Source organism: Paenibacillus sp. FSL H7-0918, from assembly GCF_038007025.1.
In the GTDB taxonomy this organism is placed as follows: domain Bacteria; phylum Bacillota; class Bacilli; order Paenibacillales; family Paenibacillaceae; genus Paenibacillus_AQ; species Paenibacillus_AQ odorifer.
Genome location: NZ_JBBOWJ010000002.1, coordinates 634,386 through 691,375, shown reverse-complemented (window position 1 = coordinate 691,375; position 56,990 = coordinate 634,386). Strand labels below are relative to the sequence as shown.

The following is a 56,990-nucleotide window of genomic DNA, read 5'->3' as shown; positions in this document are numbered from 1 at the left end:
CGATCTCTTTCTCGTATCCGGGAGCAGAGAGACAAAGTATAAACAAGATTAGCTTAGAGCTTCAAAAAGGAACACAGATGGCGGTTGTGGGACCGAGTGGTGGAGGTAAATCTACGCTTTTTAAACTATTGCTGGGATTGTATGAACCCGATGAAGGCGAAGTAATAATCAATGGGCAGCGGATCAACGAGATGAGTCTGGCTAAGCTTAGAAGTTATTTTTCCTATGTGCCGCAAGAGGCAGGTCTTTATACAGGAAGCATTCGTGATAATATCCGGAATGGAAATCCAGAGGCGGATGAGCAAGAAATTCTGGAAGCTTTGCGAAAAGCGAATGCCTATGATTTTGTAATGGAATTGCCTGAGGGACTGGATACTGATATTGGTGAGGAAGGCTCACGACTGTCCGGGGGACAACGTCAGCGGCTTTCCATTGCAAGAGCAATTCTGAGAAACGCTCCTATTCTACTGTTGGATGAAGCTACTGCTGCACTTGACAATGAATCAGAAAAACTGGTGCAGCAGGCCATTCGTAAACTAATGGGAGACAAAACTACACTTGTTATCGCGCACCGTTTATCTACGATTCAGAACGCTGATATCATTCTCGTGATGGAGAATGGTGAAATTGTGGAGAGCGGAACGCATGATGTACTGCTTGCTGCTGAAGGAAGATATAATGATCTGTACTATTCTCAGCTAGAGCAGGAAGAAGAGAGTGGAATGGGACCCGAGAAAGTGGAATTAGCTTCTACAGGAGTTTGAGTTTTTGGAAATAAAAAAGGGTGCAGCAACGTCATAAAATATGGCGTTGCTGCACCCTTTTACTTAAGGAAGTTTAGTTCACTTTATTAAGAATGAATTTATCAATCGCATATTTCACGCCATCGTCATTGTTGCTTAAGGTCACGAAATCAGCAATTTCTTTCAGAGCAGGAATAGCATTCTCCATAGCGACGCCAAGTCCGGCAGCTTCCAGCATCTCATGGTCGTTCCAAGAATCACCTACAGCAATGGTCTCGGAAAGATCACAGCCGTAATGTTTGGCTAGGAATTCAAGTGCAATGCCCTTGGTTCCTTCATGATGCATGATTTCCAGGAAGTGTGGTTTGGATTTGGTAATATGCACGGAATCGCCAAGCAATTCATGCAGGATTGGAGCCAGTTCATCCAAGAAATCAGGATCATCGATAATTAGCATTTTTGGTGTTTTTTGCGGAACAAGCTTTTCCCAGTCAGGCTCAATAAAATATTGCGTTTTATTCAAGTCCGTATAGTCTTTGATCTTTTGGTTGTCTTCACGGGCATATAGCTTGTCGTCAATGTAAGTTTGCAGATGCAGATTATGCTCCACGCAGTAAGTGAACAGCTTGCGGACTGCATCTTGCGGGACGTAACGCTCATACAGTACTTTTTCATCGAGCAAGTTCTTAACGAGTGCACCCTGGTAAGTAATGATAGGTACGTTTAGTCCAGTTTGACGGGCAATGGCTTGAGCGGAAGCGTAAGCACGGCCTGTAGCAAGGGTTACAACAACACCTGCGGCAACAGCCTCTTCAAGCGCAGTTTGGGTAGCAGGTGTTACTTCCTTGTCATCATTAATCAGAGTGTCATCAATATCAATCGCGATCAATTTGTACATTTGTCTCTCTCCTTATCTCTTTCTAAATAGATGTAATTTGGAAAAATAACTCTTCTTATGTTGATTCTGACCCGGTTCCGGGCTCAGCTCTGCCATAAGCATAGCCCCCAGAATACAACCACAACCGAGCAGAGCGGACAACCCGAGTGTTTCCCCGCCAAAGGCTAAACCCGTCAGAACGGCAAATACCGGTTCTGTGGCATAAATAATGGCTACCCGTGATGGGGTAGTATATTTCTGACAGGCGGTTTGAATCCAGAAGGCAAAAGCGCTGGTTGGCCCGATGGAGATCAGCAGAGCCCAAAGCACATCTGGGTCCTTAATCAGCTCCCCGCTGTGGGCGAGCGGTGTTGCCCCTTCAAAAATAAGCGAGGCAGCAATACTGAACAGCCCAACGAAAGCAAGCTGCAGAGTAGCTAGCGGCAACGCCGGATAATGAGGTGCATAAACGCCAGTATAGGCTACCTGTAACGCAAAAGCTATGGCACACAGAAGAATCAAGGCATCGCCTTTATTCAAGGATAATGCAGAGCCCGTGAAGGTCAACAGATAAAGCCCGATTGCGGCGAGTGCCGCACTGAACCAAGTGTATCGTGAAATCGCATGCTTCAATAGGGCAAGAGACAGAAAGGGAACTAGGACAACCGATAGCCCGGTAATAAAGCCGGTATTAGAGGTTGTTGTATATAGAAGTCCCATCGTCTGAAAGCCATAGCCCATAAACAAAAAAAGGCCAAGCAGCAGAGAATCGCGTACCATGCGGAAACTAAGCTGTTTCCAATCCTTGCGGTAAAAAATAACTGTGATTAGAGCCAGCAACAGGGCAGCGCCCATAAAGCGGATACTATTAAACGCGAGCGGTGGCAACACCTTGACAGCATTTTGTACAATCAGAAAGGTACATCCCCACATCATCGCCACCAATAGCAGGCTAAAATCGGCTATACGGGAACGCTTCACTACTTAGGTCATCCTTTCTTCAGCAGCTGCCGTCTCTATGTAGACGACAAGGTCAAGTTGTCCAAATTGTATCGTATATTCATGGGGAGGACAAGATAGAAATCGCGTAAAGGCTTATATACTAAGCGATTTCAGCGTTTTATGTAGACAAAAAAACCGGGTCTTGATATACTTCGATAACCGCACATTTGTTCTTGTTTTTGCATCTTAGAAAGGAGCGGTTTCACTATGATGGGCAGATCCCATTTAATTATCAGCACCGGGGTTACCCTATCTGTTATGAGTTTGATGGCCCATGAGATTACAATCCCGGTTATTGCTGTCGCCGCATTAAGCTCGCTCCTGCCAGACATTGATGAACCGAATTCGTTACTGGTACGCAAGGCGATTCCTGACTTTCTGCTCAGGGTACTACAGGTTGCTTTGATAGGAGCAGCGATTTATCTTTATTTTGCAGGAATCGTTGAAAGCCCTTGGAATATTGTACTGGCCCTACTTGTGGGGAGTGTGACTTTCCTGCCGGGAAGAAAGCTGCGGCATCTGGTGATGGTACTAATCGCTACTGCGGTATTTGCATACGGAGGGGCATATGACCCTTGGAACTACATAGTAGCTTGTATACTCGTAGTTACATCACTTGTCCCGCATCGTGGATTGACTCATACCTTATATGCTGTTGCAGGCTGGAGCACTTTATTGTATTTTGCTTCATCGGGTATACAGGATGGTGGCAGTCTATGGATAGCAGGTGGCATGTCTTATGCGCTTCATCTATTAGCCGACTCTCTCACCCAAAGGGGAATTACGCCCCTGCCGCCCATTCCATTTAAGCTGCGTCTAAAGCTAATGAGTACAGGCACGAAAAAAGGTGGAGCTGTAGAGAATGTTTTTATCCTGCTGACACTAGCCCTAGTTGTATATGTATTTATACTTTCTCCTTGAGATTTACGGATATGAAGCACATAATGAATTACCGCTAGAACACACAGGAGGCGGCTGTTATGCGGGGGGATTCCTTAGTGAAGTGGTTTGGAAGATTGCAGATTCGTAATAAAATTATCCTTATTTTTATACCGTTGATCATTTTTCCATTGCTTGCTTTAGGCTTGCTCTCAGGGCAGATGTTCAGCCGTTCGATGATCGAAAAGGCTAAGTACAATTTTAAAGATGAATCCAAGCTCATCATGCAGCAAATAGATACGATTGTAAAAAATACGGAGAGTAGTGCTAACATTATAACTACCGACATCCATCGGATGTATGCTGAACGTCCGTTGTTATCCTCGACAGTGGAGCAGACGCGGTTTCGCAATTTAATGCAGAGCCAGCTTTCTATCGATCTGATTATTTTTCCGGATGTCGATTCTGCTGTGTTTGTGGATACGGAAGGCCAGATTTATTCCTCTTACGCCTACGGTAATCCTAACGAGCAGAAGGTATTCACCAGCGATATGCTGGAGAAGGCTAAAGAAAAAGGCAGCTACGGAGTTAACCGTTGGCTTCCCATGGAGCAGAGAGATTATCTGGTTAGTGATCCGGCAGTTCCGGTGCTCACACTAAGTAAAGTCGTGTACAATCTTAAAACGGGCAACCTAATAGGTACATTATTTGTGAACGTAAAAGAAGATGCTCTCTCTGCTTTTCTGGAAACCGCTAGAGAAACCTCTTCGGACAAGAAATATTTTATAGTAGACGGAACGCAAAGGACCGTGTCTACACCTGATAAATCAAAGCTTCTACTGAAGCCTGAGGACAGACTGAACGGCAGTCTTAGGAAGACGGGAAGCTCTGTCTCGGAAATTATCGGCAGGGGGAGCGGGCGAGAGCTGGTCACAGTGACGTATTATGATAAGCTGAATTGGAAGCTTGTGAATACCATTTCGCTGCAAAAGTTAACCGCTGATATTCATCGCAATATAACGTTAACTATATTCGTGGGAATAGGATGCCTGTTACTGTCTCTGCTGCTTGCAGGAAAGCTGTCACAGATTATCGTAAATCCGCTTCTTCAGGTGACGAAGGCGATGCGTAAAGTAAGGGAAGGCGATCTGAATGTCACCTCACCAGTGACTACAGAGGATGAGACGGGGCTGATCTCCACCGTATTCAATTCCATGGTTGGTCGTATTCAGGAGCTGATGCGGACGATTACGAATGAACAAGTCCGGAAACGTGAATATGAACTAGCTCTGATTCATGCCCAGATCAAACCACATTTTCTGTACAACACACTGGATACGATTTATGTACTCAACGATTTGGAGCTTAATGAAGCGGCTCGGGATACGACCAAGGCACTGGCAGACTTCTATCGGGTTGTTCTTAGCAAAGGAAACGAGGTTATTCCACTGTCCGAGGAAGTATCAAATGCAGCTGATTATTTGGCTATTATGCAGGTTCGCAACCCCGACGTATTACGTTACGAGATTAATATCCCGAAATCTCTCGAAGGAGTCAAGGTACCCAAATTGTCCCTACAGCCACTCATAGAGAATGCAATCTACCATGGATTAAAAACAAAGGGTAGTCAGGGGCTTATCTCAATAGAGGCTTATACACACGGAAGAGAAGTTATCATTACCGTGGAGGATAACGGTGTTGGCATGTCCGAGGAACAGGTGTCCCGGATTGTAGAATACCGCTCACGAGAAGGAAAACCGGCATCCATTGGTATATACAGCGTTCATGAACGGATTAAGCTGTATTTTGGAGAACCATATGGCCTATCGGTGGAAAGTAGACTGGGAAAGGGTACTGTTATGAAAATGACGATTCCCGGAACGGAAGCGCAGGGGGGCAGCATAGATGTATAAAGTGATGGTTGTAGATGACGAGCCGCTGTTTCGTTATTATATGCGGACCAAGCTGGATTGGAGTAAATATGATTTCAGTGTCTGTGGTGAAGCGTCAAATGGCAGAGAAGCGCTGGAAGAAGCGGAACGGACGAAACCTGATTTGGCTTTAGTGGACATTAGCATGCCCTATATGGACGGTATGGAGCTGGTTACCCGGTTACAGGCCAATGCTCCTGATATGCTGATTGTTTTTGTAACAGGGCACAATGAATTTGATTATGCGCAAAAAGCGATTCGCTTAGGTGTACAAGATTATTTATTGAAACCGTTTAACCAGCAAGAGTTTAACGAGATGATGATCAAGGTGAAGCAGCGCCTTCAGTCACATAAAATAGGTGCACGCAAAGCTGGTAAGCCAGAAATAATTGCAGAAGGGACGGCTTCTAGTAAGCTCTTTCCACTCCAAATGGACGAGCAGAATTCCTCTGAAGGGATAGAGGAGTTCTCCTTTCCATCCAAAGAAATCACTCATCTTGGAATTCAGGATGCCATGCTGATGGCGTTAAAGATGGGGGATGGCGATGCAGCGGCGAAGGACATAAGCAAATTAATTGAGATTCTACGACGCCAGAGAGGGGGAGGCAGCTATTCCTTTACTCTTTTAATGAGTATAGTATCCCTTTGCCTTGCCTATGCTGGAGAAAGAGGGATCAATCCGGAAAGTTTCTGGAAACCAGCAGGTTCGTCAGAGCAGCGGCTACGGGAGATGGATAACTGGGATGAGACTGAAAGCTGGATAAAAGGCTTGTACAGTAAAGTCATTGATCAAGGTCGTGAGCACCGCCCCTCTAAGTCGTACAATTTATTCATTGCCGCCAAAGAGTACATCCGGGAGCATTATTCCGATTGTGAGCTGACAGTTGACCAGGTGGCGAATGGCGTGTATGTAGATACCAGCTATTTACGGAAGGTTTTTCGAAAAGAAGGTGGAATCTCTGTACTTGATTTCATTACCTATACTCGTATGAAGCAGGCCAAGGAACTGCTTGCTGGAGGAAATGTGAGACTGTCTGAAATCGCCGGTAAAGTGGGCTATAATGATCCGAATTATTTCAGTAAATGCTTTAAAAAACACTATGGCATGCCGCCGTCTGAATTTGAGCAGCTGGCTGCCCGTTCCCGCCATATTGGCGTTAATAATGAAATTTAATAAACAAATTTGGTGGCGGCTCTCTGGTGAGGCCGCTTTCATTTTGTCCTGTTTATTACCGATTGTGCCCGATATGGCTCTTTTTGGGTCTTCAAGGCTCAAATATAATAGAAACAGGACGATGAAAACGCTAACAAATAGCGGATTCAACTAGCTCCACTAAATAGAGCATCAGAAAGGGGATTCATTATGAGCAACAAGCTATTCAGAACACTGGGGGTTGCAACCGTTTTATCCTTAGCTTTCTCACTTACAGCCTGTGGTGGTAACAATGCCGGAAACGGTGGTTCAACCTCTGAAGATTCCAATACGACCGCTGGGAACACCGATAAGAAAATTCAAATAAAAATTTATGCACAGCATTTTGACGAAGATACTTCAAAGCCATTTGATTATGCCGTAGAGGAATTGAAAAAGGAAATGCCGGAGGTGGAGATTGTACTGGATGAGGCTGTTCAAGATGGCTACCAGAAGCTGAAAACATATGCCGCGACTGGGAACATGCCGGATATTTATGAAACAGACTGGCCTACACTGCAAACCTTCGCCAAATCTAAAAATGTCGAGCTGCTTGATGAATACCAAGCCACCAAAGATTTCAAAGCGAATCTAAACACAGGGAATGAGTCCCGTCTGATTGCCCCAGACGGTCATGTATACGCATTCCCATATACGGGAATCGAATTCCAAATGTTGTTTTACAACAAGGATATCTTTAAAGAGGTAGGCATCGAGATGCCGATCAAGACGATCGATCAGCTGGCTGAAGCGGCTAAGAAGCTTTCTACAGCAGGGTATACACCGCTCTCAATTTTCGCGAAGGAGAAATGGATCACTACTTCTTTTTATAGCGGACTTGTGACTCGTGAGGAGACGAAAGGGTTTGGCCCACTCGAAACGAAGGGAACGACAACATTGCCTTCGCCTTATGTAACAGCAGCAGAACAAATGAAGAAGCTGGAAGAAGCAGGCTTGTTCGACGTCAATGCTACGAATACCAATTATGATCAAGCTTCATCTTTGTTCTACCAAGGAAAAGCTGGCATGTTCGTCAACGGTCAGTGGGAAATCTACAGCAGTGCTGAGAAGCTTGGGGATAAAGTGGATTGGATGTACTGGCCAGCTAAGGACGAAGCGACTTATGAGAACAACAAAATGTACATTAACGGTGCAGGAGGTCCTGGTGGCTTTGCCGTTTCTCCTAGCAGCAAGAATGTTGAGACCGCAGTGAAAGTAGCTAGTTTTATCGCACAAAAATATAGCGAATACAAATATACACAGCTGGGTAGCCCGATCGTAGCGACTAAAGTGGATAAAGAAATGACCGGTGAAGTGCCTGCCATGATGAAAAGAATCGCTGAAGAAGTGCTGCCAAACGTGAAGGGTTACGCCAATGCGGTAAGCAGTGTTCAAATTAAAAATGCACTGGACGACAATACACAAAATATGTTGATCGAAGGATTCTCGGCTAAGCAGTTCACGGATAACATGAACCGAGTGCTGAACAAAGAAAATAAATAATTAGAGAAATAAAATAAATAAAAATTGGTCCATGCCCTGCAGCTCACCCGGATCGAGCCCTTATATCGGGTGAGCAGCTTGGCAAGGAAGGAGTGGAATCTTACCGCATGCATAAATACTTAGGTAATAAGAAAGCCATAATGCTGTTTCTGCTTCCCGCTCTGTTGATTTATAGCGTAGTGATTATCTATCCGGTGCTTCAATCCTTTTATCGTAGCTTTTTCGAGTGGGACGGGCTCAGTACGGCTACTTTTAACGGATTGTCCAACTATGTAGAGATGTTTGATGATCCATTGCTTTTGACATCCCTTCGTAACGGCCTTATTTTTGCACTGGTGCTCGCTGTATTTCAGATCGGATTGGGAACCATTCTTGCGCTTGCCTGTGCCGATCCGCGAATCAAAGGGCGTAAGTTATTGAAAACAGCTTATTTTATCCCCGTAGTTCTGTCGGTTACGGTTGTTTGTCAGCTATGGATTGCCATCTACGATCCGAATAACGGATTGATCAATAGGCTTTTTGAAATTTTGCATATTCCTTATCAACAAAACTGGCTCACTTCTCCAACCACATCCATAATTGCGATTGCCTTTGTTAATGCCTGGCAGTTCATGGGTTACCAGTTCAGTCTTTTATATGCGGGGGTTAAATCTGTCCCTGAGCAGTACATGGAAGCTGCCACGATTGACGGTTGCTCCAAATGGATGGCGCATCGTAAGGTGACGATTCCAATGATGAAGGAGACGTTCAAATTCTGTCTGATCATTGCCATTACTTCAGGAATCGGTGCTTTTGTACAAATGTTGATTATGACTAACGGCGGACCGGGAACGAGCAATTATACGCTTACCTTTATGATTTATCGTTATGCTTTCTTGGAAAGCAACTACGGCTATGCCTGTGCGGTATCGGTTGTGCTTGTCCTTCTGTCGCTTCTGGCCACCATTATTATCAACAAGACATTTGACCGAAATGAAGCATAAGGCAGTACGCCGGAAAGGAAAAGGAACGTTATGAAAAAAGTGAGAGCATTGCTCATACAGCTTCCCTTATGGATTTATTTTATCATTTCCATCTATCCGCTATTATGGATGATTTCTTATTCTCTGAAAAATAACGATGAGATTTTTGTCACCAACCCTTTCGGATTTCCGACTAATTTCCGGATTGAAAACTATGTGGCCGCTTGGTCACAGTTCAATATACCGCGATATTTTACGAATAGCTTGGTAGTCTCTACGATTTCAACGCTACTTATTATCATATTATCGCTGATGTTCTCATTCGCAATTTCCCGGCTGCGGTGGAGATTCCGTGAAGGGGTCAGATTGTATATGACGATCGGAATGTTCATGCCGCTGCAGGTAATTATGATTCCACTTGCTATACTCGTGCGGGACTTACATCTGACTAATACCTACGGTGGGCTGATTGTTCCTTATGTCGCCATTGGATTGCCGTTCTCTTGTCTGGTATTCTACGGCTTTATGAAGGGTATTCCTGGGGAGCTGGAGGAATCCGCTTGTATGGACGGCGCGAATGTATACCGGATGTTTCTGCAGATTATTGTGCCGGTTGTAACGCCAGCTGTCGCAACAGTAGCCATTTTTCAATTTCTGAACAACTGGAATGAATTTTTGCTGGCTTATATTCTGATCTCTGATGAGGGGATGAAAACACTGCCGCTGGGTCTATTGTTCTTCCAAGGCCAATACAGCACAGACTGGGGTGGCATGGGGGCGGTTATGACGATGGCGAGTCTGCCAATGGTTATTGTCTATTTGTTCTTTAGTGAGCAGGTAGAACGGGCAATGACAGTTGGATCTGCTGTAAAAGGATAAAGCGAAGAGTAATAATTCATGCAAAAGAGGACTTCTGGCGAATGCGCAGGAGTCTTCTTTTTGATTCAAATCATGACCAGTGAATTCATCCTATTCCTCTAGGAAGACCAATCCGATAAAATCCTCCGGCTCAATACGACCGAAATAATGCTTCAAATCGAGATCAGCTAATGCTTCTCTAACCTCAGCCTCGTCATAACGTTTGCCACGAAGTGCATTTTCAACATCTACTACGTCACCGACTCCGAAGAAGTCACCATAGATTTTGATGTCTTTAATGAGGGAATCTTCAATATCCATCCGAATATCAATAATTCCGGCAGGGAATTTGCGCGTGTGCTTAACGTTGCTTTTTGGTGACAGACCGTAGTTCCAGTCCCAGTTCTGGTAGTGCTCCTGGGAGATCTCATTAATTTTGTCCCAGTCGGCTTGTTGCAGCTTGTACTGAGGAACCTCAGAAGAATCCATGCCAAAGATCGAACGCAGCAGGCCGGCGCGGAACTCCTCGATCGTCATATCTGTACCCAGCAGCTCTTTGATATTCGCTACACGGCTGCGTACGGATTTGGTGCTCTTTGATTTAAACTTCTCTGGATTCACTTTTAGAGAGGCTTGTACATCATCTAAATTAAGATTGAACATCAAGGTACCATGGCTGAACATACGTCCGCGTGTGGAGAACTGAGCGTTACCGGAAATCTTTTGCTCACCAACTTGCAGGTCATTCCGTCCGCTTAGCTCGGCGTTAACACCCATGCTTTGCAGGTAATCGATGACCGGTTGGGTGAATTTCAAAAAGTTATGAAAGGATTGGCCGTCATCCTTGGTAATAAAGCTGAAGTTCAAATTTCCAAGATCGTGATAAACAGCTCCACCGCCGGATAGACGACGTACGACCTGAATATTATTATCTTTTACATACTCTTGGTTAATTTCTTCGATAGTATTCTGATGTTTCCCTATGATGATGGATGGGCTGTTGATATAAAAAAGCAGGTAACTCTCGTCCATCGGCAAGTGCTTCAGCGCATATTCCTCAATCGCCAAATTGATGGATGCGTCAGTAATCCCTGTGTTATCAATAAAAAGCATAGTGAATTCCTCCGTCGCAGCAAAATTGATTACAACCTTCATTTTAAACCAAAAGCGGTTTTTTAACAAAAGAGATCACATTGTTGAGATTCATGTCGGTTTGAGGGAAGCGGGGGATTTAGCTGATTCCTTCTGCGAAAGCATTGACGTTCTTCCGGCAAAGAGGCAATAATGGTGGCAATGACATACATATCGTGCTAGAGAAAGTAGATAGAGGGAGTGTAATTATGCTTGAAAAATATGGGCATGGCGGTGATTTGTTGACGGCAGCGGAGCTCTATGGAGAAGCTGGGGGCACATTTCTCGACTATAGTGCCAACATCAATCCACTCGGTCCTCCACCGCAAGTTTTGGAGCTGCTCAGAACAGCACTGTCAACGGTGGTGGCATATCCGGACCCTGGACACCGACGCTTTAAACGCCTACTGGCGGAAAATCTTGGCGTAGATAATAGCTGGTTAACTGTGGGCAACGGAGCAGCGGAATCTATGGCTTTGCTGCTGCTGGCGATAGCTCCACAAAAGGTTGGCATCGTGGAGCCTTGTTTCTCTGAGTATCGGCAGCTTTCCGTACAATTTGGCGCTGAAGTATTATCGGTTCAGGGGACAAGGGAACAGCATTTTCGCGCTGGAGTGGAGGAGATTGCCGGGCTGTTGGAACAGGTGGAACTGTTATTTCTCGGACAGCCGAATAATCCCAATGGCGTTCAGTATGCTGTGGAGGAACTGCGCTTGTTAGCGCAGAAGGCTGAATGCTGCGGGACTTATTTGGCTGTGGATGAAGCTTTTATTGACTTTATCCCGGAGTCAGAGCGAAATACACTCCTGCCGGAGCTGGAGCGGTTTCCGCATACGGTTCTGGTGCGGTCGATGACGAAGTTTTATGCGATTCCCGGCTTGCGTCTCGGGTTTGCGATTTCACATCCGAAGCTGGCGAAGGCGATGAGCGGAAAGCAGGTCACCTGGAGTGTGAACGGCTTGGCGCTGCTGGCAGGGGAAGCCTGCCTTACAAGTGGACGTGACTATGAACAGCGCACGCGTGAGCTTATTGCAGCAGAACGCGAAAAACTGCGGCAGGGTCTTATGCAGCTGGGCTGCGATGTCCCACCGGGAGAAGCCAACTTTCTGCTCTGTGGCTTGCCATCACCGTGGAGCGCGGCTGAGTTTCAGACTAGGCTTGGCCGCGTAGGTATACTAGTGCGCAGCTGCGCTATGTATGCAGGGTTAGGAGCTGAGCATATTCGAGTTGCCGTTAAGGGACATGAGGATAATGCCCGCCTTTTGCTGCAGATGGCGGAGATTCTAGCGACTAAGTGACAGGTGGATGTAGTCTTTAATGACTCTATGTGCGGAGCGAGCTGACAGTGCGATTGGCGGGGCATCCTTTCGCGGATGGTTGTAAGTATTTAATGAAAGAAATGAGCGGTGAAAGGAGCGGGATCGGCTATGGTGGAAGTGAAGATTCCATTTAATCTTACAGGGGGAATCAGGGAGTATCGTCCGGCCGTCTGGCCAGGGCTTGCTCTGCAATGGAAGGATAAGCATCTTCTGCTGGAGCTGCCAGCAGAAGCCGATGGTTTATCGAGCGCGTTCTACGGCGGAGGAATGAACCGGCTGCAGCGAGCCGTCAATTTATATGTAGATCGCAATTACGAATGTAGTGATCCTGTCCAGGATATGGAGAATAAGCTGCACGATTGGGGTTATCCTTTATCCGGCTGTGCTGGTCTGATGACGGCTGTGCCGCTAGAGCATGCAGCGGTAGCTGAAGAGGACACGGGTTCAGCGGGGATTTTTGTTTGCGTTACAGCCGCCGCAGGAAATGCTGCGCGCGCAGGTGTGGAACGCAATGTGCTGGCTGTGTATCGGCCGGGTACGATTAACATCATGCTCTGCATTGATGGCCGCCTGACACCGGCGGCCATGGTCAATGCTGTGCAGACAGCTGTCGAAGCCAAAGCTGCTGCGCTGGCAGATCTCGGGATTACCGATCCCGAGAATGGCCTGATCGCAACCGGCACGACTACGGATGCTATTGTACTCGCTGTGAGCCAAAGCGGGCGATACAGCGCCGAGCATGTATATGCCGGCACAGCAACCGATCTTGGAGGCGCTATCGGCCGGCTTGTATATAGCGCTGTGACGGGCAGCCTGCTGTCGGTGCAGGCAAGGAAGGACGGCTAATGAGAATGGATAGCTGGAGAAGTAGAAGCTTGTTCAGAGGTGATTGCTTGTGACAATCGCTTTGGTGTTGCTTGCAGCTTATGTGATTGACCGGATCGTAGGTGATCCGCGTAACCTGCCTCATCCCGTAATTGGTATGGGCAAAGCAATCACGGCTCTGGAGCGGGCGATCCGTCGTTTATGGTCCCGCCCGCAAAGCCTGTGCAGAGCAGGGGTGTTACTTCCGCTATGTGTGGCGGGCGGTGCTTGGGCACTGACAGCCATCCTGCTATGGCTGCTGTCATCTATCTCACCGTGGCTCGTCTGGATAGCCGAGGTTTGGTTGATTTCAACCACGATTGCCTCCAAGGGACTAAAGGATGCAGGAATGGCGGTGTACGTGGAATTGCAGAAGGGCGATATCCCTGCTGCCCGCAAGGCGTTGGGGATGATCGTGGGACGTGATACGACTTTGCTAGACGCCCCGGAAATTGTCCGTGGAACGGTGGAGACCGTAGCAGAAAACATCGTCGATGCGATTATTTCTCCACTTTTCTACGCGCTGATTGGCGGTGCACCGCTTGCTATGGCTTATCGGGCGGTCAATACACTCGATTCAATGGTCGGTTATAAGAACGATAAATACCGTGATCTCGGCTGGGCCTCTGCCCGGCTCGATGATGTGGCTAACTTCATCCCGGCACGGATTACGGCATTGCTTTTGGCTCTATGTGCAGGGATGCTTCGTCTGGATTGGCGCAGATGCCTGCAAATGGTGAAGCGGGATGCACATCTACATCCAAGCCCTAACAGCGGTTATCCAGAATCAGCTGTGGCTGGCGCACTCGGCATCCGACTCGGAGGCGAAAATGTGTATCATGGCGTCGCTTCTTTTCGGGCTTATATGGGTGATCCGGTACGTACGATGGAACCGGATGATATCATCCAGACCTCGCGGATGATGATGCTCTGCTCTTCAATATTTGTAGGTCTATGCGCGGTTGTGGCATGGATATGGATTGGAGGCTGAGCGTCGGTATGGCAATTCCCTCTATAGAGCTTGAGCTAGTGCTTATCCGACACGGGCAGACGAAATGGAATGTTGAGCATCGTTACCTGGGACATACGGATCTTCCATTGCTTCCTGAAGCAAGTGAGCGGCTATCCCAACCTCAGCAGCAGATCTGCATGCAGACTGAGTTATCAGGTGGTTTTTGGCGTGTGTTCTGTTCCGATTTGCTAAGGTGTCGGGAGACCTTGGCTTTCGTAGCACCTTCACTAGAGCAGGACGCTGTTTATGATCAGCGGCTTCGTGAAATGAACTTCGGAGCTTGGGAAGGCTGCACTTATGAGCAACTGAAAGATAACTCTCTATATAGACGTTGGATTGATGATCCTTCAAAGGTTACACCGCCAGAAGGAGAATCGTGGACAGCATTCGATGCTCGGTTGCGTAGTTTCCTGTTGGACCTAGGTCAAGCTGCTGTGGCTGCATTTGGATGCTGTGCTATCAAGGAGAAAAAAAGTGAGGTTACATCGAATAGAGTATTGGTAGTGACGCATGGGGGTGTTATCAGGAATTTACTTGCACAGTTAGTTCCTGGTCTCACATTCTACAGTGCAGTGGCTCCTTCTCCAGGGAATGTAATGGTACTAAAAATACTCTGGCAGCATGGACAATGGTCAGCTGATAAAGCTCATATTTTGGAAAAAGGATGATTACATGAAAAAAGGTTTCCACGTCATTAGGAAAACCTAATAGGTGGAACCCTTTATGTTTGAACTATCGTTTGCTGTCAGCAGAATAACATGGTTAATTAGATATTAGGTAATAGGTAACCATTCCTTATAGGTATCTGCACGTGATTGTAATTCATTATACAGCATGCTGGCATGGTAACCGTCGCACACGGCATGGTGGAATTGCCCCGAGATGGGTAATAGTATTTTTTTGTCTTGCTGAAAATATTTCCCTATCGTAAAGATGGGAAGTAGGTAGGTTCCTTCGTTATACACGTTCAGGTTAAAGCTTGTGAAGCTGACCCACGGAATGCTGGAGATAGGGAAGGTGTTCGGCGGTTCGTTTGCTTTAGCGATAAATTGTTTCACGCTTCCGTACATTTTCATATCATCGAGATAACGGTTATAGAAATCATTAAACTGTTCACCGTACGAAGTCCAGATGCTTGAGAAAGTCTTATCATCATCATGGAAAATTGTAAAACTAGGGGACAAGCTATCCCAATAACCTAATCTACCTTCAGAATCAAAACATGTGCGGAATTCACTATGACGGTTCACCACCGTAGTTATCATGTGGATTAGTGCTGGGTACAGCTTAATTCCCTTATGCTTAAGCTCTGACAGTAGAAGGGTGATATCAATATTTACAGTCATGCTGTAGGTGCATCTGACATTGTTTAAATAATGTTCAAAATAGGGTTTTCTACTCCAGTTATCAATGACAATCGGGTTAAAAATCATTTATTATGACCTCCTAAAATTATTTCATTTTTCATTTTAGGAGGTCTGCTGGACTGATTTCACCATATCTTTATCACAATCCCTTGAGAAAGTATTTTGTAACGATGAGTATACCATCAATTGGAAGGGAGATGCATTTATAATGCTGAGCGAAAAGTTGGTTATTGAAAAATTGCTTCAGCAAAAGCGTACGAGTGTTGCTTCCAGCGTAGTGATGATGTGCGGTGTAGCGGGGTCGGGTAAAACAACCTTTGCTAAAAAGCTGGAGAAAGAGGGATTCGCCAGACTTTCGATAGATGAAGATATTTGGGCCACGCACGGCCGTTTCGGGGTGGATTATCCAGAGGACAATTATGAGTCCTATAAGGAAGAGTCGGAGATAAAGCTGCGGGGGGAGCTGGTGAATCTGCTTCAGGCAAAACATCATGTTGTTATCGATTTCAGCTTCTGGCAACGTCAGAGACGGAACGATTACAAGCAGCTCATTGAGAGTTATGGTGGCGTGTGGGAACTGATTCACTTAAAGGTTCAGCCGGATGAATTGCGTCAGAGACTGCTTATCCGGAGTGAACGTTTTGACGCCAATGCCGCATTTCCGATTACTGAGGACATATTAACCCGGTTTTTAAATGGTTTTGAGATCCCTGCTGGAGAAGGGGAGCTTGTGATTGAGCATAGATCTGTAACTTGATTTTTTGGGCATTTTTCCTCTTATAGAACCACAGCCGGATTAAAATCCCATGGCTGTGGTTCTTTTTTTAAGCGAGTGATTGTGCCATGATAGTCATGGGGGCGATTGAGAGATGTTTAAGGATTTTAAGCTCATAGCCGGACGGCCGGTGTATATACAAATTAAAGACTATATGAAGCACTTAATCATAAAAGGCGGTCTGCAAGGCAATCAAAAGCTGCCCTCCACACGAGAGCTCAGCACATTGCTTAAGGTTAGCCGCAACTCCGTAATCTCTGCTTATGCAGGGCTTGAGGATGATGGCTTTGCTTATGCCGTGCAAGGGCAAGGAAGTTATGTTGCTGCTACGCCGCCCGGCAGTGAAACGATCTCTTCCTGGACGATGGACTGGAAGTCACGTCTCAATGATCACGCGGTGCTGGCAGAGGAACTGGATATCATGAAGCGCGGGATTCGAGCGGAGAAGGGGACGATCTCCTTCACCAGCATAGCGCCTGATGAGAGTCTTTTTGATCTGGATAATGTGAAGCGGTCCTTTATGGATCGGATGTCGGTGGAAGGTAACGTTCTGCTAAATTACGGCTATGCCAAAGGGTATAAGCCTTTAATAGACTATTTGAAGCAGTATATGGAGCACAAGGGCGTTGAAATGAGGGGCAAGGATATACTGATCACCAATGGTTTTACTGAGGGGTTCGATATTGTATTGTCTGCTCTGAGTAAAAAAAATGGTTCAGTCATTTGTGAGAATCCGACGCATCATACAGCGATCAAAAATTTGAAGCTGAACGGTTTTGAGATCACCGGGATTTCGATGGAGCGTGATGGGATTGATTTGGCGGAGCTGGAGAAAGCATTGCAACAGCAAGCTTTTGACTGTGCATACTTCGTCCCTTCTTATCATAATCCGACCGGAATTGTAATGTCTCCAGAGAAAAGACAGCGGCTAATGAAGCTGATGAATCGCTACCAAGTCCCGGTGATTGAGGATGGTTTTAACGAGGAATTACGATATTCGGGCTCACATGTGGCTCCACTTATCGCAGCAGCAGGCAGCGGCAACAGCGTGATTTATCTCGGCAGCTTCTCCAAGGTATTATTTCCGGGACTACGTGTAGGTTGGGTGCTGGCGGATCAGGAGTTGATCAATTCCCTCGAAAGCGTCAAGCGCGCCCGTACCATTCATACCTCGACGCTGGATCAATCCATTTTGTATCAGTATTTATTGGGTGGTCATTTAGAAAAGTATTTGAAAAAAGCCAGAGCGGAATACAAACGAAAGTATGAATTAACCCTGCAATGCTGCAAGGATTGTATCCCTTATACGGCGCTGTCAGGGGACGGTGGCCTGCATCTTTTTGTAACCTTCGCGGAGGGCTTTAATACAAGGACGCTGTTGGCGGCCTGTCATGAGCAAGGGGTTATTTTTACAGCAGGAGATATATTCTTCACAGATGGTAAGGGTCAAAATACGATACGGATCGGTTTCTCCAGAGTGACGGATGAGGATATCCGCAAGGGGATCGAGATTATTGGCAGAACAGCTCGACAACTAATGGGATAAAGAGGTGCTTGAGATGAAGGTAGGCGTAATTATGGGCGGGGTATCCTCAGAGTATGAGGTATCCATGAATAGCGGTAGAGAAATATTGAAGAATCTAGACCCCAATAAATATGAAATTATTCCAATTGTGATCACCAAGCGTGAGGAGCTTATTGAGCAGGCAAAAGGGATCGATATCGCACTGCTTGCACTTCATGGAGCTTACGGCGAGGATGGTACGGTTCAGGGAACGCTGGAGACGATGGGGATTCCGTATACGGGCAGCGGGGTTTTGTCTAGCAGCATTTGCATGGATAAAGATCTCTCCAAAAAGCTTATGCGCTGCGCAGGCGTCAATACAGCAGATTGGCTATGCTGGGACAGCATGAAGGATTATTCGGCTGAAGCGGTGGAACGGCTCGGATATCCTGTTATGGTGAAGCCATGTTCAGGCGGCTCGAGTATCGGAATGGAAAAAGTGAGCAGCAGCGAGGAGCTGTTGTGCGCAGTGCAGAAGGCTTTTGCCTGTGATCAGTCGATTTTGATTGAAAGCTACATTCAAGGCCAAGAAATCACCTGTTCTATTCTAAACGGAGAGCTGCTGCCTATTCTGGGAATTACCTCAGCAAATGCCGAGTGGTTCGATTACAGTGCTAAGTATGAAGAAGGCGGAGCAGATGAACGGGTCATTGAACTGCCTGCTGAGGTGCATGAGCGGGTACGCGAGGCTGCCTTGAGCTGTTACAAAGCACTAAAATGTAGCGTGTATGCACGGGTTGATATGCTGCTTAAAGAGGGTATTCCTTATGTGCTGGAGGTGAATACGTTACCAGGCATGACGAAGGCCAGTCTTTTACCCAAAAGCGCGCAAGCGGCAGGCTACACCTTCAGCGGACTGCTGGACGAAATCATCTCCCTTTCCCTAACGGAAAAGAGTGCAAAAGAAGAGGTGTACAGCCATGCATAATGAATGGATTGCTCCACGTGTGCGGGAGATTGCACCCTCGGGGATTCGGGCTTTTTTTGACCTAAGTGCGGGGAATCAGGATATTATATCGCTGGGTGTAGGGGAACCAGATTTCGTTACACCGGAGCATGTAAGAGCTGCCTGTATTCGTGCCTTGAATAATGGGGAAACGATGTATACGCCAAATTCCGGTTTACTGGAGCTTAGAGAGGAGATCGCTTCTTATCTGCACACAAGTTTCAAGCTTCGCTATGAGCCAAACGATGAGATTATGGTTACGGTGGGAAGCAGCGAGGCTGTGGATTTGGCATTACGAGCTTTCATTACACCTGGGGATGAGATTATCGTCCCTTCTCCGAGCTATATCGCATATTCGCCGATTACCCATTTGAACGGGGGGGTTACGGTGGAGGTAGAATCATCGGCCGAGCAGGAGTTTAAGCTTACTGCTGAAGCGTTACGGAAGGTGATTACTCCGCGTTCCAAGCTTCTTATGGTGAATTTTCCGACTAATCCTACAGGTGCAGTAATGACTTATGAAGATTGGCTGCCTATTGCACAGATTGTAAAAGAGAATAACCTACTGGTCATTTCAGATGAAATTTATGCCGAGCTTACGTATGACAGTCAGCATGTCAGCATCGCCTCTCTTCCCGGGATGCTGGAAAGGACGATTGTGATTAGCGGCTTCTCCAAAGCTTTTGCAATGACTGGCTGGAGAGTGGGTTATGCTTGTGGCGATCGAGAATTAATTGCTGCGATGCTAAAAATCCATCAATACACTGCGATGTGTGCCCCAGTGCTCGGTCAAATTGCTGCGATTGAATCATTGCGCAACGGAATGCAGCATAAGGAACACATGAAGCAATGCTTCGATGAGCGGAGAAAGCTGCTGGTTAGTGGATTTCGATCCATAGGACTACCTTGCCATGAACCTGCGGGTGCATTTTATGCCTTTCCTTCCATCGCTCACACCGGAATGAAATCAGAAGACTTCGCTTTGCAGCTGCTCAGGGAGGTCGGTGTCGCTGCGGTTCCGGGTCATGTGTTTGGAGCAGGCGGAGAGGGTTATATTCGCTGCTCCTATGCCGCTTCCTTACAAAAATTGACGGAGGCGCTGGAGAGAATCGATGATTTTATGAAAGTGAAGTTGTAATTCTAGAAGTCCCCCTCTATCATAGATGGGGGCTTTTCTGCGAATATGAGATAGAATAGGTTATACGGATACATTTAATAGGAGGTCGTAATTATATGCTTTCAGATATTCAAGACGTAATTAAACAAATCATTCCGGCTGATGATCAGTCCATCCTCAAGGCGGAGCATCGGCTGAACATTCTGACCAAACCTCCGGGCAGTTTGGGACAATTGGAACCTCTGGCCGTTAAGCTCGCTGGAATTTCGGGTACGGAGCAGCCTAGTTTCACCAAACGAACAGTTGTTGTGATGGCTGCTGATCATGGGGTGTGCTGCGAAGGGGTTAGCGCATTTCCACAGGAAGTCACGCTACAGATGGCCCATAACTTTCTCAGCGGTGGAGCGGCTGTGAATGTATTGGCACGTCAAGCTGGGGCAGAGGTACAGTTTGTTGATGTCGGCATAAACGGCGATCTTAGTCATGTCGATCTGATTGATCGTAAAGTGCGCCGGGGGACGGATAATATGGCTGTGGGACCTGCGATGAGTCGTGAGGATGCCATGAATGCTCTTCTTGTTGGGATAAGAGTCGCGCAGGAAGCGGTTAAGAACGGCACGGAGATTTTTATAACAGGCGAAATGGGCATTGGGAATACTACGGCTAGTGCTGCCATTCTATGTGCTCTCAAAGGAATAGCCCCTGAAGTAACTGTGGGACGAGGAACGGGAATTGATGATGAACGTTTACTACATAAAATTGCAGTGGTGGAACGCGCCTTAAAGGTAAATCAGCCGAATTCAGCAGATCCGTTGGATGTATTATCTAAAGTTGGCGGACTGGAAATCGCTGGCTTGGCGGGACTGATTCTTGGTGCGGCTGCTAATCGGACACCTATCATTTTGGATGGTTTTATTTCGGGGGCGGCAGCGCTTGTGGCAAAAGCCCTTGCACCTGAATCCATCGCTTATATGATAGCGTCTCATGTATCAGGAGAACGGGGACACAAGTTAATGCTGGAGCAGCTTGGGCTTGAACCGCTGCTTAACCTCGGTCTGCGATTGGGTGAGGGAACAGGGGGAGTATTATGCCTTCATTTAATCGAGGCGATCTGCCGCATTTTGAGCGAAATGGCAACCTTTGAAAGTGCAGGCATCTCTGGAGCTGGTCAACGATGAGCATTCTTGTAACGGGAGGCGCACGTAGCGGGAAAAGTGGTTTTGCAGAAAAACTGATACAGTCACTGGCAGATCAGGCCTTCTATGTAGCAACCGGACAGGCCTTTGACGACGAAATGAAGGAACGGATTGCTTTGCATCAGCATCAACGAATGGAAAGTGGTTACGCTTGGGAGACACTTGAGGAACCGTATGATTTACCAGATCTGCTAAAGCGATTATCGGGTGAAAAAGCGGTGCTCGTAGATTGTTTGACCTTATGGTTATCCAATGCATTATTGGCCGTGGAAGGTTTTGAAAATAGACAAGAGCTTGTTGAGAGTGAAATAACAAGACTTGAAGACAGTGTGCGTTCTTTTCAAGGGACGCTTATTCTGGTCACTAATGAGGTTGGCGACGGGATTGTTCCGGAGTATGCGCTTGGCCGATTGTATCGTGATCTGGCGGGACGAATGAACGCCCTGATCGCTCGGCAATGCGAACAGGTCTTTCTAGTAACTGTTGGAATTCCGATTGAGCTGAAGAGCAGGGAGTATCGTTTATGAGGGAGCGTAGGGATGCGGCCGTAGCTGCCTTTCAGTTCTTATCCCGATTTCCTGTAAAAGGTGATCCGGGATTCTCTCCTGAACTGCTGCGCCGGAGTGTAATCTTCTATCCCATGGTAGGCGCAGCAATTGGACTGTGTGTAGCTGCTGGAGCAGCCCTGACGGGATTGCTTTTACCTGCTTGGCCAGCAGCTGTGCTCACTCTGATTCTGTGGGTTGGCCTCACTGGCGGGTTGCATCTTGATGGCTGGATGGACAGCGCAGATGGTCTGCTCAGCTATCGGCCACGGGAGCGGGCCCTGGAGATTATGAAGGACAGCCGTGTAGGTGCGATGGGCGTACTCGCCTGCGTGCTGCTCCTGCTGTTTAAAGCATCTTTGCTGGCAGCTCTAATCGAAGGCTTCGCCTACTACGAGCTGCCGCTGCTCTTGGTACCAGCGGTCTGGAGCCGCTGGTATATGGTGCGGGCAATGGTGCGTTATCCCATTGCCCGTGGAGACGAGGGGCTGGCCGCGAACTTCGCCGGCCTAGCTTCCTCGCATGAGCGGCGCGCGCTGGCCGTCGCCGCGCTGCTCTCGCTGGCCGCCGCCGCTGCGCCACTGGCGCTCGGCGCTGGCTTAGCCGCGTGGCCGCTGCATCTGGCGGCAGCTCTGCTGCTGCCGGTCGCGGCCTTGGCCTGCGGCACCGCAGCTGCGCGGCGGATCAGCAGCCGGCTCGGCGGGCTCACCGGCGACGTGTACGGCGCGCTGAACGAGCTGCTGGAGGTTGTGCTGCTGCTAGTGTTATTGCTGCTCCAGCACAATTTAATGTAAGCTCCACGGGGGGAACCTTGAGTAGTTTGCTGTAGGTAGCTCCACGGATGAACCTTGAGTAGTTTGCAGTAACTCCGCAGATGAACCTTGAGCTGGTTTGCTGTAGGTGGTACTACGGATGAGCCTTGAGTAGTTTGCTGTAGGTAGCACTATGGGCGAACATTGAGTAGTTTGCAGTAACTCCGCAGATGAACCTTGAGCTAGTTTGCTGTAGGAGCTCCACGGTGAACCTTGAGTACAATTTGTTATGAGTAACCTTTGCGTTTTTATGAGATAGATAGGGAAGAGGGATGACATGTTATTTGCCATTCTGCTGTTTATAATTGCTGGGCTTGCTGAGATCGGTGGCGGATATTTAGTATGGTTATGGTTGAGAGAATCACGGCCACTTTGGTACGGTTTAGTGGGGTCCTTGATTCTGATAGCGTATGGGATTATCCCTACGTTGCAGAAATTCCCTTCCTTCGGCAGAGTGTATGCGGCTTACGGTGGGGTGTTTATCGTACTCGCGGTCTTATGGGGATGGCTTGTAGACAAGAAGACACCAGACGTATACGACTGGGTCGGAGCTGTTATTTGTGTGATCGGTGTTTCGGTCATCCTCTGGGCACCGCGGCACTAGGTTGAGTGAGGGTTACATAGCCATAAAAGCTGAAAAACACTGAGTATCCTAGTTTTTACTAGGTGAGTAACTTGACTCCGGACTCAGGAGGCCTTATTTGCGATAAAAGGGTTATTTTGGAGCTTTTTCGGACACCAGAGGCGCTATTTGAACAAAATAGGCTGAGTCTGGGTTGATTATGAGGCAATAGCGTCTCTCGAGTCCGAAAAAGCCTCCAAATGGCGGTTTTTCGAGTAATAGCGGCATCTGAGTCCGCAAGCCAGCAGCAAATGGTGTGTTGAGTCTAAGTGAGAGCTTCGCGCAAGCTAGCGCATGTAGCCGATTCTATTGCTGTAGGTAGCATCCACGGAGGGACTTGGAGTAATTTACTGTAGGTAGCATCGACGGATGAACTTTGAGTAATTTGCAGTAGGTAGCATCCACGGATGAACTTTGAGTAATTTGCTGTTGGTAGTGCCACGGAGGAACTTTGAGTAATTTGCTGTTGGTAGCGCCACGGATGAACTTTGAGTAATTTGCTGTAGGTAACTTGGCTCCGGACTCAGGAGACCTTATTTGTGATAAAAGGGTTAATTTGGAGCGTTTTCGGACACCAGAGGCGCTATTTGAGCGAAATAGGCTGAGTTGGGTTGATTATGAGGCAATAGCGTCTCTCGAGTCCGAAAAAGTCTCCAAATGGCAGCTTTTCGAGTAATAGCGGCATCTGAGTCCGCAAGCCAGCGGCAAATGGCGTGCCGAGTCTAAACGAGAGTATCGCGCAAGCCAGCAGCACATGAAGCGCCGATTCTAAGCGAGAGCTTCGCGCAAGCCTAGCGTATGCCCCCAAGTCTAAGCGAGCCATCGCAAACTAAAAACCCCCGTTCAACACTTTCGTGTGAACGGGGGTTTTAATTTACAAGCGTTAAATCTTAAATTGCTGCACAGCTTCTTGGAGTTTCTTGGCTTGCTCATACAGATGTTTAACGGTTTCTGCATGGCCTTCCAGTTCGACGCGCTGCCGCTCTGAGTTAGCAGCGAGTGTGTCCGCACTTTCTTGCGATCTTGATGTAATTTGTGCAGTTTCTTCGACGGAAGCACTGACTTCTTCTGTACTTGCTGAGATTTGCTGTGTAGCCGCAGATACGGATTGGATGCTGTGATTGATGCTTTGGATAAGAATCAGGAGGTGATTAAAGGCATCACCTGCTTCTGCTACTTTGCCGACTCCAGAGGCAACCTCAGAATTCACGTGGTTCATCTCGGTAACGGAGCGACTCATATCTTCTTGAAGCCCAAGTAGGAAGTCACGGATCTGTTCGTTTGCGTTACGGGATTGTTCAGACAGCTTGCGTACTTCTCCCGCAACAACAGCAAAGCCGCGTCCATGCTCTCCTGCGCGTGCAGCTTCAATTGAAGCATTCAGCGACAGCATTTGGATCTGTTTCGTAATTTCAGTAATACTGTGAACGACTTCTCCGATCATTACTGAACGCTCATTCATGATTTGTAATTGATCCAGCGACTGTAGGGAAGCACGTTCAACCTGGCGCATTTGCAGCACAGCGCTTTGAGCAATTTCATTACCGCCACTTGCTTCAGCGGAAGCCTCACTGATTTGCTCCGTGACTTCATTCGCTGCTGAGGCAATACTTTGAATGCCTAAATTGATTTCTTCCATTGCTCTCGAGTTATCTGATGCACTGCTAGCGATAGTCGTACTACCTTTGCCGATTTCTATTACCGATGAGCTGGAGTGTTCCGCCATATCATTGAGAACCTCAACACGTTCTTTTAAAGAGTTGGAATCCGCAACGACAGTATTAGAGGTTACCAGTACATGTCCAATCATTTCTTTCAGGCGTTGGGTCATCGCTTGGAAGCTTACGGACAACTGTGCAACTTCGTCATTTCCTTTAACTGATAATTCTTCGGTGAAATCTCCCTCTGCGAGCCGGGCACTATAAGCTGCCAGTTTTGAGATTGGACGTGTTATACGCACACTCATGAACCATGCACCAGTTAGGCCGATGATCAACGTCAGAAGTGTGATTCCGGCACTTGTCCATAGAATACTGTCTGTTTTTTCTTGAATGAAGCTTACGTCACTGCTTACACCGATAACCATCGTACTTCCGGGAATACCGATATAAGCTGTTTTATGTATACCATGTGCGTCGCTATATGTATCGCTTAGTCCAGTTTTTCCTTTAGAGGCTTGTTGCATTGCAGAGGATACGGTGACACTTTCTGCCCGTTGCAATTTTGCATCGTGATCTGCGGATAGAATCTCAGCTTCTTTTCCCTTCAGATTGACCAGAAAAATGGTTTCCACTCCATGTTGTTTCCTCTTTTCCTGAAAATAGAACTCGAGATTGGTGGCAGACTGATCGTTCTTATTTAGGGTTTGCTGGGCGTGCATTACGTTGAGATTCTTATATACGTCCTGAGCAGCGGCAGTAAGGATTTTGTTAATCTGCGGCATAACATAGCTGTTGAAGATACTGATAGAGATAAAATAGAAGCTGGTGCTTAACAAAAGAGACGTGAGCAACAGAACAACAAATAATAAACGCGTAAATTTGCGACTGATCGAATGCTTGATACGAAACATATCGTTCTCTCCTTTTTTTATGGACGGTGAGGTCATTTCTTTTTTGGTCTTCACTAGATACTCCATGCCAACTGCTGGAAATTGGCGACCCGAGATATATTCCATAGTTATGTCATATTTCTACTAAATGGATCGGGAATAAGGTGTTTGATACTATTCTATAGAATTAACCTCTGGATGAATAGTGAAAGTTTTGTCCTATAGAGCATTTTTTTCTGAAAGAAATGAATTATTGCTGACTATTTTAGATAATTGGCGAAAAAAAAGAAATGGAACTACCAATTTCATATAAAAATATTATTTTTATGGATTGTTAAGCGCTATTGTGATAGAGTATTAATGTTTTGTTCCGAAAATTTAATATTGTAAGCCGCGGTTCGTAACCATCCCGCGTAAACAAAACTAGGAGGAATTTCAGTAATATGTTTAATTTGCTGTGGGGAGTTTTATTTGTTATTGTCAATTTTGCTTTTTTTCTACTCTGTTACCGCTTGTTCGGGAAAAGTGGAATGTACGCCTGGGTAGGTATTGCTACTGTAATTGCTAACATTCAGGTAGCTAAGACGATTGCTATGCCATTTGATATTGTGATGACACTCGGAAATACGATGTATGTCACTTTATATATGACCAGCGATTTACTTAATGAGAAGTACGGAAGAGCGGAAGCACGTAAAGCGGTCTGGTTTGGTTTCTTCACCTTGCTTATGACTACAGTCATTATGCAGATGGTACTAGTATTTAAGCCGCAGGAGACCGATATCGCTCAGTCTTCTTTGGAGACGATTTTTGGGCTGATGCCTCGACTAGCTTTGGGTAGTCTTACTGCTTACTTCATTAGTCAGTTCCTAGATGTTCGGTTGTACTCTTGGATTCGTAAATATTACAGCACCTCAAGTCAGCTGTGGATTCGTTCCAACGGTAGTACGATGATTAGCTCCTTTGTGGATACACTTATTTTCTGTACCATTGCGTTTGCGGGCTTGTATGACTGGAATGTATGGCTTGAAATTTTGCTTACGACTTATCTAGCGAAGTTCTTACTAACCGCAGTAAGCACACCTATCTTATATATCGCCCGAACCTTTACTTTTGCTGAAGAGGGTTCAACATCATCCGTTCAAAAGAAGGACTAAACAACAATACAGCCAGCGCGTACCGATCATAATCGATGCGTGCTGGCTGTTTTTTCGTTGTAAGATGGACTTAATCGTTACATGAAAGATGTGTACATAAAAATAATATAAAGCTAAAATAAGCTATCGTAGCAATTCTAGCGGGTTAGTTTAACAGGAGCGCCGGCGATGGCGCTTATCACATATCCTTTAGTTTGGGCTGGACTTGCGGGGCAGTCCGATTGAAGAGAATGTATATAATCGGTAGTCACAGAAATTACGAACAGGTGTGATCAGGATGAATCTAGTAGTTCCTATACTGCGTCATGCAGCACAGCAGCCCGACAGCATTGCCTTAACCCATGACCAAGCAAGTCATACCTATGCCACATTAGTAAAAACGATGCGGAGAATCGCGAATGGCTTACAGCAAAAGGGTCTGAGGCATGACAAAATCGCGATTTTGTCTACGAATCGTATTGAATTTGTTGAGGTTTTTTTGGGGGCGATTTATGCGGGCTGTGTTCCCATTCCCTTAGATCCCAAATGGAGTGCTAATGAACTGCAGGTTATTATAGAGCAGTGCCAGCCGACAATGATTTTTGCCGAGCCGGAAGCCGCAAAGAATCTGACCTTCAAGGATCAAATGATCCAAACATTGACCTTCTCAAATGAACGAACAGGTTCCTATGATCAGTGGCTGGCTGCCCTGAAGCCGGAGGCTGAGTTGGATGAGACGAATGAATTATTATTTATTGGCTTTACTTCAGGCACAACCGGATTGCCCAAAGGTTATATGCGTACCCATTTATCATGGTTAAAAAGCTTTGAGGTCTCGAATATTGCTTTTGAATTGGACGCTATGAAGGATGTTTTGGCACCAGGTCCATTTGTGCATTCCCTATCCTTATTCGCCGTAATGCAGAGTCTATATGGTGGAGCAACCTTTCATATCACACAAAAATTTAGTGCCACGCAGGTGTTAGAGCTGTGCCAGCAAATTCCGGGCGTGGTGCTGTTCGTCGTACCAACAATGATCGAATCCATGATGCAGCAGGCTGTACCTGGGCAGATACAGATTGATGCGATTATTAGCTCAGGTGCAAAGTGGTCGGAGTTGTCCAAGAAAAGGGGCATGGAAGTGTTTGGTGGAGCTAGGCTTTATGAATCCTACGGTTCTTCAGAAGCGAGCTATATTAGTTATTTGGATGTTCTGACCGAGCATAATCCGACCTCTGTAGGCAAACCTTATCCCGGGGTGCAAATTTCCATTCGTGATGACCAGCTCCGGGAAGTCCCTCCTGGGGAGATTGGGCAGCTATATGTGCGTAGTGATATGATATTTTTAGGCTACCATCAATTGCCGAATGAGACAGCAGCAGCTTTTAGAGAGGGATGGCTTGTTTTAGAAGACTATGTTTATCAGGATGAAGCTGGTTATTTATATATGGCGGGACGTTTGAAGAATAAAATCATATCCGGAGGGCTGAACGTTTATCCGGAAGAAATAGAGAGGGTGCTGGAGTTTCTTCCGGAAATAGATGAAGTGATGGTGCTTGGCGTGCCTGACGATTACTGGGGAGAACAGCTGATAGCCCTCGTGAAGTGGAGCGGAGAACAGCATTTATCTGTCGAAGAAATTAAGAATTATTGCCGCCAGTATTTAGCGAGCTACAAAGCGCCGAAGCAGCTGCTAACCCTGGATGAATTTATCTATACAAGCAGTGGCAAAATTGCCCGGCAAGCGATGAAAGACTATGTGAAAAGAGCGATGATATGATAGAAGCAGTAATTGTCATGGCAAAACGTACACCGGTTGGCAGAATGGGTGGCTTATTAAGTACACTTGAGCCGGAGGCATTACTGGCGCCGCTTATTCAGCATATTGTAGCCGAAACGAACTTGCCTAAAGAACTGATCGATGATGTCATTATTGGGAATGTTGTGGGCCCAGGAGGTAATATTGCCCGGGTAGCTGCGCTTGAAGCGGGGCTGCCTGTTTCGGTTCCGGGCGTCACCGTGGATCGTCAGTGCGGATCTGGGCTAGAGGCAATTAATATAGCAGCAAGACTGATTCAAAGCGGCGCTGGTGAGATTTATTTAGCAGGTGGTGTCGAAAGTACGAGCCGTGCTCCATGGAAAATGGCTAAACCACAGACGTTAATGGGGGTTCCACAGCTGTATACCCGTGCACATTTTACGCCTAGCTCTTACGGTGATCCGGATATGGGAATTGCTGCAGAGAATGTAGCTAGGAAATACGGGATTTCTCGAGAAGAGCAGGATCAATATGCCTTAAAAAGCCATCAAAAGGCGGTTCATGCTCAGCAAAGTGACCGGTTTCAGCAGGAGATAGTACCTCTTCAGGTAGAGGGGCAGTGGGTGAGCACCGACGAATGTCCTCGGGCAAATACGAGTCTGGACAAGCTGCAAAAGCTGCCGCCAATTTTTGAAGAAAAGGGTACCGTCACTGCTGGAAATGCTTGTCCTATTAATGATGGCGCAGCGCTTCTATTAATGATGTCTCGTGAGAAATGCCAGCAGCTTAAGCTTACCCCTATTTTGCGGGTCGTGGATGCGCAAGCTGCGGGTGTAGATCCGAACTATTTGGGTATGGGGCCTGTACCAGCTGTGCAAAAGGTGTTAAAACGCCAAAAGCTTACCGTTGCCGATTTAGATATCATAGAGTTTAACGAAGCTTTTGCTTCACAAGTATTGGCATCACTGAACGAGCTTCAAATTCCACAGGAAAAGGTCAATCTTGGCGGGGGGGCATTAGCAATAGGCCATCCATACGGAGCTTCTGGGGCTATGTTAATGACTCGCTTATGTGCTGAAATGCAACATGTCCCTTACCAACGAGGGCTTGCTACTCTGGGAATCGGCGGTGGGATAGGTCTGGCAACACTCGTGGAGGTTATAGAATGAACAGTGTCCGACATCAGATCCATATGACTGCTGAATGGATTTCGGACTATGCACAGAGTATTGAAGCACCCGTGCAGACGATAAATGGAAAGCTGATCGCTCCTGCGACGATGCCTATTATTTTCTGGCAAGACTTCGATATTCCTTGGTTAATCATCGGTGAACCCTTGCTTCACGGTACTCAGAAATTTTCATATCAGGCTCCGATTACGGCGGGGATGATTTTGGATTGTGAATTAGCGTTAACGGGCGAGGTGCAAAAAGAAGGCAGACAGGGTAAACTGACTTTTTACACACATACGCTGGTTTGTAGGTGTGAGGGTAAGCTAATAGTCACCGCAGAAACGGTGTTAATTCGGGTAGGTGATGATCATGATAAAAAAGTGCATAACAGCTGAGGCTATCCGGCAATATGCAGCTGCTTCCCAAGATTTGGAGCCTATACATCTAGATGCAGAGGCCGCAGCCAAGGCTGGTTTGGAGCGACCCATCGCACATGGGATGTATTTTATGGGATTAGCCCAATCTTTGTATATTGCTGAGCACCCTACACAGTGGATCACTCAATATGATATGAAATTTCATAAGCCAATAGAGGTCGATAGTGTCGTGATTTTTGATTTTGCAGCGGACGATTGCTTTGTGAAAGTGATCCTTACAACAGAAGCTGGCGATGTTATTGCTGCGGGAGCTTTTGCAGTGAAAGAGGTGTAGCGATGAATAAAGTGGCCTTAATTACTGGAGCAACAAGAGGGATCGGACGTAGTATCGCCATGCAACTTGGCAAGTCAGGTTATATAGTGGTTGTAAATGGTACGAAACAAGTCTTAATTGATGAGGTTGTGCGCGAGATCCGCCAGGCAGGCGGAGAGGCGCTAGGGTACGCTGCTAATGTAGCCGATTCCGTCGCAGTCACTGCCATGGTAGATGAGGTCATTGCCCGATACGGTCGTATCGAGGTATTGATAGCTAACGCGGGAATTGTGCAGGATCAGAAATGTCAACGTATGACGGATGAACAGTGGAAGAATGTTCTGGATGTGCATTTAAATGGCACTTATTATTGCATTCAACGAGTATTACCACATATGCGTGAAACAGGTGGGGATATCCTGTTGATGACCTCTGCTGCTGGACTAGCAGGTTCCGTAGGTCAGGTGAATTATAGTGCAGCCAAGGCTGGAATACTGGGCATGATGTGGACGCTCGCAGCAGAGCTGAAACGTGACCAGATTAGGGTCAATGCGATTTCTCCAGCGGCATTAACAGATATGACCAGACCTATAATTGACCATTTGAAGGAAAAATATTTCAGTCGTAATGAACCTTTGCCTGATTTTTGGAGAATAGGTGACGCTGAGGCTATTGCTTCCTTCGTGACTGCATTGTTGAGGGAGTCCGACGCGGATTTAACCGGTGAAATCTTTGCCGTGAATGGATCAAAAGTGACAAAATGGGAGAAGCCTGCACCTGCATTTTCCGAGAATAGCATTGAGGCATTTTTTGCTGCTTGGCACCGTCAAAAGGGGACTGAATAAATGCTTACCTTCGATCAAGTTTGTTTTTATTATAAAAAAGGACAACCTCTTCTGGAGGATATTAGCTTTACGATAGACGCAGGGGAGTTTGTGGCGATAGTCGGGGCGAATGGTTCTGGCAAATCCACTATTGCAAAGCTCATGGACGGACTGCTGCTGCCGCGAAAAGGGACTGTACAATTTAAGAGCTTGGACACAGCAAAACCAACGGATCTTGCGGAGATTCATCAGCAAATCGGTTTTGTTTTTCAGAATCCAGAGGATCAATTTATCACCACAACCGTTATGGATGAGGTGCTTTTTGGTTTGGAGAATATCCGTGTGCCGAGGGAGGAAATGCGCAGCCGATTGGATCATGCCTTACAGGCCGTTCATATGGAGGATTATCTGGAAGCTATGCCACATCAGCTATCTGGAGGTCAAAAGCAACGTGTCGCTATCGCAGCTATATTGGCGATGCGCCCGCAAGTCATTATTTTTGACGAGGCTACCTCAATGCTTGATCCTCAGGGAAGACAGCAGGTTCTTTCTATTATGCAAGAGCTGCATCGTCAAGGCCTGACGCTTATTCATATCACCCACCATATGGAGGAAGTGCTTGCAGCAGAACGCGTATTGCTCCTGCACCAAGGACGACTTGAGTTTGACGGCGATCCACTGACTTTTTTTGAAACCATGCCTGTTGCGGACTATCAATTACAACTGCCCTTCGCAGTGCGTGTACATACATTGCTCCATTCAGCAGCACCGCTAACAGCCGATTGGAAGGGGATAATTCGATCACAATGGTCTACCAATTAAAAAATCTAAGTGTGAACTATGCCGATCATGTGGCTTTGCGAAATATAAACTGCACTATTCCTGAAGGCAAATGGATTTCTATTATCGGTCCAACAGGTGCAGGAAAGTCTACCTTTGTCAAAGTGCTGAAGGGCTTGATTCCCACCGTAAAAGGAGACTATTGGATTAACCAGCAGCCTGCCAGCAGAGATGCTAAAGGACGCTTAAAGGTTGTCCCCGAGTTGGGTTTCGTTTTTCAATATCCGGAGCATCAGCTATTCGAAACAACGGTGCATAAGGAGCTTGCTTTTGCTCTGAATCAGCAGGGTGCTTCACGTCAGCAAATTACAGAGGCGATTGAAATGATCTTGCCGCAAGTGGGTTTGCCAGAGGGGATTCTCCCCTTAAATCCATTCCAGCTAAGTGGTGGTGAAAAGCGCCGTGTAGCTATTGCCTCTGTACTGATGACAAATCCGAAGCTGCTGATATTGGATGAACCGACAGCGGGTCTCGATCCAGCTAGCCAAGTGTCTTTGCTGAGGCTACTAAAGGAATGGCAGCAACAAGACAATCGCACCATCCTCTTCGTTTCGCATCAGATGGGTGATGTTGCCGAATTCTCAGATGAGGTCATGGTTTTTCATGAAGGTCAGTTAAAAGGGCATCATGATACCAGAACATTGTTTCTGGAAAAGGAAGAATTACTGCTGGAACTTGGACTATCCTTGCCTGAACCCGTACAGCTCTTGAAGCTAGTGGAGGAATTATCTGGTCAGAAGATTGAAGTTGCCAGCTGTAAAGAGCAGGATATCTTCGAAGCGATTTTGCCGATTTGGCATTCGAGGGGGCAAGGGCATGGCTGATTCCGTATTAGTCGGTCAATATGTGGAGACGCATTCGATTTTTCATCGTTTAGATCCTCGTACAAAGCTTGTAAGTATCGTGATGCTCATGCTTAGCTTTATGATGCTTGGTACGGGGCTTAGTTATGTTTTTGCAACCTTTTTTGTATTGGGATTGTTACTACTGTCTAAAGTTCCTGTGCATTTTTTTTGGCGAGGGCTACGGCCGGTATTATTTATTTTATTATTTACTTTTGTTTACAATGCCGTGTTCACCAAGGGGACGATTCTCTGGTCATGGTTTTTTATCGAGGTGACTGAAGAGGGATTGCGGATAGGATTACGTTTTGTATGGCGGATTATATTGCTCATCTTGTTAGCCTCAATTCTGACATTAACTACTAAACCGCTAGACTTAGCTTATGGTCTGGAGAAGCTGCTTGCCCCTCTGTCCAAATTGGGGGTACCCGTAGAGCAGTTCTCTTTAATGATAGTGATTGCGATCCGTTTTATCCCTACCATCAAGGAGGAGCTTGATCGTATCCTTCTCGCACAAAAGGCTAGAGGTTATGATCTCACAGTATTATCACTGCCTAAACGGATATATGCGTACATTCCGATCATTATTCCTCTGCTCTTCACAACGATTCAACGTGCTGAACAGCTGAGCTATGCAATTGATGCGCGTGCTTATGGGAATGGTAAAGGAAGGACTTCTTTTAAAAGACTGCAATTTCAGCAAATAGATTATCTGGCAGGGGGAGCTGCCCTTTTAATTGCCGTGATTCTGCTTTGCTTAAAGATAGGAAAGGTGTAGATGAAGATGAAATGGAACACCCGTATTACGGAGTTATTGCACATAGAATATCCTATTATTCAAGGAGGACTTGCTTATTTAGGTTATGCAGACCTTGCGGCTGCGGTTTCAAATATCGGTGGACTGGGTCAGGTCACAGCAATGAGTCTTCCGGATGCGGAGGCCTTACGTGCAGAAATACGTCGGGTACGAACACTAACGGACAAACCATTTGGTGTTAATTTTGCTATCGGCATGCATGGGATTGGTTATGAAGATCGGGTGCAGGTCGCCATCGAAGAGCAGGTTCCCGTGGTGAGCCTCACTGGAGGGAATCCAGCCCCTATACTGGAAATGTTACAGCCCACCGATATTAAAACACTCGTGCTCGTCTCCTCACGCAGACAAGCCCAAAAAGCTGAACAATTAGGGGCTTCTGCGGTTATTGTTGTTGGGCATGAGGGAGGGGGCCACTTAGGGCGTGACGATGTTGGAACCATGGTGCTCGTTCCCCAAGTGGTTGATGCGGTTAATATTCCTGTGATTGCTTCCGGAGGGATCGGAGATGGCCGTGGATGGATGGCTGCTCATGCACTTGGGGCTGAAGGAATCGAAATGGGCACTCGTTTCGTTGCTACAGTGGAATGTGTTCATGCGGCCGCGTCTTATAAAAAAGCTTTAGTAGAAAGCTCAGAGTCGGATACGGTTGTAATCAAACGTTCTATTGGAGCACCCGCACGAGTGTTACGTAGTGATTACATTGATCAAATTCTTGAAATCGAGCGCGTGACTCCGACCTATGAAGCATTAAAAGAATATATCAGTGGTGCAGCCAACAAGCGCTGGATCTATGATGATATCAAAGAAGAGGGCATCGGCTGGGCAGGTCAAGTGACAGGAATGATCCAAGATATTCCTACAGTCGCGGAGCTGATCGGCAGGATGGTGAAAGAGGCTAAGTTGGTTCGCGGGATGTGGGGAACACAGGTTTGAATTTAAAAAAACACAGAGCGGCGATTCTCTCATTATTGGAGGAATCGCTGCTCTGTGTTTTTGGCTGTGGCTTGTAATTCTTTTCTATAAATGAAGAATAGTCAGTTCCTTAGGGAAGCTTGTTAAGGTCTCTGCACCTTCAGCTGTAATAATCAGATCATCTTCGATACGTACACCCGCTAGTCCAGGCACATAAATTCCTGGCTCAACGGTGAACACATTGCCGATTTCGATAATGTCATCGTTCTGTCCGTGAAGTGATGGATATTCATGAACATCCATGCCCAGTCCGTGTCCGACACGGTGTAAGAAATATTCTCCGAATCCCGCTTCTTCAATTACATCACGTGCAGCTTTGTCGACTGAGCCGAAAGGTGCTCCAGGATTGGAGGCAGCGATCCCAGCTTCGTTGGCAGCCAGCACAGTGTTATAGATAGTGACTAGCTTGTCGTCTACGGATTCAATAGCAAAGGTACGTGTAATATCAGAAGCATAACCATCGGCATACACCCCGATATCAAACATCAGGAAGTCGCCGGGTTGAATGACCCGGTTGCCCGGAACACCGTGAGGCAGGGCAGTTTTCGGACCAGAAAGCACCATAGTGTCGAAGGAAGGGCCGGAAGCGCCAACCTTTTTCATTAGATATTCTAGCTCCGCTACTAGATCGTTTTCTGTAACGCCTGTTTTTACGTGGGTAAGAACGCGGCGCAAGGCTTCCTCAACTAGCTCAGCGGCATGTTTCATGCGCTTAACTTCATCCGGGGTCTTTTTAGAGCGCATGCTGCGCAGCAATGGACCAATATCACTAAACCGTTCAGCTGGAACAGCAGCGGTTAGGTGCTCAAAACGGGCTACTGAGAAATGTTCCTTTTCTATGCCAAGAGTACCTAGCTTACTGCTGCCGAAACAATCTTTTAGCAGGTTATAGGGATTATCAGTGTCAGTGTGAGTTAGAATTTTGGTGACCGAAGAAGCTGCTTGAGCCGCTTCTGCATCCAATGCAGGCAGAATGAGCATAGGCTCTTCTCCGCGTATCAGCAGCAGACCCAGAAAACGTTCATGCGGATCGCTGGCGAAGCCGGTTAAGTAGTAGACATGCTTGGGATCTGTTACGAGCAGGGCATCCAGACCTTCGCCCGCCATTTGCTGCTCTAGGCTTGTCAGAGCATTATTCATAGTTGGTGTTCCCCTTTCAACTTCACGATTAGAACTGCAATATTCCTATTATAGATCAAAAATAGACCAGACGCACCTGACGAACTATAACTATCGTTGGCTAATCATGACATGAAGCTTTTCTTAACCCTACTAGTTGGTGTAACATATCTTTAAATATACTTCTCCTAAGGTTAGGCTGAAGCTTATTCGGGTACGGTTGTTGAGAGAGGAGTGATTCTTGCAATGAGAGGAACAATCGCACTTGTTACCGGAGCGAATTCCGGTATGGGGCTGGCCACAACAGTTGAACTGGCTCGCAAGGGAGCTAAAGTTATTATGGTTTGCCGTAATCGCCAGCGGGGAGAAGAAGCACTTGCTGCCGCCAAACAAAAGAGCCACTCCGAGGATATCGAGCTCATGTTGTGTGATCTGGCTTCACTTGAGAGCATTCGCAGCTTTGCTGAGGAATTCACTATGAAATATCCGATGCTAGACATACTTATCAATAACGCCGGGGTAGTCACGATTAAGCGTCAGCTTACGAAGGACGGCTTTGAGATGGATCTTGGCGTAAATCATTTGGGGCATTTTCTACTTACCAATTTGTTACTTAAGTCGTTGCAGGCAGCAGAGCAAGGTCGTATCATTGTGGTTGCCTCCGGTGCTTACAAGATAGGTGCGCTCCATTATGAAGATCCAACCCTCGCTCGCCGTTTTAATCCTGCAAAAGCCTATGCCCGATCCAAGCTAGCCAATATTCTGTTCACGCGGGAGCTGGCTTCGCGTCTTCACGGAACAAGGGTGACGGTGAATTGCCTGCATCCAGGAGCAGTGGGGACGAATATAGGTGTAAACCGGGAGACTGGTTTTGGCAAGTCGGTACTTAAGTTACTCTCATACTTTTTCTTAACACCTGAACAAGGTGCCGATACAGCGATTTATTTGGCTACAGATCCCGATCTTGGAGAGGTAACCGGTCAATATTATTATCGAAGAAAGATTAAACAACTGTCTCCCAGAGCGCAGAATACAATAGAGGCCGAACGGCTGTGGCAATGGAGCCAGGAGCAGGTCGGCCTGAGTTAATTAACACATTTGGAGGAATTAAGGGATGAATTGGGAGAACAGCAGAATTGAAGATGCAACATCTGCAGACTTAGCAGCTATTGTAGATATTTATAACTCAACGATTGCTGGGAGGATGGTAACTGCAGATCTGGAACCCGTTACTGTTGCAGATCGGGAGAAATGGTTTCTTGAGCATAATAGCCATCACCGTCCCTTATGGGTACTGAAGCAAGGAGATGAAATTGCTGCATGGTTCAGTTTTCAATCCTTCTATGGTCGTCCAGCGTATAATGCAACAGCAGAAATCAGTGTATACGTGAATGAAAAGTTCCGTGGTGGTGGTGCGGGCAGAATTCTTCTGACAGAGGCCATTGAGAAAGCCCCTAGTCTCGGAATTAAGAATCTAGTCGGCTTTGTGTTTGGACATAATGATCCAAGCCTTGGTTTACTGAAAAAGTTTGGTTTTGAAGAATGGGGAATGCTGCCTGGTGTGGCTGAACTTGACGGTATAGAGCGTGATTTAGTCATTGTCGGCCTTAAAATCTAATGCCTCAGATAAAACGCTTACATTTTGAGAGTTGAATTTAGATTATCGGTGTCACAATCGACCCATTCTTTGGACCAACTCTGTAAGTCTCGGATGACTGATTCCAGAGCAAGACCTTTATCCGTCAAAGAATATTGGATCCGCACGGGGGTCTCTGGGAACACTTCTCGAAGAACGATCCCTTCCTGTTCCAGCTCTTTGAGCCGTTCGGAGAGCAGTCTTCCACTGATGGGTAATGCCGCTTCAATTACATTGAAACGTTGGGGTCCTTGAAGGAGCTGGTAGATAATTAAACCAGTCCAACGCCTGCCGATAATATCCATACTTTTTTGTAGCCGGGGACATAAATCATTGGACTTCATAGGGCTCACCTCTTAGTAAACATTATAAACGAAAAGACCAATAACTTAAACAAATTCCAATTTAATTCAGTACTAGAAAGGATGATGGACAGTGGCTAAAAAAAAGAAAATGCCTACCACACCAAGAGCCGCTACGAATGATGGCCCTGCTACGTTAAAAGATCTGCTAAGCAGTGATGTTCTAGGAAAGCTGAAGGCGCAATCTGATGCGTTGAAAGCGGAGGAAAATGACCGTAAAGAAGCTGCCCGTAAGGCAGTGGAAGATCAGCGGAAGGCTGAGCAGAAGCGGTTGGATAATGATTTTGCACATCTGCTGGAGAACAGTAATCAGGATTGGAAGAAATATAAATAAATCCTATAGTTTAGCGCTAAAAATATGGCAGAGATTAAAGAGGCACCCGTTAGGGTGTCTTTTTTTAGGTAACTTAAGCAGATAAGCCTAAGTCTTAATTATTTTAAATTTAAGTATATGAAAGGGTTGACCCTCAAAGTGGGCTTAGGTATAATTTAAAACATTGCGAATGAAAATCATTATCATAAAAGCGCATTTGTAAACTATTAAACAGATAAGGAACAACTCATGAAACTAAAATATTTGTCCCTACTTCTAATAGTATTTTCATTTATATCTTTGTTTATAGGCGTTAAAGATATATCCCCATTAGATCTCTTTCATCTTACGGAATCTCAAGCACAGACCTTGCTGGTAAGCCGGATTCCCCGGTTAGCCGCATTGATTATCGCTGGAGTCAGCATGAGTATTGCCGGATTAATTATGCAACAGCTGTCACGCAATAAATTCGTCTCCCCGACTACGGCCGGAACGATGGATTCCGCAAAATTTGGTATTCTCGTATCCCTCATGTTATTCACAGGCGCAACGCCAATGCAGAAATTGCTGGTTGCTTTTGTTTTTGCACTATTGGGCACCTTTATTTTTATGAGAATCTTGGATCGGATCAAGTTCAAGGATAGTATTTTTATCCCGCTGGTCGGACTCATGTTCGGAAACATTGTAGGTTCGATTACAACATTTTTTGCGTATAAAAATGATTTGATTCAGAATATCTCGTCTTGGATGCTTGGAGATTTCTCAACGATTATCAAAGGCCAATACGAATTAATTTATATCAGCATTCCACTTGTCATCCTGGCGTATCTCTTCGCTAATAAATTTACGGTAGCCGGTATGGGCGAGGATTTCTCCGTTAATCTTGGCATGAATTACAAAGCGGTTGTCAACGTGGGATTGGTAATTGTAGCGTTAATCTCTTCTGTTGTCATTTTAACCGTAGGTACGATTCCATTTCTGGGTCTGGTAGTACCTAACATTGTAACGTTGTACATAGGAGATAACCTCAAAAAAAGTCTGGCGCATACAGCCATTCTCGGAGCGGTGTTCCTCCTGTTCTGCGATATTCTGGGCAGGCTCATTATCTATCCATATGAAATATCAATCAGTCTCACGGTAGGCGTCATCGGTAGTGGTCTGTTTATCTACTTGCTGATGAGAAGAAAGGCGAACTAGAGATGAAGACAAAACTAACTATATTATCTATAAGTGCTGTCGCCCTCATCGTCTTGTTTATGACGTATCATGCTTTGGGAAATTGGGACTACGTTCTGCCCAGCCGGGGAAGAAAGCTGGCGGCCATTCTGATTACCGGAGCTGTGATAGCTGTCTCTACCGTAGTTTTTCAGAGCATCACGAACAATCGTATTTTGACACCAAGTATTCTCGGGCTCGATTCCCTGTACATGTTAATCCAGACGTTCGGTGTATATGCCTTAGGTTCATCGAATATGACCTTTATGAATAAAAACATCAACTTCTTGTTCTCTGCGTGTCTCATGGTCCTGTTTTCAGGCGTATTGTATAAGCTAATGTTCCGTAGGGAAGGACAAAATATTTATTTCCTGCTGCTGGTAGGGCTAATCATGGGGACGATGTTCCAGAGCGCGTCTTCTTTTATGGAAGTGCTTATTGATCCGAACGAATTCCTGATTCTACAGGGGAAAATGTTTGCCAGCTTCAACAATGTCAGCAGTGACCTATTGATTCTCTCTACCATTGTTCTGACGCTAACTACGTTGTATTTCTTGCGATTTGTTAAGTATTTGGATGTTATTTCGCTTGGAAAAGATGAAGCCATTAATCTGGGCATCAATTATGACTATGTGGTCAAAAGGCTGCTAGTTATTGTATCTATCTACGTTTCGATCTCGACGGCTCTAGTGGGGCCAATCACTTTCTTAGGTTTGTTGGTAGCTAATGTGGGACACCAGCTGTTCCGTACCTATAAGCATGCCTATCTGATTCCTGGAACGATTCTGCTGAGCATTGTTGCGCTTGTCGGCGGGCAGTTCCTGGTCGAACGTGTTTTTGGATTCAATACTACGGTTAGTGTGATTATCAATTTTGCAGGCGGCGTCTACTTCGTCTATCTGCTGTTAAAGGAGAATAAGTCGTGGTAGAAGTTAAAAATTTAACCAAACGTTATGGCGGAGTAACCGTCGTTGATGATGTGTCCTTGTCCATCAAAAAAGGCGCAATCACCTCGTTTATCGGACCAAATGGTGCGGGTAAAAGTACACTGCTCTCCATGATCAGCAGACTTATCTCCAAAGACGCGGGAGAGGTGCTGATCGAAGGTAAGGAAATCGGTACCTGCAAAAGTAATGAGCTTGCTCGTAAAATATCGGTGTTAAAGCAGTCCAATCATATTAGCGTACGCCTCACTGTGAAGGAGCTCGTTTCTTTTGGGAGATTCCCGTATTCACAGGGGAAGCTGAGTCCGGAGGATCGGGCGTTCGTTGACGAAGCGATTGCTTACATGGATCTCCAAGAGATGCAGGATAAATATATTGATCAGCTCAGTGGAGGGCAACGCCAGCGGGCATATATTGCCATGGTTATGGCTCAGGATACAGAGTACATTCTGCTCGATGAACCGCTCAACAACCTTGATATGAAGCATTCCGTCCAAATTATGAAGGTGCTTCGCCGCTTGGTGGACGAGAAGGGGAAGACGATTGTGCTCGTTATCCACGATATTAACTTTGCATCTTGTTACTCTGACTACATTGTTGCGCTTAAAAATGGAAGAGTAGCTTCCTCGGGTACAGCGGATGAAATTATAGATTCTGCAGTTCTTAAAGAGGTATATGACATGGACATTCCTATTGAAACTATAGGAGGCCGAAAAATCGGTGTCTATTTCTAAAAAGGTAACTATTACTATGCGGATATTATTATGACGTAACGTAAGAAGTGAAAGGCGCCAGCTTCTTAACGCATACGCGAATAATTCAAATAGCTTCACTATAAAAATTAGGGGTGAATACATTGAAGAAGAACTTATCTTTACTGATTATGACAGTATTTCTTGCGGTAATCTTGGCGGCTTGTGGCTCCAATAATGCAGCAACTTCAAATAACAACACAGCAGCGGCAGGCAATTCGGAGGCTACTACTGCACCAACAACGGAAGCAACTACAGCACCGACAGAGCTTACTTTCAAGCATGCGCTTGGCGAAACAACTATCAAAAGCAATCCGCAAAAAGTGGTTGTTTTTGACTTCGGTACACTGGATACGCTGGATAAACTGGGTGTAGAGGTGACTGGAGTGCCTCAAAGTAATGTACCGGCTTATCTCTCTAAATATAACGATGCTAAATATGAGAATGTTGGGGGTTTGAAAGAGCCTGACTTCGAAAAAATAAACAGTCTTTCTCCGGACCTGATCATCATTTCCGGCAGACAACAGGATTCTTATGAAGAATTCAGCAAAATTGCACCTACTCTGTATGTGGCTGTAGATAATGCAAACTACATGGAATCTTTTACGAATAACGTGAAAATGCTGGGTCAAATTTTTGGAAAAGAAGCAGAAGTAGAAACTGAGCTTGCGACTATCAATGATTCCATCAAAGCTATGAATACGAAGGCAACAGCTGATGGCAAAAAAGCACTTGTTATTCTTGCGAATGAAGGAAAAATCAGTGCTTACGGTGCAGGTTCCCGTTTTGGGATTATCCATGATGTGTTCGGATTTGCACAGGCTGATGATAAAATTGAAGTATCCACTCACGGACAAAGCGTATCCTACGAATATGTAGCGGATAAGAATCCGGATTATCTGTTTGTAGTGGACAGAGATGCGGCTGTGAAGAGTGATGGCGGCGAAGCCGGCTCAGCTAAAAAAGCAGTTGAAAACGATCTAGTGAAGAACACAAATGCCTTTAAAAACGGTAAAATCATTTACTTGGATCCTAACTACTGGTATTTGTCCGGTGGCGGTTTAATATCCGTTAGCGAAATGCTCAAAGAAGTTGAAGTTGTTCTGTAAGCAGAGTAGCTTGGTGAATTAAAAAGCCTGTTGGCAGGAGTGATACTCCTTGCCAGCAGGCTTTTTTTCGCTTTTTTTCATGGAATTACTGGTATATTCATACTAGTTGCTAAATTTATCTGTAACTTTTCAGGCTGGGATACGTGGTTAGGTTAAGGGGGGAGTGCATGAAGCGAAAGTCATTGGATGAAATATATCAGATGTATGTGATGGATATTTACCGCTATTTGCGCTCCCTTTGTGGTGATCATTATGCGGCTGAAGATTTGATGCAAGAAACCTTTTATCGAGCTTATCTACATTTGGAGGATTGTAAAGAAGAGAAGATTAAGCCATGGTTGTTCCGTGTCGCTTATAACGCCTTCGTAGATTACAAGCGAAAGGAAGGCCGCAGTACAGTTCAGAGTGAGGATTATTTCAAAAAGCTTGCTCATCCAGATACCACAGAAAGCACACTGCTTCATCAGGAACGTTGGGAAGAGATGAGGATAGCAGTAGGTGAGCTACCGGACAATCAGAGAAATGCACTGCTGCTGCATGATTTTCATGGGCTGAGTTATCGGGAAGCATCGGACATTATGGATGTGGGCTTGTCCCAATATAAGATATTGATCTTTCGGGCCAGACAGAAGCTGCGTGAGGCAGAGCGGAGGAGAAATGAACATGAGTGAAGAGTTTAAGGAGAAGTTAAGAAGGTATGGTGAAGGCACTCTTGCTGATAAGGATAGGGATGAGGTTGAACGTGAGCTAGAGAAGATGGAAGCTTACCAGGCTTATCTGGATGAACTCATGAGTGAAGAAAAGCCGGCTTCAGATGAGGAGAAGAGCATAAAATTCGGAAAGGGTAAAAGAAACAGACCCGGTAAAGAAAAAAAGATCATCCGCCGGGGCAAGTGGAAAGCACGCATATCAAATACTTTGACGGTGATTTCTGCATTTTTGATTTTTTTGATCGTCAGCAGTATCATCACAGCGGTATTTTATGGCACTGGAGAAAGAGGAGAGACTTACCGTGATGTCGTTTCTTCCGCAATTGCTGTTTCACAGCCGAATACAATCGTCCATTTGAGTAGCGATTCCGGACCGTTTTTTAGTATGAATCTGCAGGGTGAAATAATAAAACAAATTGGTGATGCGCGGATTAATGTTGGAGATTATTCGATGAAGTTTCTATTAGGCTGGCCCAGAATATATAGTTATTCATGGACATATGAACGCAGTGGGACAGGTAATTACTTTATCTATCCCACTGAGAACCAGTCTGCAGAAAATAGGATGGATGACAGCAGTGAGTGGGAAAAACTAGAAAAGCTCCCTGAAGGTACGGTAGGAGAAGCCTATTTGTCTTTTGAACAATTTTTTACGACAGATGAGCTATTGAAGAAGTTTCAGCATAAAAATCTTGAGCTTTTATGGTTCGCAGCAGATACAGGTCCAAGGACACAAGAGCCAGTAATAAATGATCCCTTAGGATTTCCAAGTACGCCCATCTGGCATGCCGATGATATGAAGGTGACACAAGAGTCAAAGAAAAAGTGGGGTTGGTTTGGAGGGGTGACTAGCCGCACGAGTGTTTCTCCATCTGTTGACTCATATGGGGATGGTGAACTTCGTAATGCGAACTTCCTTAAGACACTGCACTTAATGCAGGAGCATAAATCGATCGCCAACAAGGTAATTCCGTTTATTGATCTGGATGACTCCATTAGTTATCTGGAGAAGAACGGAGTTAGGCTGTATGGAGCTGTCGTAACCGGTCCGGTTAAAGAGTTGCTCAAGTTAAAGGAAGAAAAATGGGTCAGTAATATTCATGTTGAAGAAGTAAGATTATGGAATTGGCAGGATAGAGAGAACTGAGTTGGGATGCTAAATACTGTAGAAGGTAGTAAGCATAAATGATTTCTTTGGAATTACTTAATGGCAGCCGGATATGCTCTGTGTTAGTGGGGTGTACCCGGCTTTTCTGTGTGGGAGAAGTCACAGAACTTGCTTCTCGTTTAAGCAAATCGTACAATTATTTGAATATGAGATGAGTATGATAGATTAGGAGCTGAGTTATATGAAAGTAGGCGTGGTATCAGATACACATATGACAAGAATGGCTAAGTCTCTGCCCAAAGCACTTGTTGCTGAATTCCGGAATGTAGACTTGATTCTGCATCTTGGAGATTGGGTGAGTATGGGAATCTACGATTTGTTGGCTGAATTGGCTCCAGTGGAAGGGATTGCTGGGAATAACGATGGAATAGAGATCATCGAGCGTTTCGGGGAGCGTAAGCTGCTAACGCTTGAGGGAGTCCGGATCGGAATGGTCCATGGTCATACGCCACACTCCCGCAAAGGAACGGACGGGAATGCGCTGCTTGCTTTTGCGAACGATAAGGTGGATTGTATTCTTTTTGGACATTCGCATCAGCCTTTATTGCGGGAAGAGAATGGGATTCTGCTCTTTAATCCAGGATCGCCAACGGATAAACGACGTGAGAAACTGTATTCCATCGGAATTTTGGATATCGAAGAGGGTAAAGTCAGTGCCCGGCATGTGTTCTACGATTCCAAAGAATAAGAATAATTGTCCAAATGATCTGGCGTTCGCTCCATGGTGCACGGTACGGCTGAAATATACAATAACGTTAAAACGGCCCAAGCCGGAAAGTGAGCGTTGAGGATGAACAACTATCGTATTGAACGTGTGATCTATGATGATTTGGAACGGCTTATCCCATTGTTTGATGAGTATCGGGTATTTTATGGGGCAGTCTCTGATCTGGATGGTGCACGTGCTTTTTTATCAGATCGATTGAAGCTGAACGAATCGGTAATCTTTATTGCGGTGGAGGGAGAAGGCGAGGAGAAACGAGCGTGGGGCTTCACCCAGCTCTATCCCTCTTTTTCATCGGTCTCTATGGAGCGTCTCTGGATATTGAATGATCTATATGTAACTACGGAACTGCGAGGTCATGGGCTCGGCTCCAAGCTGCTGGAAAGTGCCAGAGCTCATGCGCTCGCAACGAATACGAAGGGCTTGTCCCTGACAACAATGACGGCGAATGTGGGGGCACAGCGTTTATATGAAGCGCATGGCTACATTCGGGATGATGATTTTTATACCTATAACCTTTTTTTCTAAAGCTAGAGAGAAAGACGAGTAAGGGGCGTTAAAGTGGATACAAGTAATAAGCTGGCAATCTTTTTTGACCTTGATGATACCTTATATGATCATTTGGTTCCTTTTAAAGAAGCGGTGCGTCAAGTGCTTAGACCGGATGAGAGCAGTCTGGACTTTGCGGAGTTATTTTATAAAGTAAGACATCATAGTGATGTATTATGGCCTATGTATTTACGTGGAGAAATTCCGCTGGAGGAGACTAGGGTACGCCGATTGGAGCTTGCTTTTGCAGAGTATGGTTTACAGCTCGATCGTGATCAAGCCACGGCGGTACAAGCGGCTTACATTGGCCGTCAGTACACCATTCAAATGATAGATGGAGTCCGGGAGCAATTGGAAAGGTTCATTACTGCTGGTCATAAAGTAGGCATCATTACGAATGGACCCAAAGATCATCAAATGAAAAAGATTCGCGGATTAGGTCTGGATCAGATGATCCCCGAGGAGATGATTTTTATTTCTGACGCTGTAGGTCTGGCCAAACCAGATCCGCAACTCTTTTTGCATGTGAATCAGAAGTCTGGCACTTCACCAGACCATTCACTTTATATAGGTGATACCTGGGCTAACGATGTAGTAGGAGCGCTTGCGGCTGGCTGGAAGGTCTGCTGGTATAATCCGAGAGGCAGACAGCCGGCTACGGATCATAAGCCTAGTTATATTTTCACGAATTATAAGGAATTTAGCGAGTTGCCTTTGGTGCTGCAAAAATCTTGATCGGGAATTAATTAGGGAAAACCTCCCTGAAATTAATCGATTAAAGCGCGAAATTGAGGTTATTGGGGAATTCCTCCCTAATAAAACCTAAATAAGCACGGTTATAGCCATATTCGGGTGATTTTTAGGGAGGAATTCCCTGATTATCAGGCTGCTGGGCGATGAATATCCCTCAGCCACGCCAAAGAACCTTTATCCACAACAAAAGAGCTTGCCTCCCAAAGCCAATAATGGCTTTATGGGGGCAAGCTCTATTTCATTTAATCAGCGAAGCTGTACGTAGGGTCAGTCAGATTCATTCTTTCTTTAATGCCTGGTGTGGCGTAGATTTTGTTGTCATCGGTAATAAAGAAAGCTTCTACATCTTCAGGTAACGACTCCAGATATTTCATACCTTCTTCGATCCCCATCAAGAACACCCCAGTGGACAAAGCGTCCGCATCTGTTGCATTAGGGCTCATAATGGTCAAGCTTTTGAGACCGTTCTGAGAAGGGTAACCTGTGCGTGGATCAAGAATATGGTGGTAACGAACATTGTCTTGCATAAAATAACGTTCGTAAACACCAGAAGCATCGATGACCTCATCTGCGATTTTAATCGTTCCTAGCTGTGTGCCGCGGCTTTGGTCAGGGTCTTGCAGACCAATATTCCAATCCGTTCCGTTTGGTTTCGTACCTAACGCAATAATACTGCTGCCGCCGAGGTTGATCATTGCACTGTTAAGGCCTTGCTCTTTTAAATAATCAGCGATACGGTCAGCAGCATACCCTTTGCCGATACCTCCAAGATCCAGTACCATATTTTCCTTCAGTAGCTTCACGGTCTTAGCAGCTTCGTCAATTTCAACGTCCCTGTAATTGGTTAGGCTCTTGGCTGCATCGATAGCTGCTGGATCAGGGACTTTATCCCCGCCACTACCGATGTTCCAGAGGTCGATCAGCGGACCAATCGTGGGATCGAATAGCCCGTCCATTTCTTTTGCATATTGCACCGATTGTTTTACAACATCTAAGGTCTCTTCCGAAACGACAACCGCTTCTTTTCCTGCTGCTTGATTGACTGCGTAAACCTCGCCGCCTTCTTTTGTACGGCTAAGCTCCATATCCATTCGCTCCAGCATTTGCTGGATATCATCCATATTTTTTTGGGCTACATTTTCTCCGAACACTTTGATATTCACGACCGTGTCATAGATATAAAAGGTCTGTGAGAGTGACTTGGCTTCGCCTTTTCCTGAAGCTGTTGCGCCACCCGGTGTTTCCGTCGCTTTGTCATCCTTATTTTTAGTAATTAGCCAAGCGCCGACAGCTATGACGACGATGAGGATAACAACGAGGATCAACGTCGTTTTTTTGTTCTTGAACATATTCCACCATCCATAAAGTTAGTTTCTAAAACACATTATCACTATCATACCCTAGATCAGAAGTTGATGGAAATTAATTTCATGGCATATTTAGGTACAACTCCGTCTGCACGAAAAAAAAGCCCCGCAATCTGATTCGGAGCAACGCTGTGGATATAGAGGTAACTATTAAGCTAATCTAGCATGTATTCACGGTATTTGTTTTTACGAGGATTCATTACGAAAAGGATTCCCTTGGCATAACCGCTAACAGCTTTAAAATTTCGTTTGAGAGTTTCTTTGCCTGTCAGACAGGTTAACGTCCAGATCAATGCGGCATAATTCATAGGGGGTGCTTTACGTAAGTTGAGCAGATAATAATGATTGATGGCAGTAGCTCTTGCAACAACGCCCGCCTTATCCCGAGAACCCGGCGACTCATGATGAATGATTTTCATAGCCGGGTTAATGACAAGCTTGCCATAACGGCTAGCCAAATGGGACAAGTAAATATCCTCGGCAATGGAGTAACTTGTCATCCAGGGATAGGGTTTCATATCTTGTAATGCTGAGCGCCGGAATGACATATTACAACCGTGAAAAAAATCTGTCTCAAAAACCTGCTCCTTCTCTCCCCAGAGGTATAGGGAGCCTGCAAACATGCTTGGGGATAATCTGCCCGGGGATCCGGACATTTGTCCGGTCAGCATGCCAAACAGCCGGCCCGGTTTGCTGCTGCGCATGCCTTTAGCAACCCCGCCTACACCGACAATTGAATCGTCCGCTGCATAAGTATCAAGTAATCGTCGAATATATAAGGAATCATCTAATTCTGCATCATCGTCTAAATGAAGCACAATTTCAGCATTTACTAGTCCAAGTGACTCATAACGGGAAAGCCAGAGACCCGGATTAGTCTTACGATGATATCGAAACTCAGCCTGTGGCAATTTGTTCAGTATGTTACGATAATAGGTTAATCTTTCTACAGGAATCTCACCGTCATCTACAATCCAGAGCTCGATGGAGACATTCTCTAGCTGTGTCTGCTTGCTTATAGATTCTATGCACACTGTAAGGTCGTTTATACGGTTACGGGTAGGTATCACTATAGATACATCATGCATATGGGGATCTCCCTTCGGAATGTCTGGTGTTAACTTCATTCTATCTGCCCTGAAGGGGAGCGTATATACCACTTTCGTTTACTTTTTGCTTTAGCATTCACGTCTATAAATGTTATTTTAATAAAGTTAAGTTTGTAATTTTGAGTTTTTAACTATATAATAGTAAGCGACATATATTTAGTTATTGCTCTTATATAACAGCTACAAATTATCAATAATATTAGGAGGTTTTTTCGTGAGAATAGATATCTGGTCCGATTATGCATGTCCTTTTTGTTATATTGGCAAAAGACGGTTGGAGAATGCGCTCAGCCAATTTCCGAACCGTGATCAAGTAGAGGTAGTATTCCGTAGCTTTCAATTGGATCCACATGCAGAGGTAAGTACAGACAAGAGTATTCATGAGCTGTTGGCTACCAAATACGGGATGACCGTCGAAAAAGCAAAAGCAATGAACGCACAACTAGCGGAGCAAGCTAAAGATGTGGGTTTGGAATTTAATTTTGATACAGTGAAGCATACCAACACTTTTGACAGTCACCGACTGAGTCATTTTGCAAGCACAAAGGGAAAAGGCGCAGAAATGTCCGAACGTCTGCTGCGCGCCTACTTTACGGATTCATTAAATCTTGGAGATCGCAGTGTACTGGCTTCACTCGCTGCTGAAGTAGGTCTGGATCAAGCGGAAGCTGCGGCAATGCTGGAAACGGATGCTTTTGCGAATGAGGTTAATGGCGATATTGAAGAAGGAAGCCGTCTTAATATTACCGGTGTACCTTTCTTTGTATTCAACAATAAATATGCTTTATCTGGTGCACAACCAGGTCCTGTATTTACAGAGGTACTGGATACTGTGTGGGCGGAGGAACAAGCAGGACCAACGTTACAAGTGGTTGGTAATGGGAATTCTGAAGTATCTACCGATGATGGCTGCGCAGATGGATCTTGCAATATTTAAAGTTTAGATTCGAGTAAAACAAAAGAGCTGAGGGAGCCCTCAGCTCTTTTTTGTTTCGATAAAACTGTTCTTTTGTTGCTTCCCACACTCAAAAACAAGCGCTCCCGTTATCCGGAAGCGCTCGCTGCTGATTGTTGTTTTATCTGAAAGATGTAACAAAGCTTGAGAATAGTGTACGTACATCATATTGATATTGGTTGATTGGTTCGATAGGCCGTTCGATACCAAGTAGAGTATATACCGCAATTCTCGCTGCTCTCACGGAGTATTCTTCAGTGAATACAACGTCATCTGGAATTTCACAGAATTGTCCAATAAAGGCCAGGTTCGTGGAACCCTCAGGGACAACTTTTGGTCGGTCACTATTGAGTCTAGGCATGAACTGAGAAGTGATATAAGGCATCATGCAAGGAATACAGTTGGCGGTAGCCATGATCTCGTCCTTATGTTCTTCAAAGTGAAGATGACCGATCAATTCTTGCATGATTTCTTCGCCGGTACAATCACACATTCTCTTTTTCACGAAATCCCCAACTTTGTCTGGATACAGTCCGTAACCCCAGAACACTTTAACATGCTCAGGTTGATTGCGGAAATGCGGTTGGTAGGCCAGTACAACGGACATAAACCAGCTCGAATCCTTGAATGTGACCAAAGCGCCTGTGCCGGCACGGTTACGTGTGAAATTTTCCATCAGATCGAAGAATTTGGAGTCATGGAAAGTTACAGTAAAGGACTCCCATTTCGAACCGTCTACATGATCATCGAACGAAGAAGGATTGCCAAGACTTGGTTTCTTGGAAGCGATGTTTTCCCATAATTTCCACGAGCTTCCCTTGCCGTTAAGGCGTGGAGCAGAAGTCATAGAACCAAGGCTGGAGCCTTCGGTCATAGAACCGTTTGTGATAATCACAAGATCATCTTCTTTTACATCAATCACATCTTTGACACCTTCGCGCACTACATTCATTTGGGTTACGGTAATTCCGTCACCTTTTTTGAACTGCAGATCAGTCACTGTACATTTCAGTGTAAAATCGACACCAAATGGTTCAAGATATTTGTGCAAAGGCAGAATGATGGAATCATATTGGTTATAAGGAGTGCGGGTTACACCTTCCAGTGTTTGAATTCTTGGGAATTCATGGAAGAAACGGAGCATATATCTTTTAAACTCTACAGCGCTGTGCCAAGGTTGGAATGCAAAAGTAGTAGCCCACATATACCAGAAGTTTGTTGTGAAAAAGTGAGGGGCGAACCAGTCGTTGATACGCGCTTTCCCCATTTTATCTTCTGGTGTAATAATCAGCTTGCCCATAGCGAGACGATCAGCCATATCAAAACCCATGGACAATACATCTTCTACTTTGCCGTCTTTATTTACTAGTCTGGCGTTTGAGTGTGTTGGATTAGCGGTATCAAAAGCAATAATTTCATCCCGCACAGACAACCCCGGACGGTCGACAGAAGGAATCGTTGTTAATAGTTCCCAGAGATTTTCATAAGCTTCATCGTTGAGCATACGGCCGCCGCGGACAACGTAACCATGTTCAGCGTCACCTGCGCCGTCATTGCTACCACCAAGAATCTTCATCTCTTCAATAATGTGAATGTTTTGTCCCGGAAAATCACAGTCTCTGACCAGGTAAGCAGCGCCCGCTAGGGATGCAATTCCGCCACCGACAAAATAAACCTGTCTATTACCGTACTCTTTTTTCACAATGGTCGCCTCCAAGTAGTTGTTTAAATAATCACACTCTTAATGTAAACCAACTCCTATTTTGAAGGTATAATCAAACTCTTTAGAGTGTCTGGATTTTTGTCATTATGGGTGATCTGTCTAGTTTTTAGACAAAAAAAACCGCTGCAACCAAAGGTTACAACGGATGGTTCTCATATTTGTGTAAAGCTTTCAGAAAATTTCCTTCAATTAGATCACTTAGCTTCTCAATCATATGGTGCGGTTGTTCCTTCATGCCTTCTCTCATCCACTGAATGATTAGGCCTGTGAAGGCGAGCGTATAGAAATTGGCTATAAAATGCTTGTCTTCTTCGCAAACCTCCATCCCGGAGGACAGCTCGTTTATAACCCCCATGATGAGATCGTTTGTCACCTCGTACAGATATGCATCCAGGTGATTTCTGCCTAGTGAATTTAGCGTGTTACAGCAAAAGGATTTATTCCGCTCAATATAGCAGAAGATTCTATAAAAACCGTCCGTCCAAGTGCTGTAGCTGCGATACTGGGCGAGGCTTTCGACAGCCTCAGTCTTATAGATCCAACCTAGCAAATCAAATATATCCTGAAAATGATAATAAAAGGTTTGTCTGTTTAGTCCGCAATGGTCCACTAGTTGTTTAACAGTAATTTTATTGAGCGGTGTATGCTCCATTAGTTCTTTTAAAGAATGGGACAATGCATTTTTGGTTAGAAAAGAATTGGACAACAGCGTTTCACCTCTTCCATTCAAGACTTCGATGCTCGCGTATACAGCAGACGAATACCTTCCGCTAATAAACCCAGTGCAAATCCGGCACATGAAAATAAGGAAAATGCGAGGAAGCCTGCGAGATCCTCCCAACCGGACATCTCTTTGTAGGTGTAGCCCAGCATAAATGCCGCGCCTATGATTATTCCCGCCGTACTAAATACCCAGAGCAGACGTGCTCCGAGCCAGCCTAAAGTGTTGACGATGCCTGCCACTACTACGGAAAAAAGAGCAAAGCGCAGTAAGAGTGTGGTATCCATTTCTTGGGCCAGCATCACAAATCGGTGCAGAGGGAAGAGAAGCCATAGCAGAATGGCATAAACGGTCATCCAGAGAAACCAACTTTTACTTTTGGTAGCAGGCAGGAATTTCATTTCATGCACACCTCTTTTCCCATAGTTCGAACGTTAAAAAGTAGGAATTATACCGTGAAGGATTCCAGTTCTTCCGCACTTTGCAGCAGGTGGCTTAGCAGGTTTGGAATGTCCTCCATTTGTTCTTCTGTAAGTTGTCTTTTGAATTGCAGCTCGATGCAGTTATTGTAAGTTTCACTTTCCTGGCCATATATGAAGCTTAAAGATTGCACAGGCTGGAAATCAGGTCCCCAGATCGCTTTTAGAATACTGTCTATCGCCTGACATTCGTTAGGAATATCTTCGACTTCCATATAAAAACGAAGTGAAAGATTACAGCCGGGATCCGTATTAGGAACCTCCATGATTTCATCGCTGAGATCTTTCGTGGTCGAAGTGAGCAGGATTTCGGCGGTTACTTTCCTGCCTGCAGTTAATTGGAAGGAGAGACTGAACTCTCTGGACATCAGCGCCATATTCAGAAGGTCGGAGCGATCCGTAACCACCAGTATTCCGTCTAAATTATCGTAGTCATAAATCTGGTTCTCAAAGGCGATCTTAATATTATCGAAAACAGTAGGATGGAACAATAAGGGCACCTTCTTTGTTTATTTATATTGTAACATGATGTGATAGGAAGTTAAAAAAAGACGCCCAGGACCAAATGGACCGGGCATCTTGTGTAGAAGTTACGGCTTCCCATAAGCGGGAAGGCTCGTCAGTCGTGGGTATACGTTCAATTCTTAGTTTGTAGGCGCAGGCGCAGTATATTTCAGGAACGTCTTCGGAATCGGGCTCTCAAAGGTCATTAGTTCTCCAGTGGTTGGATGAATAAAAGAGAGCACTCGAGCATGTAGGCCAAGTCTTCCTACCGTTTTGGTCTCTGCCCCATATTTCTTGTCACCTGCGATAGGGTGGCCGATATCTGCCATGTGCACCCGAATCTGATTTTTTCGTCCGGTTTCGAGCTTAACCTCTAGCAAGGAAAAATGGCGGTTAGCCTGAATAAGCTTATAATGTGTAATTGCATGTAGTCCATCGCCTTCATGAGGACTGGAATACATTTTAAGGGTTGAGGTTTCTTTGAGCCAAGAGCTTATCTTGCCTTCAGGTCTTTTAACCGCGCCTTCGACGAGCGCTACGTAAGAACGTTCCTTCACAGTATCTTTCCACGTAGTTTGTAATGCCTGCTGAATCCGTTCGCTTTTGGCAAACATCATTACGCCTGAAGTATCTCTGTCCAAACGGTGTACGACAAAAATCCGATTTTTTGGATTGCTAACACGGACATGCTCCATAAGCTGGCGGTAAGCCGTCAATTCATTTTCTTCCGCAGTGGCGATAGATAGCAGTCCAGCATCCTTTTGAACAATGATCAGATCTTCATCCTCATGAACGATTTTAAGTCCGATCATCTCTGCTGTTTGTACAGGCTTCTCTTGATCAATAGTAACGTTTTGACCCGGATGCAGTTGGAAATTATGCTGTGTAACTACCTTATCATTCACCGACACTTGTCCACGCGATAGGATGGATTTAATCGCATTTCGTCCGCGACCCGTGACGTGGGTGAGTAAGAAGGGCAACAGTTCAGAAGGTTCGTTTACAGTAAAAGACTTGGGTGCTGCGGTTGTTTTAGTTTTATGGTTAAGCTTGCCAGTAGGCTTGCTGTGAGAACGAGTACCTCTTTTGGCTGTTTCTTTAGGATTTCTTCTTGAGTTCATGGATGCATTCTCCGTCCTTTAATATTGTACTCCTCAATATACCATGGGCTGTGAAGAAATACTATGGAGAGGGCAGGCTTGCTGGTTTGTAAATGCTCATAGATAGAACAGCTGGGCTAATCCAAGAAGCAGGAATAAACCGAGATATACCCAGCCTAACACGCGGGCATATTTTTTTTCCCGGTGCATAGCATTGACTGCATATATTTTAGTATCCACAGTAAGCAACAGAACACTGGAGATCAGCAGCGCAACAATTACGTAGGTTAGCTGGTGATAGAGCATAGTAGAGCCTCCCATAAACGTCATTTAATTTTGTTTAAGACCTACTCTGTCGATGTGAGTTTTCAACTTAACTTCAACACTGAGATTGGAATACTGCTGCTCCCAGTCATGTTTGTCACGAATATTGGCTTTCCAGTAGGAGGGAGCATATGCACGAATATATTCACCCATGCCAAAGACATCGGAATGCGCTTGTTGAGTTTCTTCGATAAGGTGGTTGAAAATACCGATCACTCTCTTTTGAAAAATATCTTCAATCTTTTCTAAAGAACGGCTGGAATCGATAGGGATATCACTACGTAAATGCTCATCTAGAGCCGCCTCTAAAGTGAGATTATAGGTGATGTGAGGTTTGCCCTCTTTGAAATGAACCTTCACCCTCGTGAACCGGTCGTTGACCTTGAGCATCACCGGACCGAATTCATCAGCATAAAAAAGATCGGAGTATCCCCCGGGATTAATGCCCTTCATGGACATATATGCGCCAATCTCAATCGGAATCGTCGATCCGACCATCACTCCACCACTAAAGTAAGCTAGGCCTTTAATCATGATATTGTCTTCCTGATGTAATGAGACGTAAGGCAGATAACCACTTTCGCCCCATTTGGATTCTGCTGACCAGAATACACCTATATAATCAGCGGGGAATTTTCCTGATGTTACTGCTTTTTCCATGGTGGAGAGGATGTAAAGGGTCGGCACTCGCTGCAGCGGAGGATTAATATTCATAAATTTAGCAGCCTCCCCTTCGGATACTAGCAGCCAGGTCCGGCGACGAACTTCTGGATTTCGCCGCAAATAATCATTTAAGTCATTCATGCTTTTTTTTGCGATGTCCTCACTAATAATAATCACTCGTAAATGAATTAGATAACGTGGATCAGAAATTTGCTGCTGTAAATTGTTCATGGCGTCATCTAAGGTGTACCCGTACACTTCTACGACCCATACTGGATTTTGATTCACGCCTCCGCCATCACCTCCACTGCCTGGTCCGAGTGGAACTCTTCCCGGAACCGCAATTTGGGCGGTCACACGGATTTTGGGAAGGCTAATATTTGCGCTTTTAAGATGAGTGGTTTGATCATCATTTATTTTGCTGTCTGGAGGGACGGAATCAATGGATAACCCTAGCACCAATGCACGGTCTTCTATTTCAAGCTGGTCCCAGCACCCTGAGAGTAAACCAGACATGAGTGAGAGAATAAATATAAGAACTACACGCTTGTAAATTTTTTTATTCATGAGAAATGGCTCCTTTATTTCGGATTAGAGAGACTAACCATAATAAAAGAGGATAGAAGGTCAAAAAAATCAAACCGATTATCGCTGTAATGCTAGCAAATGAATAGACCTGAAATATATTTCTCGGCAAAAGTGAAAAAGTGATGATAAGTGGGAGTAAGAAGCTGGATATTAGGCGGTGATCCTTGTGCCGCAGCACTTGTTGCAGAGAGTATGCAGCTAAGTAGTAGTTCGTAAAGATGGAAGTGAATATAGAAACCACCCAAATTATTATAAAAAGAGCATCAAACCGTTCTAAAAGTCCTGCGCCGATGGATATGGAGCGAGCTGCTTCTAAGGTTGGATAGGAAAGTAATTTGGTTTCTTGAGCTCCAAACATGCCTAAAGTGACCCAAACGATCATTACATAAATGAATCCAATGATACAAAGCGCAACAGTGCCTGCTTTAAGGATCTGTTGAGGTTTTTTCATTAAAGGAACCAGCAGGATGATGACAAATGTGCCCTGATAAAGGCCAGCGGACGTAATCGTTCCTTTGGAAAAGCTTGAAAAGGTGGTGTGATTTCCGGTGAGGGGTAGCAAGTTTAGAACGTCAACATTTTTCATAGCTACCAAGGCAATTGCTATAACAGATAATAGAATAAAAGGTAAATAGAAAACATGAACATAAGTGAATTTCACAATATTTCTTCGGATTGATAAGGCAACCAGTAGGAGCATTAAGAGAATTACTGCTTCGATGGGTGTCTTTTTAAAGACAACCGCAATACATACTTCTCCGAATTGGCGCATGGTGATCCCGGCAGAGAAAGCAAAAAACAAAGAAATAAAAATGGAGAAAATATCCGCGAGCCCAGTTCCGAGAAGGCGGCGGCTGAATACGAACAACGTTTCGTTCGGGAATTTTCGGCAGACAGCTGCTGTAAACCAGCAACCCAAAAAAGCAACAGGTACACCAGAAGCAGTCACGAGCGGTGCACCACTGTCTCCGGCTTCAGCCATATAACGAGGAATACTTAAGATTCCTATTCCTATAATCGTACTAACGATTACAGCCATGACTTGGATCGTTGTTATGGGGCGGTTACTATTCATCAGCTTCACTTTTCTCCTTAAAAATCAGATCGGTATGCATTTTCGGAATATCCTTGGCAAGAAGATCAGGATCAGGTGTATTAAGAAAGCTTGGGCGGCTTCGCATCCACCATAAAGGTACCCGAACGATACTATCCTTAAGGTCCTTCCATATCGTAGGGACAAAGGGGGTCATGTAGGGAACGCCAAAAGATTCCAGGAATAATAA

At 45.4% G+C, this 56,990-nt stretch carries 60 protein-coding genes and 1 riboswitch (2 of these 61 cut by a window edge); of the genes, 42 read left to right on the top strand and 18 right to left on the bottom strand.

Annotated elements, in window-relative coordinates:
• Positions 1–764: the final stretch of an ABC transporter transmembrane domain-containing protein gene (locus MHI15_RS17030; RefSeq protein WP_143761966.1), read on the top strand. The gene continues 982 nt to the left of window position 1, outside the view; the window shows 764 of its 1,746 coding nt (coding positions 983–1,746); its start codon lies off the left edge, out of view; its stop codon occupies positions 762–764.
• Positions 765–837: 73 nt separating this feature from the next.
• On the opposite strand, the gene MHI15_RS17025 is transcribed toward MHI15_RS17030, so the two are convergent.
• Together MHI15_RS17025 and MHI15_RS17020 are read right to left on the bottom strand one after the other, a co-directional pair.
• The gene (locus tag MHI15_RS17025; protein ID WP_036681768.1) at positions 838–1,641 is read right to left on the bottom strand and encodes a Cof-type HAD-IIB family hydrolase; all 804 of its coding nucleotides are present in this window, start codon (positions 1,639–1,641) and stop codon (positions 838–840) included.
• A 12-nt stretch (positions 1,642–1,653) separates the two neighbouring features.
• On the bottom strand, positions 1,654–2,601 hold the full coding sequence (locus tag MHI15_RS17020; RefSeq protein ID WP_052096830.1) for a DMT family transporter: 948 nt from the start codon (positions 2,599–2,601) through the stop codon (positions 1,654–1,656).
• Between the two features lie 228 nt (positions 2,602–2,829).
• Between MHI15_RS17020 and MHI15_RS17015 the strand changes: the two genes are divergently transcribed.
• The 6 genes from MHI15_RS17015 (at position 2,830) to MHI15_RS16990 (ending at position 9,968) form a co-directional block, all read left to right on the top strand.
• Positions 2,830–3,543, top strand: a complete 714-nt coding sequence (locus MHI15_RS17015) for a metal-dependent hydrolase (protein ID WP_076128159.1) — start codon at positions 2,830–2,832, stop codon at positions 3,541–3,543.
• A 59-nt stretch (positions 3,544–3,602) separates the two neighbouring features.
• Positions 3,603–5,414 carry a cache domain-containing sensor histidine kinase gene (locus MHI15_RS17010; RefSeq protein ID WP_076128157.1) on the top strand — a complete coding sequence of 604 codons (1,812 nt, stop codon included), beginning with the start codon at positions 3,603–3,605 and terminating at the stop codon, positions 5,412–5,414.
• The gene (locus tag MHI15_RS17005) at positions 5,407–6,606 is read left to right on the top strand and encodes a response regulator transcription factor (protein ID WP_076185759.1); all 1,200 of its coding nucleotides are present in this window, start codon (positions 5,407–5,409) and stop codon (positions 6,604–6,606) included. Before MHI15_RS17010 ends, MHI15_RS17005 begins: the two co-directional genes overlap by 8 nt.
• A gap of 189 nt (positions 6,607–6,795) precedes the next feature.
• Positions 6,796–8,127, top strand: a complete 1,332-nt coding sequence (locus MHI15_RS17000) for an ABC transporter substrate-binding protein (RefSeq protein ID WP_076128153.1) — start codon at positions 6,796–6,798, stop codon at positions 8,125–8,127.
• A gap of 107 nt (positions 8,128–8,234) precedes the next feature.
• Positions 8,235–9,110, top strand: coding sequence for a carbohydrate ABC transporter permease (locus MHI15_RS16995; protein WP_038569153.1), 876 nt, complete (start codon positions 8,235–8,237; stop codon positions 9,108–9,110).
• Between the two features lie 30 nt (positions 9,111–9,140).
• The gene (locus tag MHI15_RS16990) at positions 9,141–9,968 is read left to right on the top strand and encodes a carbohydrate ABC transporter permease (protein ID WP_036681776.1); all 828 of its coding nucleotides are present in this window, start codon (positions 9,141–9,143) and stop codon (positions 9,966–9,968) included.
• Positions 9,969–10,058: 90 nt separating this feature from the next.
• On the opposite strand, the gene MHI15_RS16985 is transcribed toward MHI15_RS16990, so the two are convergent.
• Complete coding sequence (locus MHI15_RS16985; RefSeq protein WP_339247012.1) at positions 10,059–11,060, bottom strand: lipoate--protein ligase; 1,002 nt, start codon at positions 11,058–11,060, stop codon at positions 10,059–10,061.
• A 227-nt stretch (positions 11,061–11,287) separates the two neighbouring features.
• Here MHI15_RS16985 and MHI15_RS16980 point away from each other — a divergent pair, with 227 nt between their 5' ends.
• From MHI15_RS16980 to MHI15_RS16965, 4 genes are all read left to right on the top strand, one after another.
• On the top strand, positions 11,288–12,376 hold the full coding sequence (locus MHI15_RS16980; protein WP_339247015.1) for a pyridoxal phosphate-dependent aminotransferase: 1,089 nt from the start codon (positions 11,288–11,290) through the stop codon (positions 12,374–12,376).
• 129 nt (positions 12,377–12,505) lie between these two features.
• Positions 12,506–13,243, top strand: coding sequence for an adenosylcobinamide amidohydrolase (locus MHI15_RS16975; RefSeq protein ID WP_076194750.1), 738 nt, complete (start codon positions 12,506–12,508; stop codon positions 13,241–13,243).
• Between the two features lie 49 nt (positions 13,244–13,292).
• Entirely contained in the window at positions 13,293–14,252 is a 960-nt protein-coding gene (gene cbiB / locus MHI15_RS16970) for an adenosylcobinamide-phosphate synthase CbiB (RefSeq protein ID WP_076194752.1), read from the top strand.
• Positions 14,216–14,941: a histidine phosphatase family protein gene (locus MHI15_RS16965; protein WP_341164632.1), complete on the top strand. Its 726-nt coding sequence runs from the start codon at positions 14,216–14,218 to the stop codon at positions 14,939–14,941. Before cbiB ends, MHI15_RS16965 begins: the two co-directional genes overlap by 37 nt.
• Positions 14,942–15,046: 105 nt before the next feature.
• Here MHI15_RS16965 and catA read toward each other — a convergent pair whose 3' ends face one another.
• Entirely contained in the window at positions 15,047–15,706 is a 660-nt protein-coding gene (gene catA, locus MHI15_RS16960; protein ID WP_076185747.1) for a type A chloramphenicol O-acetyltransferase, read from the bottom strand.
• A gap of 142 nt (positions 15,707–15,848) precedes the next feature.
• Between catA and MHI15_RS16955 the strand changes: the two genes are divergently transcribed.
• From MHI15_RS16955 to MHI15_RS16920, 8 genes are all read left to right on the top strand, one after another.
• Positions 15,849–16,397, top strand: a complete 549-nt coding sequence (locus MHI15_RS16955; RefSeq protein WP_076128141.1) for an AAA family ATPase — start codon at positions 15,849–15,851, stop codon at positions 16,395–16,397.
• Positions 16,398–16,509: 112 nt separating this feature from the next.
• Entirely contained in the window at positions 16,510–17,961 is a 1,452-nt protein-coding gene (gene pdxR / locus MHI15_RS16950) for a MocR-like pyridoxine biosynthesis transcription factor PdxR (protein ID WP_341143934.1), read from the top strand.
• A gap of 13 nt (positions 17,962–17,974) precedes the next feature.
• Positions 17,975–18,907 (top strand): D-alanine--D-alanine ligase, encoded by a 933-nt coding sequence (locus tag MHI15_RS16945; RefSeq protein WP_076128138.1) that lies wholly within the window; start codon positions 17,975–17,977, stop codon positions 18,905–18,907.
• Positions 18,900–20,063 (top strand): aminotransferase class I/II-fold pyridoxal phosphate-dependent enzyme, encoded by a 1,164-nt coding sequence (locus MHI15_RS16940; protein WP_076302200.1) that lies wholly within the window; start codon positions 18,900–18,902, stop codon positions 20,061–20,063. Before MHI15_RS16945 ends, MHI15_RS16940 begins: the two co-directional genes overlap by 8 nt.
• Before the next feature lie 95 nt (positions 20,064–20,158).
• Entirely contained in the window at positions 20,159–21,220 is a 1,062-nt protein-coding gene (gene cobT / locus MHI15_RS16935) for a nicotinate-nucleotide--dimethylbenzimidazole phosphoribosyltransferase (protein WP_076302199.1), read from the top strand.
• Positions 21,217–21,765, top strand: a complete 549-nt coding sequence (cobU, locus tag MHI15_RS16930; RefSeq protein ID WP_076137512.1) for a bifunctional adenosylcobinamide kinase/adenosylcobinamide-phosphate guanylyltransferase — start codon at positions 21,217–21,219, stop codon at positions 21,763–21,765. The genes cobT and cobU overlap by 4 nt, the downstream gene beginning before the upstream one ends.
• Entirely contained in the window at positions 21,762–22,577 is an 816-nt protein-coding gene (gene cobS, locus MHI15_RS16925) for an adenosylcobinamide-GDP ribazoletransferase (RefSeq protein WP_076128130.1), read from the top strand. The genes cobU and cobS overlap by 4 nt, the downstream gene beginning before the upstream one ends.
• 295 nt (positions 22,578–22,872) lie before the next feature.
• A complete protein-coding gene (locus MHI15_RS16920; RefSeq protein WP_076128128.1) occupies positions 22,873–23,199 on the top strand; it encodes a YnfA family protein in 327 nt (108 codons plus the stop codon).
• A gap of 901 nt (positions 23,200–24,100) precedes the next feature.
• On the opposite strand, the gene MHI15_RS16915 is transcribed toward MHI15_RS16920, so the two are convergent.
• Positions 24,101–25,789, bottom strand: a complete 1,689-nt coding sequence (locus MHI15_RS16915) for a methyl-accepting chemotaxis protein (protein ID WP_076185737.1) — start codon at positions 25,787–25,789, stop codon at positions 24,101–24,103.
• 366 nt (positions 25,790–26,155) lie between these two features.
• Positions 26,156–26,201: riboswitch (PreQ1 riboswitch) on the top strand.
• A gap of 10 nt (positions 26,202–26,211) precedes the next feature.
• Between MHI15_RS16915 and MHI15_RS16910 the strand changes: the two genes are divergently transcribed.
• From MHI15_RS16910 to MHI15_RS16865, 10 genes are all read left to right on the top strand, one after another.
• Positions 26,212–26,925 carry a queuosine precursor transporter gene (locus MHI15_RS16910; RefSeq protein WP_341164631.1) on the top strand — a complete coding sequence of 238 codons (714 nt, stop codon included), beginning with the start codon at positions 26,212–26,214 and terminating at the stop codon, positions 26,923–26,925.
• 277 nt (positions 26,926–27,202) lie between these two features.
• Entirely contained in the window at positions 27,203–28,684 is a 1,482-nt protein-coding gene (locus MHI15_RS16905) for an AMP-binding protein (RefSeq protein WP_341137903.1), read from the top strand.
• Complete coding sequence (locus tag MHI15_RS16900) at positions 28,681–29,832, top strand: thiolase family protein (RefSeq protein WP_076128121.1); 1,152 nt, start codon at positions 28,681–28,683, stop codon at positions 29,830–29,832. The genes MHI15_RS16905 and MHI15_RS16900 overlap by 4 nt, the downstream gene beginning before the upstream one ends.
• On the top strand, positions 29,829–30,230 hold the full coding sequence (locus MHI15_RS16895; RefSeq protein ID WP_076128119.1) for an FAS1-like dehydratase domain-containing protein: 402 nt from the start codon (positions 29,829–29,831) through the stop codon (positions 30,228–30,230). The genes MHI15_RS16900 and MHI15_RS16895 overlap by 4 nt, the downstream gene beginning before the upstream one ends.
• Positions 30,205–30,546, top strand: coding sequence for a MaoC family dehydratase (locus MHI15_RS16890; protein WP_076128117.1), 342 nt, complete (start codon positions 30,205–30,207; stop codon positions 30,544–30,546). Before MHI15_RS16895 ends, MHI15_RS16890 begins: the two co-directional genes overlap by 26 nt.
• A 2-nt stretch (positions 30,547–30,548) precedes the next feature.
• Complete coding sequence (locus MHI15_RS16885) at positions 30,549–31,370, top strand: SDR family NAD(P)-dependent oxidoreductase (RefSeq protein WP_076128115.1); 822 nt, start codon at positions 30,549–30,551, stop codon at positions 31,368–31,370.
• The gene (locus tag MHI15_RS16880) at positions 31,371–32,171 is read left to right on the top strand and encodes an energy-coupling factor transporter ATPase (RefSeq protein WP_339247050.1); all 801 of its coding nucleotides are present in this window, start codon (positions 31,371–31,373) and stop codon (positions 32,169–32,171) included.
• Positions 32,156–33,013, top strand: coding sequence for an ATP-binding cassette domain-containing protein (locus MHI15_RS16875; RefSeq protein WP_076142166.1), 858 nt, complete (start codon positions 32,156–32,158; stop codon positions 33,011–33,013). The genes MHI15_RS16880 and MHI15_RS16875 overlap by 16 nt, the downstream gene beginning before the upstream one ends.
• On the top strand, positions 33,006–33,809 hold the full coding sequence (locus tag MHI15_RS16870) for an energy-coupling factor transporter transmembrane component T family protein (RefSeq protein ID WP_340034107.1): 804 nt from the start codon (positions 33,006–33,008) through the stop codon (positions 33,807–33,809). Before MHI15_RS16875 ends, MHI15_RS16870 begins: the two co-directional genes overlap by 8 nt.
• 6 nt (positions 33,810–33,815) lie before the next feature.
• On the top strand, positions 33,816–34,781 hold the full coding sequence (locus MHI15_RS16865; RefSeq protein WP_076142180.1) for an NAD(P)H-dependent flavin oxidoreductase: 966 nt from the start codon (positions 33,816–33,818) through the stop codon (positions 34,779–34,781).
• 84 nt (positions 34,782–34,865) lie between these two features.
• On the opposite strand, the gene MHI15_RS16860 is transcribed toward MHI15_RS16865, so the two are convergent.
• Entirely contained in the window at positions 34,866–35,960 is a 1,095-nt protein-coding gene (locus MHI15_RS16860; RefSeq protein ID WP_076128106.1) for a M24 family metallopeptidase, read from the bottom strand.
• A gap of 225 nt (positions 35,961–36,185) precedes the next feature.
• On the opposite strand from MHI15_RS16860, the gene MHI15_RS16855 reads away from it, so the two are divergent.
• Both MHI15_RS16855 and MHI15_RS16850 read left to right on the top strand, forming a co-directional pair.
• Positions 36,186–37,028: an SDR family oxidoreductase gene (locus MHI15_RS16855; protein ID WP_076185723.1), complete on the top strand. Its 843-nt coding sequence runs from the start codon at positions 36,186–36,188 to the stop codon at positions 37,026–37,028.
• 25 nt (positions 37,029–37,053) lie between these two features.
• The gene (locus MHI15_RS16850; RefSeq protein ID WP_076128102.1) at positions 37,054–37,557 is read left to right on the top strand and encodes a GNAT family N-acetyltransferase; all 504 of its coding nucleotides are present in this window, start codon (positions 37,054–37,056) and stop codon (positions 37,555–37,557) included.
• 17 nt (positions 37,558–37,574) lie between these two features.
• On the opposite strand, the gene MHI15_RS16845 is transcribed toward MHI15_RS16850, so the two are convergent.
• Entirely contained in the window at positions 37,575–37,919 is a 345-nt protein-coding gene (locus MHI15_RS16845) for a winged helix-turn-helix transcriptional regulator (RefSeq protein WP_076128100.1), read from the bottom strand.
• A gap of 91 nt (positions 37,920–38,010) precedes the next feature.
• Between MHI15_RS16845 and MHI15_RS16840 the strand changes: the two genes are divergently transcribed.
• From MHI15_RS16840 to MHI15_RS16795, 10 genes are all read left to right on the top strand, one after another.
• Complete coding sequence (locus MHI15_RS16840; RefSeq protein ID WP_036681837.1) at positions 38,011–38,271, top strand: YqkE family protein; 261 nt, start codon at positions 38,011–38,013, stop codon at positions 38,269–38,271.
• A 228-nt stretch (positions 38,272–38,499) separates the two neighbouring features.
• A complete protein-coding gene (locus tag MHI15_RS16835; RefSeq protein ID WP_036681839.1) occupies positions 38,500–39,447 on the top strand; it encodes an ABC transporter permease in 948 nt (315 codons plus the stop codon).
• Positions 39,448–39,449: 2 nt separating this feature from the next.
• On the top strand, positions 39,450–40,394 hold the full coding sequence (locus MHI15_RS16830) for an iron chelate uptake ABC transporter family permease subunit (RefSeq protein ID WP_036681842.1): 945 nt from the start codon (positions 39,450–39,452) through the stop codon (positions 40,392–40,394).
• The gene (locus MHI15_RS16825; RefSeq protein WP_036681845.1) at positions 40,388–41,143 is read left to right on the top strand and encodes an iron ABC transporter ATP-binding protein; all 756 of its coding nucleotides are present in this window, start codon (positions 40,388–40,390) and stop codon (positions 41,141–41,143) included. The genes MHI15_RS16830 and MHI15_RS16825 overlap by 7 nt, the downstream gene beginning before the upstream one ends.
• 122 nt (positions 41,144–41,265) lie before the next feature.
• Positions 41,266–42,270, top strand: a complete 1,005-nt coding sequence (locus MHI15_RS16820; RefSeq protein WP_341164630.1) for a siderophore ABC transporter substrate-binding protein — start codon at positions 41,266–41,268, stop codon at positions 42,268–42,270.
• Between the two features lie 167 nt (positions 42,271–42,437).
• Positions 42,438–42,941 carry a sigma-70 family RNA polymerase sigma factor gene (locus tag MHI15_RS16815; RefSeq protein WP_036681849.1) on the top strand — a complete coding sequence of 168 codons (504 nt, stop codon included), beginning with the start codon at positions 42,438–42,440 and terminating at the stop codon, positions 42,939–42,941.
• Positions 42,934–44,127, top strand: coding sequence for an anti-sigma factor (locus MHI15_RS16810; protein WP_076308061.1), 1,194 nt, complete (start codon positions 42,934–42,936; stop codon positions 44,125–44,127). Before MHI15_RS16815 ends, MHI15_RS16810 begins: the two co-directional genes overlap by 8 nt.
• 202 nt (positions 44,128–44,329) lie before the next feature.
• Entirely contained in the window at positions 44,330–44,836 is a 507-nt protein-coding gene (locus tag MHI15_RS16805) for a metallophosphoesterase family protein (RefSeq protein ID WP_076128097.1), read from the top strand.
• A gap of 102 nt (positions 44,837–44,938) precedes the next feature.
• Positions 44,939–45,400, top strand: coding sequence for a GNAT family N-acetyltransferase (locus MHI15_RS16800; protein ID WP_076306749.1), 462 nt, complete (start codon positions 44,939–44,941; stop codon positions 45,398–45,400).
• A 33-nt stretch (positions 45,401–45,433) separates the two neighbouring features.
• Positions 45,434–46,156 carry an HAD family hydrolase gene (locus MHI15_RS16795; protein ID WP_076219374.1) on the top strand — a complete coding sequence of 241 codons (723 nt, stop codon included), beginning with the start codon at positions 45,434–45,436 and terminating at the stop codon, positions 46,154–46,156.
• Between the two features lie 260 nt (positions 46,157–46,416).
• Here the strand turns inward: MHI15_RS16795 and MHI15_RS16790 are convergent, their stop codons facing one another.
• Both MHI15_RS16790 and MHI15_RS16785 read right to left on the bottom strand, forming a co-directional pair.
• Positions 46,417–47,523 (bottom strand): FAD:protein FMN transferase, encoded by a 1,107-nt coding sequence (locus tag MHI15_RS16790; RefSeq protein WP_076128094.1) that lies wholly within the window; start codon positions 47,521–47,523, stop codon positions 46,417–46,419.
• A 173-nt stretch (positions 47,524–47,696) separates the two neighbouring features.
• Positions 47,697–48,668 carry a glycosyltransferase family 2 protein gene (locus tag MHI15_RS16785; RefSeq protein ID WP_254848783.1) on the bottom strand — a complete coding sequence of 324 codons (972 nt, stop codon included), beginning with the start codon at positions 48,666–48,668 and terminating at the stop codon, positions 47,697–47,699.
• 196 nt (positions 48,669–48,864) lie between these two features.
• Between MHI15_RS16785 and MHI15_RS16780 the strand changes: the two genes are divergently transcribed.
• Positions 48,865–49,587, top strand: coding sequence for a DsbA family oxidoreductase (locus MHI15_RS16780; RefSeq protein ID WP_341164629.1), 723 nt, complete (start codon positions 48,865–48,867; stop codon positions 49,585–49,587).
• A gap of 139 nt (positions 49,588–49,726) precedes the next feature.
• Here MHI15_RS16780 and MHI15_RS16775 read toward each other — a convergent pair whose 3' ends face one another.
• The 9 genes from MHI15_RS16775 to MHI15_RS16735 all read right to left on the bottom strand — a co-directional run.
• Positions 49,727–51,307 (bottom strand): oleate hydratase, encoded by a 1,581-nt coding sequence (locus MHI15_RS16775; protein WP_076128088.1) that lies wholly within the window; start codon positions 51,305–51,307, stop codon positions 49,727–49,729.
• Positions 51,308–51,464: 157 nt separating this feature from the next.
• Entirely contained in the window at positions 51,465–52,058 is a 594-nt protein-coding gene (locus MHI15_RS16770) for a TetR/AcrR family transcriptional regulator (protein WP_232061171.1), read from the bottom strand.
• Positions 52,055–52,450 carry a hypothetical protein gene (locus MHI15_RS16765; RefSeq protein WP_076128086.1) on the bottom strand — a complete coding sequence of 132 codons (396 nt, stop codon included), beginning with the start codon at positions 52,448–52,450 and terminating at the stop codon, positions 52,055–52,057. Before MHI15_RS16765 ends, MHI15_RS16770 begins: the two co-directional genes overlap by 4 nt.
• Positions 52,451–52,497: 47 nt before the next feature.
• Entirely contained in the window at positions 52,498–53,019 is a 522-nt protein-coding gene (locus tag MHI15_RS16760; RefSeq protein ID WP_076128085.1) for a hypothetical protein, read from the bottom strand.
• A 153-nt stretch (positions 53,020–53,172) separates the two neighbouring features.
• The gene (locus MHI15_RS16755) at positions 53,173–54,153 is read right to left on the bottom strand and encodes an RluA family pseudouridine synthase (RefSeq protein WP_076128083.1); all 981 of its coding nucleotides are present in this window, start codon (positions 54,151–54,153) and stop codon (positions 53,173–53,175) included.
• A 96-nt stretch (positions 54,154–54,249) separates the two neighbouring features.
• Positions 54,250–54,438 carry a CLC_0170 family protein gene (locus MHI15_RS16750; protein WP_076185706.1) on the bottom strand — a complete coding sequence of 63 codons (189 nt, stop codon included), beginning with the start codon at positions 54,436–54,438 and terminating at the stop codon, positions 54,250–54,252.
• A gap of 24 nt (positions 54,439–54,462) precedes the next feature.
• Positions 54,463–55,686, bottom strand: a complete 1,224-nt coding sequence (locus tag MHI15_RS16745) for a Ger(x)C family spore germination protein (RefSeq protein ID WP_341164628.1) — start codon at positions 55,684–55,686, stop codon at positions 54,463–54,465.
• A complete protein-coding gene (locus tag MHI15_RS16740) occupies positions 55,679–56,782 on the bottom strand; it encodes a GerAB/ArcD/ProY family transporter (protein ID WP_076128078.1) in 1,104 nt (367 codons plus the stop codon). Before MHI15_RS16740 ends, MHI15_RS16745 begins: the two co-directional genes overlap by 8 nt.
• Positions 56,775–56,990, bottom strand: the 3' portion of a protein-coding gene (locus MHI15_RS16735; protein WP_139330130.1) for a spore germination protein. The gene runs 1,398 nt beyond the window's last position; 216 of the gene's 1,614 nt are visible here — the last part of the coding sequence; its start codon lies beyond the right edge, outside the window — the gene reads right to left on this strand; it ends in the stop codon at positions 56,775–56,777. Before MHI15_RS16735 ends, MHI15_RS16740 begins: the two co-directional genes overlap by 8 nt.

Excerpts from the sequence above, each read along its gene's own strand:
- pdxR (WP_341143934.1), top strand. The coding sequence starts at position 16,510 with ATGTTTAAGGATTTTAAGCTCATAGCCGGACGGCCGGTGTATATACAA.
- MHI15_RS16990 (WP_036681776.1), top strand. The coding sequence starts at position 9,141 with ATGAAAAAAGTGAGAGCATTGCTCATACAGCTTCCCTTATGGATTTAT.
- MHI15_RS16865 (WP_076142180.1), top strand. The coding sequence starts at position 33,816 with ATGAAATGGAACACCCGTATTACGGAGTTATTGCACATAGAATATCCT.
- MHI15_RS17015 (WP_076128159.1), top strand. The coding sequence starts at position 2,830 with ATGATGGGCAGATCCCATTTAATTATCAGCACCGGGGTTACCCTATCT.
- MHI15_RS16800 (WP_076306749.1), top strand. The coding sequence starts at position 44,939 with ATGAACAACTATCGTATTGAACGTGTGATCTATGATGATTTGGAACGG.
- catA (WP_076185747.1), bottom strand. The coding sequence starts at position 15,706 with ATGATTTTTAACCCGATTGTCATTGATAACTGGAGTAGAAAACCCTAT.
- cobU (WP_076137512.1), top strand. The coding sequence starts at position 21,217 with ATGAGCATTCTTGTAACGGGAGGCGCACGTAGCGGGAAAAGTGGTTTT.
- MHI15_RS16965 (WP_341164632.1), top strand. The coding sequence starts at position 14,216 with ATGCGCGGTTGTGGCATGGATATGGATTGGAGGCTGAGCGTCGGTATG.
- MHI15_RS16850 (WP_076128102.1), top strand. The coding sequence starts at position 37,054 with ATGAATTGGGAGAACAGCAGAATTGAAGATGCAACATCTGCAGACTTA.
- MHI15_RS16895 (WP_076128119.1), top strand. The coding sequence starts at position 29,829 with ATGAACAGTGTCCGACATCAGATCCATATGACTGCTGAATGGATTTCG.
- MHI15_RS16835 (WP_036681839.1), top strand. The coding sequence starts at position 38,500 with ATGAAACTAAAATATTTGTCCCTACTTCTAATAGTATTTTCATTTATA.
- MHI15_RS16995 (WP_038569153.1), top strand. The coding sequence starts at position 8,235 with ATGCATAAATACTTAGGTAATAAGAAAGCCATAATGCTGTTTCTGCTT.
- MHI15_RS16880 (WP_339247050.1), top strand. The coding sequence starts at position 31,371 with ATGCTTACCTTCGATCAAGTTTGTTTTTATTATAAAAAAGGACAACCT.
- MHI15_RS17010 (WP_076128157.1), top strand. The coding sequence starts at position 3,603 with ATGCGGGGGGATTCCTTAGTGAAGTGGTTTGGAAGATTGCAGATTCGT.
- MHI15_RS16985 (WP_339247012.1), bottom strand. The coding sequence starts at position 11,060 with ATGCTTTTTATTGATAACACAGGGATTACTGACGCATCCATCAATTTG.
- MHI15_RS16920 (WP_076128128.1), top strand. The coding sequence starts at position 22,873 with ATGTTATTTGCCATTCTGCTGTTTATAATTGCTGGGCTTGCTGAGATC.
- MHI15_RS16875 (WP_076142166.1), top strand. The coding sequence starts at position 32,156 with ATGGTCTACCAATTAAAAAATCTAAGTGTGAACTATGCCGATCATGTG.
- MHI15_RS17005 (WP_076185759.1), top strand. The coding sequence starts at position 5,407 with ATGTATAAAGTGATGGTTGTAGATGACGAGCCGCTGTTTCGTTATTAT.
- MHI15_RS16890 (WP_076128117.1), top strand. The coding sequence starts at position 30,205 with ATGATAAAAAAGTGCATAACAGCTGAGGCTATCCGGCAATATGCAGCT.
- MHI15_RS16905 (WP_341137903.1), top strand. The coding sequence starts at position 27,203 with ATGAATCTAGTAGTTCCTATACTGCGTCATGCAGCACAGCAGCCCGAC.
- MHI15_RS16810 (WP_076308061.1), top strand. The coding sequence starts at position 42,934 with ATGAGTGAAGAGTTTAAGGAGAAGTTAAGAAGGTATGGTGAAGGCACT.
- MHI15_RS16945 (WP_076128138.1), top strand. The coding sequence starts at position 17,975 with ATGAAGGTAGGCGTAATTATGGGCGGGGTATCCTCAGAGTATGAGGTA.
- MHI15_RS16940 (WP_076302200.1), top strand. The coding sequence starts at position 18,900 with ATGCATAATGAATGGATTGCTCCACGTGTGCGGGAGATTGCACCCTCG.
- MHI15_RS16900 (WP_076128121.1), top strand. The coding sequence starts at position 28,681 with ATGATAGAAGCAGTAATTGTCATGGCAAAACGTACACCGGTTGGCAGA.
- cobS (WP_076128130.1), top strand. The coding sequence starts at position 21,762 with ATGAGGGAGCGTAGGGATGCGGCCGTAGCTGCCTTTCAGTTCTTATCC.
- MHI15_RS16885 (WP_076128115.1), top strand. The coding sequence starts at position 30,549 with ATGAATAAAGTGGCCTTAATTACTGGAGCAACAAGAGGGATCGGACGT.
- MHI15_RS16750 (WP_076185706.1), bottom strand. The coding sequence starts at position 54,438 with ATGCTCTATCACCAGCTAACCTACGTAATTGTTGCGCTGCTGATCTCC.
- MHI15_RS16765 (WP_076128086.1), bottom strand. The coding sequence starts at position 52,450 with ATGAAATTCCTGCCTGCTACCAAAAGTAAAAGTTGGTTTCTCTGGATG.
- MHI15_RS16975 (WP_076194750.1), top strand. The coding sequence starts at position 12,506 with ATGGTGGAAGTGAAGATTCCATTTAATCTTACAGGGGGAATCAGGGAG.
- MHI15_RS16805 (WP_076128097.1), top strand. The coding sequence starts at position 44,330 with ATGAAAGTAGGCGTGGTATCAGATACACATATGACAAGAATGGCTAAG.
- MHI15_RS16855 (WP_076185723.1), top strand. The coding sequence starts at position 36,186 with ATGAGAGGAACAATCGCACTTGTTACCGGAGCGAATTCCGGTATGGGG.
- MHI15_RS16745 (WP_341164628.1), bottom strand. The coding sequence starts at position 55,686 with ATGAATAAAAAAATTTACAAGCGTGTAGTTCTTATATTTATTCTCTCA.
- MHI15_RS16845 (WP_076128100.1), bottom strand. The coding sequence starts at position 37,919 with ATGAAGTCCAATGATTTATGTCCCCGGCTACAAAAAAGTATGGATATT.
- MHI15_RS16870 (WP_340034107.1), top strand. The coding sequence starts at position 33,006 with ATGGCTGATTCCGTATTAGTCGGTCAATATGTGGAGACGCATTCGATT.
- MHI15_RS16740 (WP_076128078.1), bottom strand. The coding sequence starts at position 56,782 with ATGAATAGTAACCGCCCCATAACAACGATCCAAGTCATGGCTGTAATC.
- MHI15_RS16910 (WP_341164631.1), top strand. The coding sequence starts at position 26,212 with ATGTTTAATTTGCTGTGGGGAGTTTTATTTGTTATTGTCAATTTTGCT.
- MHI15_RS16830 (WP_036681842.1), top strand. The coding sequence starts at position 39,450 with ATGAAGACAAAACTAACTATATTATCTATAAGTGCTGTCGCCCTCATC.
- MHI15_RS16860 (WP_076128106.1), bottom strand. The coding sequence starts at position 35,960 with ATGAATAATGCTCTGACAAGCCTAGAGCAGCAAATGGCGGGCGAAGGT.
- MHI15_RS16785 (WP_254848783.1), bottom strand. The coding sequence starts at position 48,668 with ATGAAGTTAACACCAGACATTCCGAAGGGAGATCCCCATATGCATGAT.
- MHI15_RS16980 (WP_339247015.1), top strand. The coding sequence starts at position 11,288 with ATGCTTGAAAAATATGGGCATGGCGGTGATTTGTTGACGGCAGCGGAG.
- cobT (WP_076302199.1), top strand. The coding sequence starts at position 20,159 with ATGCTTTCAGATATTCAAGACGTAATTAAACAAATCATTCCGGCTGAT.
- MHI15_RS16955 (WP_076128141.1), top strand. The coding sequence starts at position 15,849 with ATGCTGAGCGAAAAGTTGGTTATTGAAAAATTGCTTCAGCAAAAGCGT.
- MHI15_RS17000 (WP_076128153.1), top strand. The coding sequence starts at position 6,796 with ATGAGCAACAAGCTATTCAGAACACTGGGGGTTGCAACCGTTTTATCC.
- MHI15_RS16790 (WP_076128094.1), bottom strand. The coding sequence starts at position 47,523 with ATGTTCAAGAACAAAAAAACGACGTTGATCCTCGTTGTTATCCTCATC.
- MHI15_RS16915 (WP_076185737.1), bottom strand. The coding sequence starts at position 25,789 with ATGTTTCGTATCAAGCATTCGATCAGTCGCAAATTTACGCGTTTATTA.
- MHI15_RS16755 (WP_076128083.1), bottom strand. The coding sequence starts at position 54,153 with ATGAACTCAAGAAGAAATCCTAAAGAAACAGCCAAAAGAGGTACTCGT.
- MHI15_RS16815 (WP_036681849.1), top strand. The coding sequence starts at position 42,438 with ATGAAGCGAAAGTCATTGGATGAAATATATCAGATGTATGTGATGGAT.
- MHI15_RS17025 (WP_036681768.1), bottom strand. The coding sequence starts at position 1,641 with ATGTACAAATTGATCGCGATTGATATTGATGACACTCTGATTAATGAT.